This window comes from Streptomyces sp. NPDC102360, from assembly GCF_044766085.1.
Lineage (GTDB): Bacteria > Actinomycetota > Actinomycetes > Streptomycetales > Streptomycetaceae > Streptomyces.
Window position 1 is genome coordinate 728,407 of the sequence record NZ_JBIWLG010000003.1, and the last position, 56,982, is coordinate 785,388.

48 protein-coding genes (2 of these 48 cut by a window edge) are annotated in these 56,982 nt (G+C 70.8%); 22 read left to right on the plus strand and 26 right to left on the minus strand.

Annotated elements, in window-relative coordinates:
• Window positions 1–107, plus strand: the 3' portion of a protein-coding gene (locus ACIRHA_RS17670; protein ID WP_403846142.1) for a dihydrofolate reductase family protein. Its footprint begins 478 nt before the window's first position; only the last 107 of its 585 coding nucleotides appear in the window; its start codon lies off the left edge, out of view; its stop codon occupies window positions 105–107.
• Window positions 108–129: 22 nt separating this feature from the next.
• Here ACIRHA_RS17670 and ACIRHA_RS17675 read toward each other — a convergent pair whose 3' ends face one another.
• Window positions 130–678, minus strand: coding sequence for an SsgA family sporulation/cell division regulator (locus tag ACIRHA_RS17675; RefSeq protein WP_403846145.1), 549 nt, complete (start codon window positions 676–678; stop codon window positions 130–132).
• 272 nt (window positions 679–950) lie between these two features.
• On the opposite strand from ACIRHA_RS17675, the gene ACIRHA_RS17680 reads away from it, so the two are divergent.
• The gene (locus ACIRHA_RS17680; protein ID WP_403846148.1) at window positions 951–3,293 is read left to right on the plus strand and encodes an ATP-binding protein; all 2,343 of its coding nucleotides are present in this window, start codon (window positions 951–953) and stop codon (window positions 3,291–3,293) included.
• 18 nt (window positions 3,294–3,311) lie between these two features.
• On the opposite strand, the gene ACIRHA_RS17685 is transcribed toward ACIRHA_RS17680, so the two are convergent.
• Window positions 3,312–3,554, minus strand: coding sequence for a hypothetical protein (locus tag ACIRHA_RS17685; protein ID WP_403846151.1), 243 nt, complete (start codon window positions 3,552–3,554; stop codon window positions 3,312–3,314).
• 164 nt (window positions 3,555–3,718) lie between these two features.
• Here ACIRHA_RS17685 and ACIRHA_RS17690 point away from each other — a divergent pair, with 164 nt between their 5' ends.
• Complete coding sequence (locus tag ACIRHA_RS17690) at window positions 3,719–4,408, plus strand: TetR/AcrR family transcriptional regulator (RefSeq protein ID WP_403846154.1); 690 nt, start codon at window positions 3,719–3,721, stop codon at window positions 4,406–4,408.
• A gap of 48 nt (window positions 4,409–4,456) precedes the next feature.
• Here ACIRHA_RS17690 and ACIRHA_RS17695 read toward each other — a convergent pair whose 3' ends face one another.
• From ACIRHA_RS17695 to ACIRHA_RS17705, 3 genes are all read right to left on the minus strand, one after another.
• A complete protein-coding gene (locus ACIRHA_RS17695; protein ID WP_403846157.1) occupies window positions 4,457–6,064 on the minus strand; it encodes an FAD-dependent oxidoreductase in 1,608 nt (535 codons plus the stop codon).
• Window positions 6,065–6,164: 100 nt separating this feature from the next.
• A complete protein-coding gene (locus tag ACIRHA_RS17700) occupies window positions 6,165–7,133 on the minus strand; it encodes a diiron oxygenase (RefSeq protein WP_403846159.1) in 969 nt (322 codons plus the stop codon).
• A 44-nt stretch (window positions 7,134–7,177) separates the two neighbouring features.
• Entirely contained in the window at window positions 7,178–8,680 is a 1,503-nt protein-coding gene (locus ACIRHA_RS17705) for a flavin-containing monooxygenase (protein ID WP_403846161.1), read from the minus strand.
• A gap of 482 nt (window positions 8,681–9,162) precedes the next feature.
• Between ACIRHA_RS17705 and ACIRHA_RS17710 the strand changes: the two genes are divergently transcribed.
• Window positions 9,163–11,478 carry a GH92 family glycosyl hydrolase gene (locus ACIRHA_RS17710; protein ID WP_403846165.1) on the plus strand — a complete coding sequence of 772 codons (2,316 nt, stop codon included), beginning with the start codon at window positions 9,163–9,165 and terminating at the stop codon, window positions 11,476–11,478.
• A gap of 62 nt (window positions 11,479–11,540) precedes the next feature.
• Here ACIRHA_RS17710 and ACIRHA_RS17715 read toward each other — a convergent pair whose 3' ends face one another.
• The 5 genes from ACIRHA_RS17715 to ACIRHA_RS17735 form a co-directional block, all read right to left on the minus strand.
• A complete protein-coding gene (locus ACIRHA_RS17715; RefSeq protein ID WP_403846168.1) occupies window positions 11,541–13,610 on the minus strand; it encodes a beta-galactosidase in 2,070 nt (689 codons plus the stop codon).
• 72 nt (window positions 13,611–13,682) lie between these two features.
• Window positions 13,683–14,048, minus strand: a complete 366-nt coding sequence (locus tag ACIRHA_RS17720) for a carbohydrate ABC transporter permease (RefSeq protein ID WP_328631066.1) — start codon at window positions 14,046–14,048, stop codon at window positions 13,683–13,685.
• An 18-nt stretch (window positions 14,049–14,066) separates the two neighbouring features.
• Complete coding sequence (locus ACIRHA_RS17725) at window positions 14,067–15,278, minus strand: RNA-guided endonuclease InsQ/TnpB family protein (RefSeq protein ID WP_403846172.1); 1,212 nt, start codon at window positions 15,276–15,278, stop codon at window positions 14,067–14,069.
• Window positions 15,279–15,288: 10 nt separating this feature from the next.
• Entirely contained in the window at window positions 15,289–15,507 is a 219-nt protein-coding gene (locus ACIRHA_RS17730) for a hypothetical protein (RefSeq protein WP_403846175.1), read from the minus strand.
• A 166-nt stretch (window positions 15,508–15,673) separates the two neighbouring features.
• Complete coding sequence (locus ACIRHA_RS17735) at window positions 15,674–16,909, minus strand: LacI family DNA-binding transcriptional regulator (protein WP_403846177.1); 1,236 nt, start codon at window positions 16,907–16,909, stop codon at window positions 15,674–15,676.
• Window positions 16,910–17,083: 174 nt separating this feature from the next.
• Here ACIRHA_RS17735 and ACIRHA_RS17740 point away from each other — a divergent pair, with 174 nt between their 5' ends.
• The gene (locus tag ACIRHA_RS17740) at window positions 17,084–18,055 is read left to right on the plus strand and encodes a phosphotransferase family protein (RefSeq protein ID WP_403846524.1); all 972 of its coding nucleotides are present in this window, start codon (window positions 17,084–17,086) and stop codon (window positions 18,053–18,055) included.
• A gap of 78 nt (window positions 18,056–18,133) precedes the next feature.
• Here ACIRHA_RS17740 and ACIRHA_RS17745 read toward each other — a convergent pair whose 3' ends face one another.
• Both ACIRHA_RS17745 and ACIRHA_RS17750 read right to left on the minus strand, forming a co-directional pair.
• Window positions 18,134–18,901, minus strand: coding sequence for a hypothetical protein (locus ACIRHA_RS17745; protein ID WP_403846180.1), 768 nt, complete (start codon window positions 18,899–18,901; stop codon window positions 18,134–18,136).
• A 60-nt stretch (window positions 18,902–18,961) separates the two neighbouring features.
• On the minus strand, window positions 18,962–20,185 hold the full coding sequence (locus tag ACIRHA_RS17750) for a cytochrome P450 (protein WP_403846182.1): 1,224 nt from the start codon (window positions 20,183–20,185) through the stop codon (window positions 18,962–18,964).
• A gap of 81 nt (window positions 20,186–20,266) precedes the next feature.
• Between ACIRHA_RS17750 and ACIRHA_RS17755 the strand changes: the two genes are divergently transcribed.
• On the plus strand, window positions 20,267–20,560 hold the full coding sequence (locus tag ACIRHA_RS17755; RefSeq protein WP_403846185.1) for a ribosomal protein L7/L12: 294 nt from the start codon (window positions 20,267–20,269) through the stop codon (window positions 20,558–20,560).
• 95 nt (window positions 20,561–20,655) lie between these two features.
• Here ACIRHA_RS17755 and ACIRHA_RS17760 read toward each other — a convergent pair whose 3' ends face one another.
• On the minus strand, window positions 20,656–21,705 hold the full coding sequence (locus tag ACIRHA_RS17760; protein WP_403846188.1) for a YncE family protein: 1,050 nt from the start codon (window positions 21,703–21,705) through the stop codon (window positions 20,656–20,658).
• A gap of 208 nt (window positions 21,706–21,913) precedes the next feature.
• On the opposite strand from ACIRHA_RS17760, the gene ACIRHA_RS17765 reads away from it, so the two are divergent.
• From ACIRHA_RS17765 to ACIRHA_RS17785, 5 genes are all read left to right on the plus strand, one after another.
• Entirely contained in the window at window positions 21,914–22,699 is a 786-nt protein-coding gene (locus ACIRHA_RS17765; RefSeq protein WP_403846191.1) for an IclR family transcriptional regulator, read from the plus strand.
• Between the two features lie 97 nt (window positions 22,700–22,796).
• The gene (locus tag ACIRHA_RS17770) at window positions 22,797–24,557 is read left to right on the plus strand and encodes a hypothetical protein (RefSeq protein WP_403846194.1); all 1,761 of its coding nucleotides are present in this window, start codon (window positions 22,797–22,799) and stop codon (window positions 24,555–24,557) included.
• The gene (locus ACIRHA_RS17775; RefSeq protein ID WP_403846196.1) at window positions 24,554–25,222 is read left to right on the plus strand and encodes a hypothetical protein; all 669 of its coding nucleotides are present in this window, start codon (window positions 24,554–24,556) and stop codon (window positions 25,220–25,222) included. Before ACIRHA_RS17770 ends, ACIRHA_RS17775 begins: the two co-directional genes overlap by 4 nt.
• Complete coding sequence (locus ACIRHA_RS17780) at window positions 25,219–26,232, plus strand: dipeptidase (protein ID WP_403846199.1); 1,014 nt, start codon at window positions 25,219–25,221, stop codon at window positions 26,230–26,232. Before ACIRHA_RS17775 ends, ACIRHA_RS17780 begins: the two co-directional genes overlap by 4 nt.
• A 142-nt stretch (window positions 26,233–26,374) precedes the next feature.
• Entirely contained in the window at window positions 26,375–27,811 is a 1,437-nt protein-coding gene (locus ACIRHA_RS17785; RefSeq protein WP_403846202.1) for an MFS transporter, read from the plus strand.
• A gap of 11 nt (window positions 27,812–27,822) precedes the next feature.
• Here ACIRHA_RS17785 and ACIRHA_RS17790 read toward each other — a convergent pair whose 3' ends face one another.
• The 6 genes from ACIRHA_RS17790 to ACIRHA_RS17815 form a co-directional block, all read right to left on the minus strand.
• Window positions 27,823–28,326 (minus strand): ribose-5-phosphate isomerase, encoded by a 504-nt coding sequence (locus ACIRHA_RS17790; RefSeq protein ID WP_403846205.1) that lies wholly within the window; start codon window positions 28,324–28,326, stop codon window positions 27,823–27,825.
• Window positions 28,323–30,107: a dihydroxyacetone kinase family protein gene (locus ACIRHA_RS17795; RefSeq protein ID WP_403846208.1), complete on the minus strand. Its 1,785-nt coding sequence runs from the start codon at window positions 30,105–30,107 to the stop codon at window positions 28,323–28,325. The genes ACIRHA_RS17790 and ACIRHA_RS17795 overlap by 4 nt, the downstream gene beginning before the upstream one ends.
• A gap of 51 nt (window positions 30,108–30,158) precedes the next feature.
• Window positions 30,159–31,493 (minus strand): RbtT/DalT/CsbX family MFS transporter, encoded by a 1,335-nt coding sequence (locus tag ACIRHA_RS17800; protein ID WP_403846211.1) that lies wholly within the window; start codon window positions 31,491–31,493, stop codon window positions 30,159–30,161.
• On the minus strand, window positions 31,490–32,599 hold the full coding sequence (locus tag ACIRHA_RS17805) for an alcohol dehydrogenase catalytic domain-containing protein (protein WP_403846214.1): 1,110 nt from the start codon (window positions 32,597–32,599) through the stop codon (window positions 31,490–31,492). Before ACIRHA_RS17805 ends, ACIRHA_RS17800 begins: the two co-directional genes overlap by 4 nt.
• Window positions 32,600–32,741: 142 nt before the next feature.
• Entirely contained in the window at window positions 32,742–33,566 is an 825-nt protein-coding gene (locus ACIRHA_RS17810; protein ID WP_403846216.1) for a DeoR/GlpR family DNA-binding transcription regulator, read from the minus strand.
• A 66-nt stretch (window positions 33,567–33,632) separates the two neighbouring features.
• Window positions 33,633–34,214: a CGNR zinc finger domain-containing protein gene (locus ACIRHA_RS17815; protein ID WP_403846218.1), complete on the minus strand. Its 582-nt coding sequence runs from the start codon at window positions 34,212–34,214 to the stop codon at window positions 33,633–33,635.
• Window positions 34,215–34,353: 139 nt separating this feature from the next.
• Between ACIRHA_RS17815 and ACIRHA_RS17820 the strand changes: the two genes are divergently transcribed.
• The 6 genes from ACIRHA_RS17820 (at window position 34,354) to ACIRHA_RS17845 (ending at window position 46,161) form a co-directional block, all read left to right on the plus strand.
• Window positions 34,354–35,175: an EamA family transporter gene (locus ACIRHA_RS17820; RefSeq protein ID WP_403846526.1), complete on the plus strand. Its 822-nt coding sequence runs from the start codon at window positions 34,354–34,356 to the stop codon at window positions 35,173–35,175.
• A gap of 110 nt (window positions 35,176–35,285) precedes the next feature.
• Window positions 35,286–36,557, plus strand: coding sequence for an MFS transporter (locus ACIRHA_RS17825; protein ID WP_403846222.1), 1,272 nt, complete (start codon window positions 35,286–35,288; stop codon window positions 36,555–36,557).
• 193 nt (window positions 36,558–36,750) lie between these two features.
• Window positions 36,751–37,581: a hypothetical protein gene (locus ACIRHA_RS17830; RefSeq protein ID WP_403846225.1), complete on the plus strand. Its 831-nt coding sequence runs from the start codon at window positions 36,751–36,753 to the stop codon at window positions 37,579–37,581.
• An 80-nt stretch (window positions 37,582–37,661) separates the two neighbouring features.
• Complete coding sequence (locus ACIRHA_RS17835; protein ID WP_403846228.1) at window positions 37,662–39,737, plus strand: CHAT domain-containing protein; 2,076 nt, start codon at window positions 37,662–37,664, stop codon at window positions 39,735–39,737.
• Window positions 39,737–44,851 (plus strand): hypothetical protein, encoded by a 5,115-nt coding sequence (locus tag ACIRHA_RS17840; RefSeq protein ID WP_403846231.1) that lies wholly within the window; start codon window positions 39,737–39,739, stop codon window positions 44,849–44,851. The genes ACIRHA_RS17835 and ACIRHA_RS17840 overlap by 1 nt, the downstream gene beginning before the upstream one ends.
• A complete protein-coding gene (locus tag ACIRHA_RS17845) occupies window positions 44,848–46,161 on the plus strand; it encodes a hypothetical protein (RefSeq protein ID WP_403846234.1) in 1,314 nt (437 codons plus the stop codon). Before ACIRHA_RS17840 ends, ACIRHA_RS17845 begins: the two co-directional genes overlap by 4 nt.
• Here the strand turns inward: ACIRHA_RS17845 and ACIRHA_RS17850 are convergent.
• The gene (locus ACIRHA_RS17850) at window positions 46,133–47,353 is read right to left on the minus strand and encodes an MFS transporter (RefSeq protein WP_403846237.1); all 1,221 of its coding nucleotides are present in this window, start codon (window positions 47,351–47,353) and stop codon (window positions 46,133–46,135) included. The two genes, ACIRHA_RS17845 and ACIRHA_RS17850, sit on opposite strands and share 29 nt — an antisense overlap.
• 125 nt (window positions 47,354–47,478) lie before the next feature.
• Entirely contained in the window at window positions 47,479–47,874 is a 396-nt protein-coding gene (locus ACIRHA_RS17855) for a DUF3662 domain-containing protein (protein ID WP_403846239.1), read from the minus strand.
• A gap of 179 nt (window positions 47,875–48,053) precedes the next feature.
• Here ACIRHA_RS17855 and ACIRHA_RS17860 point away from each other — a divergent pair, with 179 nt between their 5' ends.
• Window positions 48,054–48,791: a GAF domain-containing protein gene (locus ACIRHA_RS17860; protein WP_403846242.1), complete on the plus strand. Its 738-nt coding sequence runs from the start codon at window positions 48,054–48,056 to the stop codon at window positions 48,789–48,791.
• A gap of 64 nt (window positions 48,792–48,855) precedes the next feature.
• Here the strand turns inward: ACIRHA_RS17860 and ACIRHA_RS17865 are convergent, their stop codons facing one another.
• A complete protein-coding gene (locus ACIRHA_RS17865) occupies window positions 48,856–49,740 on the minus strand; it encodes a SigB/SigF/SigG family RNA polymerase sigma factor (RefSeq protein WP_403846245.1) in 885 nt (294 codons plus the stop codon).
• A 225-nt stretch (window positions 49,741–49,965) separates the two neighbouring features.
• Here ACIRHA_RS17865 and ACIRHA_RS17870 point away from each other — a divergent pair, with 225 nt between their 5' ends.
• Complete coding sequence (locus ACIRHA_RS17870) at window positions 49,966–50,424, plus strand: STAS domain-containing protein (protein ID WP_403846248.1); 459 nt, start codon at window positions 49,966–49,968, stop codon at window positions 50,422–50,424.
• A 27-nt stretch (window positions 50,425–50,451) separates the two neighbouring features.
• Here the strand turns inward: ACIRHA_RS17870 and ACIRHA_RS17875 are convergent, their stop codons facing one another.
• The gene (locus tag ACIRHA_RS17875; protein WP_403846251.1) at window positions 50,452–51,063 is read right to left on the minus strand and encodes a hypothetical protein; all 612 of its coding nucleotides are present in this window, start codon (window positions 51,061–51,063) and stop codon (window positions 50,452–50,454) included.
• 178 nt (window positions 51,064–51,241) lie between these two features.
• Window positions 51,242–51,400 carry a hypothetical protein gene (locus tag ACIRHA_RS17880; RefSeq protein WP_403846254.1) on the minus strand — a complete coding sequence of 53 codons (159 nt, stop codon included), beginning with the start codon at window positions 51,398–51,400 and terminating at the stop codon, window positions 51,242–51,244.
• Between the two features lie 139 nt (window positions 51,401–51,539).
• Between ACIRHA_RS17880 and ACIRHA_RS17885 the strand changes: the two genes are divergently transcribed.
• A complete protein-coding gene (locus ACIRHA_RS17885; protein WP_403846257.1) occupies window positions 51,540–52,409 on the plus strand; it encodes an arylamine N-acetyltransferase in 870 nt (289 codons plus the stop codon).
• Window positions 52,410–52,425: 16 nt separating this feature from the next.
• Here ACIRHA_RS17885 and ACIRHA_RS17890 read toward each other — a convergent pair whose 3' ends face one another.
• Together ACIRHA_RS17890 and ACIRHA_RS17895 are read right to left on the minus strand one after the other, a co-directional pair.
• Window positions 52,426–53,436 carry a mechanosensitive ion channel family protein gene (locus ACIRHA_RS17890; RefSeq protein ID WP_403846259.1) on the minus strand — a complete coding sequence of 337 codons (1,011 nt, stop codon included), beginning with the start codon at window positions 53,434–53,436 and terminating at the stop codon, window positions 52,426–52,428.
• 144 nt (window positions 53,437–53,580) lie between these two features.
• Window positions 53,581–54,981: a GntP family permease gene (locus ACIRHA_RS17895; RefSeq protein ID WP_403846262.1), complete on the minus strand. Its 1,401-nt coding sequence runs from the start codon at window positions 54,979–54,981 to the stop codon at window positions 53,581–53,583.
• A 284-nt stretch (window positions 54,982–55,265) separates the two neighbouring features.
• Here ACIRHA_RS17895 and ACIRHA_RS17900 point away from each other — a divergent pair, with 284 nt between their 5' ends.
• Window positions 55,266–56,981 (plus strand): ATP-binding protein, encoded by a 1,716-nt coding sequence (locus ACIRHA_RS17900; RefSeq protein WP_403846265.1) that lies wholly within the window; start codon window positions 55,266–55,268, stop codon window positions 56,979–56,981.
• Window positions 56,978–56,982, plus strand: the 5' end (the start) of a protein-coding gene (locus tag ACIRHA_RS17905) for a response regulator (RefSeq protein ID WP_403846268.1). 670 nt of this gene lie beyond the right edge of the window; 5 of the gene's 675 nt are visible here — the first part of the coding sequence; it begins with the start codon at window positions 56,978–56,980; the stop codon falls past the right edge of the window. The genes ACIRHA_RS17900 and ACIRHA_RS17905 overlap by 4 nt, the downstream gene beginning before the upstream one ends.

Consider the following 56,982-nt stretch of genomic DNA (forward strand, 5'->3'; position numbering starts at 1 on the left):
CTGGGACGAGACTGTTCGAGGGGCCCGCGCCGCTGACCGAGTTCGAGCTCACCGGCAGTGTCACCACTCCGAAGGGGGTGATCATCGCGCATTACACGCGCAGATGAATCGACGCCCGCCACGGCGCCGTCATCGCGGCGCGAGCAGCCCCTCGATCCCCTTGTCGATCCAGGCGGGGCGAACTTCGCTGCCAAACGGGATCAGGGCGTGGCTGCGCGCCAAATAGAGCAGCAGTGCCTGGTGGCCGACGCGAATGCCGAGCGCACGCTCCGCGTCCCGGGCCCGCAGCAGTACTCCGGGCGGGCCGTCGGGACCGACGTCGGGGCACACCGTCACGTCGCCGATGCCCGCTTGGCCGGACAGGCCGTCCGACAACAAGTCCCGGGATATCTCCCAGTGTTCGGCACGACGACCGAGCCGCGACACGGTCACCGCAACGACCAGTGGAGCTTCCCCCGTGTAGCGGAGCATGACGTCGCACGGCTCACACGCGCCACCGTCCACCTCGACGACGAGCCCTCGGACGGTCGCTTCGAGTCGCCTTTCACTGCCTCTGCCAGGACCCATCCTGATCATCCCCTTCCCCGTGGACGCGCCGCGGAACGAGCCGTAGAACGGCGCTCGAATCAACTTAGGTACGGAGCCAGAAGTGCCGTTGGCATAGTCGCGGATGGGCATCATTCCCACGCAACCTGTTCGACTGTTCGCACACCAGCGCCACGGGCCTCGTAGGATGCCGGGGTGCCCAAGCCTCAGCCGATGAACCGCCGTACGTTGATCGCCGCGTGGGCGGTGCTGTGCGTGGCCGGCCTCGCCGCCATCTCCGCGCTCGACCACTGAACCGCGCAGCCCGGCAGCGGACGGCGGATCCTACGCCGCGCCTCACCGATTCGTGGGAACCTTCGCGTATCCCGCCGAGCGCCTCGGGCACGCGAGGGACAATGCGCTGCATGACGTTCGGCATTGTGCGGCGCCGTCCCGGCGAACTTCCCCGCGAGCTCACCGGTTTCATCGGCCGGGCCCCTGAATTGGCCCAGTTGGCGGCCGCGTTGGACACGCAGCGCTGCGTCACCGTGGTGGGGCCCGGCGGCGTCGGCAAGACCCGGCTCGCGCTCCGCGCGCTCGCGGGCCGCACCACCGGGGCCGATGTGCCGGTGTGCCTGGTGGAACTGTCCGCGCTGCGCGACCCCGGACTGCTGCCGCACACCCTCGCCGCCTGCCTCGACCTTCCCGAGCAGTCGGGGCGGCCCCAACTGGACGTGGTGCTCGACCACTTGCGCGAGACGCCCGCACTCGTCGTCCTGGACACCTGCGAGCACTTGGTGGACGCCTGCGCCGAACTCGTGGACGTACTGCTGCGCGAGACCGACGGCGTACGCGTCCTGGCCACCAGCCGGCAACCGCTGGACGTGCCGGGTGAACACACCTTCCCGCTGTCGCCGCTCAGTGTGTCCGACGCCGGCGGCGAGGCGGTCTCCCTCTTCGAGCAGCGGGCCGCGGCCGTCGTCCCCGGCTTCGAGGTCACCGACGCCGACCGGGAAGCCGTGGTGCGACTCTGCCGCCGCCTGGACGGCATGCCACTCGCCATCGAGCTGGCCACCGTCCGGCTGCGCGCCGTGCCGCTGAACCAGCTCATCGACCGCCTGGAGGACCGCTTCCGGCTGCTGACCGGCGGCCGCCGCACTTCGCTGCCGCGCCACCAGACGCTGCGTACGACCATCGACTGGAGCCACGACCTGTGCGACGCCCGCGAGCAGCGGCTGTGGGCACGGCTCTCCGTCTTCGGTGACGTATTCGACCTCGCGGCCGCCGAAGAGGTGTGCGGGTTCGGCGAGTTGGGCTCGGACGAGGTGCTGGAGGTGCTCATCGACCTCGTCGACAAGTCGGTGGTGCAGCGGGTGGACGAGTTCGGTCCCGGCACCGGCGCCGACGGTGCCACCCGCTACCGGATGCTCGACACGCTGCGCGAGTACGGGGCGGAGAAGCTGGTCGCGTCCGGCGAGGAGACAGCCGCGCGCGACCGGCATCTGGCCCGGTACGTGAAGGCGGCGGACGAGTTCGACCGGCACTTCATCGACGACGACCAGTTGCCGCGCTGCCAGGCGCTGCGCCGCGAACACCCCGACATTCGGCTGGCGTTGGAGTACGCGCTCGGGCGCGGTGACCGGGAGCAGAAGGGGGCCGGGCTCGCCGGGGCGCTGTGGGGGTACTGGCAGATCACCGGGCTCCTCACGGAGGGGCGGTACTGGCAGCGGAAGGCCGCGGCGGCCTTTCCCGGGGCGACACCGGAGCGGGCCTGGGCGCTGATCATCGGCGGGTACATCAGGACGTTCCAGGGCGACCCGGTCGGCGCCGTGCCGGACATCAAGGAAGGCATCGAGATCGCCGACCGGCTCGGCGAATCGCTGATCAGGGCCCGCGGTTGGCTGTACCTGCACTGCGCGTACACGTTCGCCTGCGACTTCGATCGCGCCGAGCGGGCCGCGGTGGCGGCCCATGAACGTCTCGCGGCGCTCGGCGACCTCGTCGGTCTGGTCTGCCTGGACGTCCAGGCCGGGTACCAGTACCACCTGTCCGGGCAGGACGATCTCGCTCTGGAGCGCAGCGGCCAGGGGCTCGCCCGGCTTGGCGCCGGTTCCAAGGAGTGCTGGCTGCGTGGTTTCGTGCACACCGTCGTGGGGATCAGCCACTACTCGAAGGGCGATTCGGGGGCGAGCGAGGCGGCCCTCAAGGAGGCGCTGCCGCTCAAGGCGGCCCTCGGCGATGTCATCGGCTGCGGCTACGCGGTGGAGATCATGGCCTGGGCCGCGGCCCGCGACGGCCGTCACCGGCGGGCCGCGTGGCTGTTCGGCGGTTCGGACGCGCTGTGGCAGTCGACCGGCGGCGAGCTGCTGAGCGGGGCGCCGGTGTCCGTGGAGAACCACCGGACGGCGGCGGAGGCGACACGTTCAGGCCTGGGCGGGGACGTCTACGAGCAGCTGTGGCAGCTGGGCGCCACCGCACCGCGCGAGGCCCTGTTCGCGGCGGCGCTCACCGGGGCGGACGAACTCGTCCTGGAATCGGCGGAGTTGCCGGGCCAGCGCAGGACGGCCTCCGGGGAGTCGCTGACCCGCCGGGAACACGAGGTGGCGCGCCTGGCGGCCGACGGCCTGTCGAACCGGGAGATCGCCGAACGCCTCTTCATCTCGCGCCGCACGGTCGACGCCCACATGGAACGCATCCTCTCCAAGCTCGGCATCGGATCCCGCAGCCGCATCGCGGTGAAACTCGCGACGGCAGGGACCGGGGAGTGAGTGCCGCGCGGCTGCCGCCTACCGGGAGGTCTCGCGCCCTTCGGGCCTGAGGCCACGGAGCGTCCACAGTCCGTACAGGGCCGGCACCGGCTTGCCGAGCAGCCACTCGCCCGGACACCAGTCGTCCGCCCGCACGAGCCTCTCGGCGAGGCCGGGGCGCTGTCGGCGCAGGTACGCACGGGCCTTGAGCGCGTGGGCCGACTGCGACGCAACCTGAGCGAGCGGCGCTGAGCGGCCGGGCAGCCGTCTCATCGGCTTCATCCACGGCTCGCTCGACGTGCCGCAAGCGCCGCCGGGGCCCAGGAGGGGGCGGAAGGTCCCCGACGGCGGCCACCTTGCGGAAGGAACGTTTCCATACCATGCGGCCGAACTGGCGCAAACGCGCCGTTGCACATGTGTTCAGGACGGGCCGATATCCTGGGGGGATGGCGGAGAGAACCGGCGGTGAGCCGCAGATTGATGGACGCTCCACCCGCTGGGACGGGCACAAGGCACAGCGCCAGGTGGAGTTGGTGGACGCGGCGGTCGCGCTCATCGAGGACGAGGGCGCGCACTTTCGGATGCAGCGCCTGGCTGAGCGTGTGGGGCTGCCGCGGTCCGTGCTCTACCGGCACTTCAAGGACCGCGCTTCGTTCGACGAGTTGATCCGCCGGCGGGTCGTGGAGTCGTTCGTGAAGCGGATGGAGCCCACGCTCAGCTTCGAGGGCACCGTCGAGGAGTCCGTGCACCGCGTGGTGGGCGCGCATCTGGACTGGGTGACCCAGCATCCACGCCTGTACGCCTACATGGGGGTCCCCGAGCACGCGATGGGTGACGGCTCACTGGTGGCGGACACGAAGACGGCCATCGCGCTGATGCTGAGCGAGCGGTTCAGTGATGTGCTGGGGGCGCTCGGGGTGAAGGAGGCGCCGATCCGCTCGGTGGCGGTCGGCATCGTGGGGTTCGTGGACACCGCGGTCAATCAGTGGATGCGCGATCCCGAACGCGAGCTGTCCGAGGACGAGTTGCGCGCCATGCTGTGCCGCTCGGTCTGGGCGGTGCTGGAGGCGGCGCTGCGGGACTTCGGCGTGGAGCTGACGCCGCAGCAGCGGGTCGCGGATGTGGAAGGGGCCTGACGGCGCCGCCGGTCGTGATGCGACCGGCAGCGCTGTTCGTCGGCCTCGTCAGCCCGTCGTGACCGGGACGGCCCGTGCGGCCTGACGCAGGGACTCGGTGTCCGTGAGCTTGACGCGGGGGCGTCCTTGGGCCTCCCCCGCAGTCCTTTCCGTGCGGTCGATCGCCTGCCAGGCCTCCAGGCCCAGGGCGTCGGGCGCCGCCGTGGCCCCGGGCTCCGGCTGCGGGAGGCGGCCCGCGGCGAAGTCGTCGAGGAGGGACTCGACCGTTTCGTGAGCGCAGGTCTTGTTGGTGCCGATGAACCCCGTCGGGCCGCGCTTGATCCAGCCCGCGACGTAGACACCGGGCTCGACCCGGCCGGCCTCGTGCGGGACGGTCGCGCTGTCCTCGTCGAAGGGCAGGCCGGGGACGGGGCGGGCTCGGTAGCCGACGGAGCGCAGCACGAGGCCGGCCTCCAGGGTCTCGGTGGCGCCCGTGGGCCGGGCACGTACGGTGCCGTCCTCGTCGGTGTGCAGGGTGTTCGGGGTCAGCTCCAGGGCGCGTACGCGGTCCTCGCCGACGAGGCGTGCCGGTCCCGCGAGGAAGCGCAGCACGATGCGGCGACGGCCCTCGACCGGGGTGCGGGCGGCGAGTTCCGCCAGCAGCCGGGTCTTCTCGTTGGTGTCGTGGGCCAGGCCCTCGGGCCAGCCCTCGATGCTCACGTCCACGTCCTTCAGGGCGGAGAGCGCGAGGAGTTCGGGCACGGTGAACGCCGCCTGTGCGGGTCCCCGGCGACCGAGGAGCACGACCTCGCGGACCTTGCTCGCACGCAGCGCGGCGAGCGCACGGTCGGAGATGTCGGTGCGGGCCAGTGCGTCGGGGTCGGCGGTGAGGATGCGGGCGACGTCGAGGGCGACGTTGCCGTTGCCGATGACGACGGCGCGTTCGGTGTCGAGGGGGTGCTCGTCGTGGGCGCGGTCGGGGTGGCCGTTGTACCAGGCGACGAAGTCCGTGGCGGAGACGCTGCCGTGCAGGTCCTCGCCCTCGATGCCGAGGCGCTTGTCGGTCGAGGCGCCGACGGCGTAGATCACCGCGTGGTGCTCGCGCAGCAGGTCGGCGTGGGTGAGGTCGGTGCCGACCTCGACGCCGAGGCGGTAGCTGAAGCCGGGCTGCGACTCGATGGTCCGGAACAGCTCGGTGACCTGTTTGGTGTCCTGGTGGTCGGGTGCGACGCCGGCCCGCGCGAGACCGTACGGGGTGGGGAGCCGGTCGTGGACGGTGACGCGGACACCCGGGTGCCGCAGGAGTTCGTCGGCGGCGAAGAGTCCGGCGGGGCCCGCGCCGATGACGGCGACCGACAACTCGCCCGAGGGGAGCGTGCGTTGCTTCGGCACGACGTACATCGGTGCGCGGTCGTCGTGCGGATTCTGCTTGTAGTAGGAGGCGTTCAGCTCCAGGAACGGCAACTCCGCCTCGCTGAGGGCGGTGTGCGGCTTGAGCGCGTCGACCGGGCAGGCCGACGTGCAGGCGCCGCAGTCCACGCAGGTGCGCGGATCGACGTACAGCATCTCGGCGGTGGCGAAGCCGGGCTCGCCCGGTGCGGGGTGGATGCAGTTGACCGGACAGGCCAGCACGCAGGAGGCGTCGGCGCAGCAGGATCGGGTGACGGCGTACGGCACGGCGGGCTGGTCTCCGTTCGGGCGTTCAGGGAAGAGCGGCGCGAGGATTGACGAGTGGTCAATCAGCGCTCAAAGAGGGCCAGTTGGCACAGGCGGGTGCTCAGTCGGTGAGCGGCGCGGGTTCGCCGCGGAAGCGGGCCGGGCGGCCGTCGATGCGCAGGGCCCTCCACAGCGGGCGGGACACCTTGTTCATCAGGCCGATGTCCCGGGCGAGCATCCGCACGTCGGAGAAGAGCTCCTGGAGCATCTTCTGGCCGGCCTCGGACTTCCAGAAGACCTCCTTGATCACCCAGTCCGGGATGCCGACCAGATCGGCGGACTTCTTGTCCGGGATCATGATGACGTCGCACAGGATCCGCATGATCAGCGGGAAGAGGACGGACAGGGCGCCCCGGCGGGCCTTGCCGTAGCGCGGGACGCGCAGCCGCAGGAACTCGTGCGCGAAGGAGATGTGCCGGGCCTCCTCGGCGATGTGGATCTGCATGATCCGCTGCGGCAACGGGTGCACCGGCTCCCCACTGCGCAGGGCCCCCTTCTGCAGGTGGTCGATGGGCTCCTCACCGGCGAGGATGCCGGTGAAGAACGCCTCGGGGTAGAGGGAGCCGAACAGCGGCAGGACCCGGCTGAGCTGGCGGAACCAGCGCTTGCCGCCCGGGGTGTCCACGCCGGTGCGGTTGACCAGCTCCTGGAACATCTGGGTGTGGTGGGTCTCTTCGGTGATCTCGTGGGTGAGGTACCTGAACTCGAGGTTCTGGTTGCCCAGTTGGTAGATGTAGTCGAGCGCCCCGCGCATCAGGAGGTTCTCGAACTGCATCCCCACCTTGGCGATCACCGCCCAGCGCCAGATCCCGATCCGGATCTGCGTCTCCAGCGGCTGCTTCTGGTACCAGGGGTGGGCGCCCAGGGCGTCCGCGGAGGTGAGCACCCAGCGGGTGTCGCTCGTGTCCACGGTGAACTCGGGGTCGTCCCACTTGATGTCGATGAAGGCATTGAAGTTGACGTTGACGGAGCCCTCGGACAGGGTCCGCAGGCGCTCGTCGTAGACCTTCCTGGACAGGTTCGGGGTCATCTTCGTCCTCGATTGTCGGTGGTAGGGGTGGAGCGAGCGAACGGTCAGGCGGCGCGGGTCGGTTCCTTGACGTCGGCCGGACGGCCCGCCTTGTCGAAGCGCAGCGGGCTGTCGTCGATGGCGGCCTTCTGGAGCATGGCGCGGTCGCGGTAGTAGTTGTTCCACAGCCGCCACGGGTCGCGGGTGCCCTGGCGCGGCATGACCTTGTCGGCGCGGGCGATGTAGCCGGAGGTCAGCGCCTCGCCCATGACGGAGAACTGGGAGCGGTCGCCGTCGGAGGCCACCGGGGTGGCGATGTCGTGTCCGTGCCGCCGCATGTGCGTCAGCAGGCGGGCGGTGTAGTCGGCCGCCAGGTCCGCCTTGAGGGTCCAGGAGGCGTTGGTGTAGCCGATGACGAGCGACATGTTGGGCACGCCCTCGAGCAGGACGGCCTTGTAGAGGACACGGTTCGTCACGTCCACCGGCTCGCCGTCGACGGTCACGTCCATGCCACCCATGAGCTGGACGCTCAGACCCGTGGCGGTGACGACGATGTCGGCCTTGAGCTCCTCGCCCGACTTCAGGCGGATGCCGTCGGCGGTGAACGTGTCGATGTGGTCGGTGGCGATGGCCGCCTTGCCGCTCTTGAGCACCTTGAACAGGTCGCCGCCCGGGACGACGCAGAGCCGCTGGTCCCAGGGCTTGTAGTCGGGGCTGAAGTGGCGCATGTCGACGCTCTTGCCCGCCTGCGCCCGTACGAGACCGAGCAGCGCCTTGCGGGCGAGGCGGGGGTACTTGCGGCAGAAGGCGTAACTCCCGCGCTGCAACGCGATGTTGCGGGCCCGGACGACCTTGTGGGTCAGCCGGGCGGGAGCGCGCAGCTTCTTCATGACGGAGGTGAGCGGGTCGACCTCCGGCAGGGCCATGACGTACGTGGGTGAGCGCTGCAGCATGGTGACGCTCGCGGCCTTGTCGGCCATCGCGGGCAGCAGGGTGATGGCGGTGGCGCCGGAGCCGATGACGACGACGCGCTTGCCGGCGTAGTCGAGGTCATCCGGCCACTGCTGGGGGTGCACGAGCGTGCCCTGGTAGTCGGCCTCGCCCGGGAACTCGGGGCGGTAGGGCTTGTCGTAGTCGTAATAGCCGGTCGCGCCGACGAGATAGCCGGCACTGTACGACTCGTGCTCGCCGGTGCCCTCGTCCTCGACCTCGACGGTCCAACGTCCGGTCTCGTGCGAGAAGTCGGCGCTGATGGCGCGGCGGCCGAAGCGGGTGCGCTCCAGGATGCCGCCGTCGGCCGCGGCGTCCTCCACGTACTGGCGGATCTGCGCGCCGCCTGCGAGGATGCGCGCGTCGCTCCAGGGCCGGAACCCGAAGCCGAAGGTGGGCATGTCGGAGTCCGACCGGATGCCGGGGTAGCGGAAGAGGTCCCAGGTGCCGCCCACGCGGGCGCGGCGCTCGAGTACGACGAGCGAGGCCCTGGGGTTGTCGCGCAGGACATGGCGCGCGGCGCTGATGCCGGATATTCCGGCACCGATGACCAGGACGTCGACGTGCTGCTGCTCCATCGCGGAGGGTCCTCGCTCTCGCTCGTGAGCCCCTGAGAGAGACAGGGACGGAGGGTTCGACGTCGCTCGGGACGTCGGCGGTACTCAGACACGTGGTTCTCATCTGCGCGGTACCCGCAATTTACCTGCGACACTCTGTTTCAGATACCGCTGGTAACGTGACGTGGGTCACACCAGTAGGCTCCCGTGACACAAAAGAACGCCCTTAGGTAGCACAGAAGTTGGCGCCGTGAAGCACGTTTCCGGTGGTGGGGGCATCCCCGGACGCCACCCCAACAGCCCCCGCACCCTCATCCATTGACGAACCCCCTCCCTCCCGACAAAGATCGACAGGAACCACGTCGACAACGTTGTCTATCGAGAGGGTCGCGATGAGGGCGTCGCCATCACCGAGCTCGCAGAACGCACACAGACCGCTGAGGTCGCTCAAACCACTGCGGTCGCTGAGCCGCACCGTCACCGCCGCGTTCATCGTCACCACCGTGGCCGCCGCGTCCCTCACCCCCGGCGTCGCGAGCGCCGAGGAAGCGGGGCCCGGCTTCGCCTCCGACCCGACCAGCCTGGTAGACACGTCGATCGGCAACAACGGCGACGGAACCACCTTCCCCGGCGCGACCACGCCCTTCGGCATGGTCCAGTTGAGCCCCGACACACAGCTGAACAAGTACGCCTCGTACGACTACGCGCAGGACAAGATCCTCGGCTTCAGCCACACACACCTCTCGGGTGTCGGCTGCCAGACGATGGGCAACATCCGGTTCATGCCGACCACCGGCGACGTCACGTCGTCCGATCCGGCGCAGTACGGCGCGAAGTTCAGCCACGACAACGAGACCCGCTCACCCGGCTACTACGGCGTGAAGTTCGACAACGGCATCAAGGCCGAGCTGTCGGCGACCAAGCGGACCGGCCAGCACCGCTACACCTTCCCCAGCGGTTCGGGCGCGGAGAACGTCCTCATCGAGGCCGGGGAGAGCAACGGCAGCACCTACGCCGGTGACATCAAGGTCGTCGGCGACAACACCGTCGAAGGCTGGGTCCAGGGCGGCAACTTCTGCGGGGAGACCGGCAAGGAGCGCTACCGGGTCTTCTTCAGCGCCAAGTTCAACCGGTCGTTCTCGAAGTTCGGCACGTGGAGCGACGGCACGCTCACCCCGAACCAGCGCGAGGCCTCGCGGGGCGACAAGCGCGCGGGTGCCTGGCTGTCGTTCGACCCGTCCAAGGGCGACAAGGTCGGCGCGTCGGTGGGCCTGTCCTACACCTCGGTCGACGGCGCGCGCCTCAACCGGGGCGCCGAGCAGCCGAGTTCGTTCGACCGGGCCCGCTCCGGAGCGCACGACGCGTGGCAGGGCGAGCTGAACCGGATGCGGGTCGCCGGCGGCTCCACCGCCGACCAGCGCACGTACTACAGCGCGCTGTACCGCTCGCTGCTGCACCCCTCGATCGGCTCCGACGTCGACAACCGCTATCGCGGCCTCGACGACAAGGTGCATCGCTCGGATTCCACGTACTACCAAATGTTCTCGCTGTGGGACACATACCGCTCGCAGAACCAACTGGTCGCGCTGCTGCACCCGGACAAGGCCGCCGACATGGCCAAGTCGCTGCTGCGTGTCTACAAGGACGCCGGCTGGCTGCCGCGCTGGAGCCTCGGCAACAGTGAGACGAACGTGATGAGCGGCGACCCCGTCACCCCGTTCGTCGTCGACCTCTACAACCGCGGACTGCTCGACCACAGCACCTCGCGCGAGCTCTTCGACGCGCTCTGGAAGAACGTCAACGAGGTCCCCGCCGACCAGTCCACCTTCCGTGGCCGCGACGGCAACCCGACGTACGTGAAGAACGGCTTCGTCGGCTACCAGGATCTGCCCGGCTACAAGTTCGGGGACAGCCGCCAGGCGGGCTCTGCCACGCTGGAGTACGCGCTCGGCGACTGCGCCCTGTCCACGATGGCGGACGGTCTCGGCCACAAGGACAAGGCCGCGACGCTCGCCTCGCGCTGCGACAACTTCACCAAGCTGTGGGACTCCGGCGTCACTTCGCAGGGCTTCACCGGGTTCCCCGTGACGAGGAACGCGGACGGCAGCACCGCCGGTGACACCGACCCGGCCAAGGCAGGCGCCTTCCACGAGGGCACGGCCTGGCAGTACCAGTGGCTCGCACAGCAGAACCCGGGGGCCCTGTACAGCCTGATGGGCGGCAAGAAGGCCGCCGAGCAGCGGCTCGACAAGTTCTTCGACATGCCGACCGTGCTCAGCGACCCGGCGAAGGCCGCCAAGGAATCGTGGGTGACGGGGGCGTACGACTACCACAACAACTTCGCGTTCAACCCGAACAACGAGCCCGACTTCCACGCCCCGTGGATGTACGCGTGGACCGACACCCCGTGGAAGACCTCCTCGGTGCTGCGGGCCATGCGGACGCTGTTCACCGACGACCCGTACGGTATGCCCGGCAACGACGACCTCGGCGCCACGTCGTCGCTGCTCGTCTTCGCCATGGCCGGCGTCTTCGAGGTCCAGCCCGGCTCGGCGAAGTACGTCCTGTCGGCCCCGATGTTCGACAAGGTCGAGATCCGTCCGGCGCACGGCCGCAGCATCAGCATCGAGGCACCGGGCGCGGACGCGTCGAAGCTGCAGTACGTCTCGTCCGTCACCACGGGCAAGGGCACGCCGCTGCGCCAGAGCTGGCTCTCCCACAAGGACCTGCTCGGCGCGGGCACGATCGGCGTCAAGCTGTCGGACAAGCCGACGGCTTGGGGCACGAACGCGGCGCCGCCTGCGGTGGCCGGGAACTGAGGTGGTGGGGCGCGGCTCCTCGTTCACGGGGGCCGCGCCCCACGCCCGCGGTGGAGTGTGTCCTACCGGGTCGTCTCCTCCAGTACTCGTACGTCCCACGGTCCCAGCGCGATGTCGCTCCCGGGCTCGTGGACGGCGCCCGTCAGAACGTCGCGCGCCGCCTGCGGCACCGTGAACGACCGCGGCTCCCAGGACCAGTTGTGCAGGAAGCGGACCCGGCGACCGTCCCGCGCGGTGGCGGACGTCGCCGTGACGGTTCGAGCTTCCGGGTTCCAGGACGTCTCCGGCGCGGACCAGCGGAACAGGGAGCGCCCCAACTCCGGGTCAGGCACCGTGCCCACGTAGGTGATGCGGCCGGCCCCGTGCGGGTGTGTGGTGACGGCGGGCCAGCGGCCGAAGTGCGGATGCTCGTACGACGCGAGGATCTGCGCGCCGCGCGGCGTCAGCCCGTCCGCCCAGTGGAGCGCATGCGCCTCCTCGGGGAGCGGGAAGGTGTCCGTACCGCGAACGGTGAGCGGTGTCGTCAGGTTGCTGAACTCGTCGTAGGTCACCCCGGCGGCCTCCGCGAGTCGCGCGGGCTGGTCGTCCGTGCGGGCGCGGGCCTCGTGGTCGGCGTACGCGGTCCGCGGGCCGATGATCAGGTGGCCGCCCCGCTCGGCGTAGGCGGCGAGGAGATCGAGGGTGGCGTCGTCGGCCGCGTAGTAAGCGGGGGCGACCAGTACGCGTGGCAGGTCGGCGGCGTCCGGCAGTTGGGCCGGGTGCAGCACCCGGGCCTGGAGACCGGCGTCGAAGGCGCCGCGGTAGAAGGCGTCGAAGATGGTCTGGTACGCGTTCGGATCCGCTCCCCCGTCCGCCCGTGCCAGCGGGGGCTGGGCCTGCAACGCCCACTTGCTGGGACCCGCATAGAGGAAGGCGACGTCGGCGTCCGGGGTCAGGCCCGCCACCAGATCGCCCGCCGTCTCCAACTCGGCTCCGAGCGTGGCGAGTTCACGGTAGACGCGACCGGGGCGGCCGTTGTGCGGCAGCACGCCGCCCCAGTAGGTCTCGGTGCCGAAGTGCAAGGTGTGCCAGTGCCAGTACTCGATCATCGAGGCCCCGCGTGAGATCAGCGCCCAGGCGGCCTGCCGGTACTGGCCGTCGTACGCCGGCCGGTTGTGGTGACTCCCGCCGATGGCCTGGGCGTTGGTCTCGGTGACGAGGAACGGCTCCTGGCGCGAGGAGTACATGCGGTCCGCGCTGCGGTACAGGGCCCAGGTGCCGGAGGTCGTCCAGCCCTGCGGCGTCTGCGGTCCCTCGGGGTGGGCGAGTCCGTCCTGCATCGCGTAGTAGGGATTGCCGGCGGTGACGTCGAGGCGGCGCGTCAGCTGCTCGTCCTCGATGCCGGGACGCTCGTAGGAGATGCAGGTGGTGACGAACTGGTCGGGGCGCGCGTACTCGCGCACGATGTCCGCCTGCCAGCCGATGAACTCGGTCGTGAGGTCGGCCTGGAAGCGGCGCCAGGCCAGGTCGTACTGCGGCTGGGCGTTGTTGTCCGGGGTCCACAGGTCGGCCCAGGTGGCGAGCCGGTGCGACCAGTAGACCAGGCCCCATTCGCGGTTCAGGGTCTCCACGTCGCCGTACTGGGCGCGCAGCCGGTCGGTGAACTGCTGGAAGACACCGTGGTTGTGGAGGAGTTCGTTGCCGGGTTCGTTGTCGACCTGGAAACCGATGACGGCGGGGTGGGTGGCGTAGCGGCCGATGATCTTGCGGATGACTCGTTCGGCGTGGAAGCGGAACGCGGGGTGGGTGAAGTCGACCTCCTGACGGGCGCCCCAGCCGATCCGCTGCCCCGTCCTCCGCTCCCCCGCGATCTCCGGGTAGAGGCGGGCGAGCCACGGCGGCACGGCGTACGTCGGGGTGCCCAGGACCACGGAGATGCCGCGCTCGTGGGCGCCGTCGAGCACGGGCCGCAGCCAGTCGAGGTCGAAGCGGCCGTTGTCGGGTTCCCAGGTCGACCAGACGGACTCGCCGACCCGGATGACGGTGAAGTGCGCCTCGGCCATCTGGTCGAGGTCGTCCTTGAGCCGGTCGTGCGGCTGGTACTCGTGGTAGTAGGCGGCACCGAACAGGACCCGGTTCGGGAGGTCGAACATGCTTCTCCTATACGAGAGTTGGTGGTGCGTGGGTCGGTGGTGCGTGAGTCGGTGGTGCGTGGACCGTTGGTGTCAGCCCTTGACCGCGCCCGTGGACAGACCCTCCAGGAGTTGCTTGCGCAGGAGGACGAAGACGAGGACGGCGGGGAGCACCGCGAGCACGGATCCGGCGAGGACCAGGTCGTACTGCCGGTTCTCGGCGCGGAAGAGGGTCTGCAGCCCGAGCGGAAGGGTGTACTGGGAGCTGTCGGAGACCAGGACGAGCGGCCACAGGAAGCTGTTGTAGCTCTGCAGGAACTGCCAGACACCGAGGGCTCCGAGCGAGGGGCGCAGCAGTGGCAGCACCACGCGCCGGAAGATCCCGAACTCACTCGCGCCGTCGATGCGGGCGGCCTCCAGGATCTCGTCCGGGACGCTCTGCACGATGTACTGCTGCATCTTGACTTCCTCCCCCGCCTAAAAGCGGGGGATTCCACGGGTCGCCCCGTGGTTTTCCTGTTTCACAGCCGACTGCCCGCCCGGAGTACTCCGTTGAGGTCTTACACCAGCTCCACAGGCAGAGACCGCCAGCCCGGCGGCCCTCAGGTTCTTCGCTGCGTTCACGTCCCGGTCGTGGGCCGCCCCGCAGTCACACGTCCAGGTGCGAACGTTCAGCGGCATCTTGCTCTGCATGGTGCCGCAGTTCGAGCACAGCTTGGAGGACGGGAAGAACCGGTCGACCACGACCACGTCGCGGCCGTACCAGTCGGCCTTGTACTCCAGCATGCTGCGGAACTCCGACCATGCGGCATCCGAGATGGCGCGGGCCAGAGTCCGGTTCTTGACCATGTTGCGGACGGTCAGGTCCTCGATCACGAGCGTTTGGTTCTCACGCACGAGACGGGTCGTCAGCTTGTGCAGGTTGTCCCGGCGCCGGTCGGCGATCCGGGCGTGGATCTTCGCAACCTTCAGTCGGGCCTTGGCCCGGTTGCTGCTGCCCTTGCCCTTCTTCGCCAGCGTCCGCTGAGCCTTCGCCAGGCGGACACGGTCGGCACGCTCATGGCGCGGGTTGGCTACTTTCTCCCCGGTCGACAGGGTCAGCAGGTGGTTCAGCCCGACGTCGATACCAACCGCCGTATCCGTGCAAGGAAGCGGCTGCACCGTGGGGTCCTCGACGAGCAAGGAGGCAAACCAGCGGCCGGCCGCATCGCGGGACACGGTCACCGAGGAAGGCGCCGCACCTTCGGGCAGCGGCCTCGACCACACGATGTCCAGCGGTTCCGTCATCTTCGCGAGAGTCAGCCTGCCGTCACGGAAGCGGAAGGCGCTGGTCGTGTACTCGGCGGATGCCTTCGACTTCTTCTTCGACTTGAAGTGCGGATACTTCGCACGCTTCGCGAAGAAGTTGCCGTACGCCGCCTGGAGGTGCCGCAGGCATTGCTGGAGGGGGACCGAGGAGACGTCGTTGAGGTACGCGAGTTCCTCGGTCTTCTTCCAGGCGGTGAGCATCGCCGAGGTGGCGTTGTAATTCACCCGCTCCTGCCGGATCACCCACGCTTCGGTGCGTGCGGCGAGCGCCAGGTTGTAGACCTTCCTCACGCAGCCGAAGGTGCGCGACAGCTCCGCTGCCTGCGCATCCGTCGGATAGAAGCGGTACTTGTACGCCCGCTTCACGTGAGCCGTAGCCATGGCTCACAAACTAGTACCCATTTTTGTAGGAGACAGCCTGCTGGTAGTAGTGCACGATCAACGGGGTGTCCGAGTCCAGGCCGTACAGCTTGCCGTCCTTGCTGAACGGGGCGGTGCGCGCGGGCAGCAGGTCCTCTTTCAGGCCCGGTGTCCTCGCCACGTCCTCGCCGAGGTCGCGCAGCAGTCGCTCGGCGATGTCACCGCGCAGCATCCGCGGAAAGGCGCTCATCTCGAAGCCGACCACGTCCGGCACACCGCGCTCGGCGACGGCTTGCGCCAGCAGCTTGGTGACCAGGTCGGGGGCGCCGGCCCGGGTGGTGCTCAGGTGGTACGCGAAGTCGGTGAGCCGGTCGGCGGCCGGGATGGAACGGGTGAAGAACTCCTCGTAGTTCTGGTCATGGGTCCACAGCGCGAGGGTGACGTCGCCCGATGTACGGGGTGTGGTGGCACCACGACCGCAGGCGGCAAGGGCGGTGGTGGCACCGAGCCCGAGAGCGCCGCGAATCAGGGTGCGGCGGGACGGTGGTCGGGTGGGCGAGCGGTCGAGGTGGAGGTGGCGGCTCGGGGTGGAGTGGTTTTTTTGGGGGGGCGACGGTGTCCGTTGCGGATTGCGGGTTGCGCGGACAGGGTCGGGATCGTGGTGCGGTGGATGCCCGCACGATCAACTCACTTGCCAGTTCGGGGCGTTCAGCCTGGTGTGGCTTGCCCTCGATCATGGCTGTCAGGACCTCGACGGCGCGGGTCGCGACGGTCTCGAAGTCCTGGCGGACGGTGGTCAGCGGCGGGGTGAGGTAGGCGGCCGCCGGTGTGTCGTCGAAACCGACGACGCTGACGTCCTCGGGTACGCGGCGCCCGGCCTCGGTGAAGGCGCGCAGGGCGCCGAGTGCCATCTCGTCGTTGGCGGCGAAGACGGCGGTGACCTCGCGATCGCGGGCGAGTTGCCGGGCCGCGCGGTAGCCGGAGGCCGCGGTCCAGTCGCCTGCGGGTGCGAGCGGCGGCGCCGGGGCACCGGCCGCCGCCAGCGCCGCACGCCAGCCGCGCTCGCGGTCGCGGGCGCTGAACCAGTTGTCGGGGCCGGGGATGTGCGAGACGGTCCGGTGACCGAGGGCGAGGAGGTGCTCGGTTGCGGCCCGGGCGTCGGCCACACCGTCGGCGCTGACCACGGCACTCGCGGCGCCGGACGGTTCCACAGGTTCGCCCAGACTCACCATCGGCACGTCGCAGCGGAACCGGAGCGGCGAACCGTCATCGACGGGCTCCGACAGCACGACGCCGTCGACCCCCTCGGCCAGCAGTGCGGCGACGGCCGCGGCGAGACTCCGGTCCCGGCCGTCACGGGTTCCGGCCAGCGAGAACGCGTAGCCGGCCCGCTGCATGGCCCGCTCCAGAGCCATGAGGAGAGTGGTGGGCCCGTAGTGCGCGCTGCCGAGCGAGATCACACCGATTCGGCGGTGCCTGCCTCGGAGCAGCGCGCGGGCCGTGTTGTTGGGGCGGAAGTCGAGCTCGCGGATGGCCCGGTGCACGCGTTTGCGGATCTCCGCGCTCACATACGGCTCACCGTTGACGACGCGGGACACCGTCTTCTGCGAGACGCCGGCCGCTCGGGCCACGTCGGTCATGGTGGTCGGCATGCGCCCTCCGGTGATTGACCTGCGGGCCTGACTGCGTAGTCAGGCCATAGTTCACACGGCCGAAACGGGCGTCAATACCTTTCGCGCGACGTTCGATGGGCCGCACAACTTGCCGCGACGTCGGGCGAAATGCACTTGTGCGTGCCGTCCTCCGGATGATGCGGTGACACGGTGATCAATCACGATGAGACGGCCGATAGGTCGGCCACGGTCCGGCCGTCGACGTCGGCGTGGGTACGACGATTCCTTGATGCCGACGCCGGTGAGCGGATCGTGCGCGTCGAGGCCCTGCACGGTGGTGTCACCGCAGAAATGCGGAAGCTGACCGTCGCCGCGCGGGGCGGCGGCGCCCGCGAGTTGGTGCTGCGGAGTTACGTGGACCCGTTCTTCGTGGACCGTGCCGAGGAGGCGCTGGACAGGGAGGCCGGGGCGCTGGCCGTGCTGGCGGGGGCGACCGACGTAGCGGCACCCGGGCTGATCGCGGCCGACCCGACCGCGGCGCACTGCGAGTACCCCTCGCTCCTGATGACACATCTGCCGGGCCGTGCGCTTCTCGGCGACGAAGGGCTGGGCGAGCGCGTCCGGCTGCTCGCACGTCAACTCGCGGCAATCCATGCGGTGTGCCCCGACGAACAGCCCCCGAAGTACGAGGCGTTGACCACCGCCGACACCGTCGTGGTCCCCGAGGGCGCCGACTCCACCGCATGGGCCGCGGCGATCGACCTCATCCGTGAGCCCACACCTCCCTACGAAGGACGCTTCCTGCACCGGGACTTCCACCTCGGCAACGTCCTGTTCGACACACCCCCGACCCGGATCACCGGAGTCGTCGACTGGGCCGGAGCCTCCTGGGGCCCGACGGACCTTGACGTGGCGCACAGCTGCACCAATCTCGCGTTGCTGCACGGACCGGAGTGGGGGCAGCGGTTCGCCGACGCGTACGAGGAGGCCGGTGGGGTGCTCGCGCGCGATGCAGGTGAGCGGTTGTACTGGCGAGTCCGTGATGCGCTCGCGTTCAGCGAAGAGGTGCAGGTGGTGGCGCGGCCGTGGCGGGAGGCGGGACGGACGGAGCTGACGACGGGGGTGGTGGAGGGGCGGTTGGATGCGTATGTCACTGGGCTGATGTCATCGGCATCATCGATCTGATGGGCATCATCGGCCTGATCGGCCTGATGGCAGCCATGACGTGCTGGAGCGCGCCCGCCGGCCACGTCCCGCCGGGCGTCAGTAGCGATGCCCCGGCCAGTGCGGGTGCGTCCAGCGGTCCTCGCCGGTGAGTGCGAGCAGTCCTATCCGGCGCAGCAGTTCCGGTGCGGCGCCGGAGGCACGGAGCCGCGCCGCCGCGTGGCCGTGGAGCCAGGCCGCCAGGTCGGCGCTCATCCGATCCTCGTCGTTCTCGTACCAGTTGACGAACCACGGGAGTTGGTCGCCCAGCAGCTCGTACTCCCATTCCTCCGCGGCCTCCGCGAGCCGCTGGTCGCTGAGGGGACCGGTCTGCCGCTCCCAGGCGGCGAGCCAGGGTGTGACCGTGCCGGACGCCTCGGCGCACATCGCCAGGACCTGGTGTGCCGGGACGGCCGCGTCCGGGTCCGTGAGGCTCTGCACCCACCAGGCGTGCAGAAACTCGCGTACCGCACCGGCCTGTTCAGCGGGCCACCGCTGCCAGCGGCCACGGGCGAAGGAATCCCCCGCCTCTTCAAGACCGAAGAGCGGATCGACGCGACCGGCCACCAGGGCAGGGGCGAACTGCGGCAGGATGCGGCGCAGCACCGCCCCGTGATCCGTCCAGTCGACGGCCTGCCAGGTGCGGCGCAAGAGGTCCGGATCCAACTCCACGCCGGGCGTCTTGAGCAGCGCCAGCTCCTCCGCGCTCCCCCAGTGACACTCGCAGTTCGCCTCGTCCGGGCGTGCGGTCATTCCGCGGAAGACCGTGGTGAGTTGGGCCAGAGCGACGTCGAGTCCGCGGCGGGCGGGGTGGTCGGCTGGACGCATGAGGGGCACCCGTACCTTCAAGGACTCCAGCACGGCCACCGCCGCGTGAAGATCCTGACCTTACTGGGTGGGACGGGACCGCACCAGCGGGATTTCGGTGGCCTCCGAGGCCACGAGGGGCAGCGACGACAGTCCGCGTACGAGGCGGGTGCGTCGCCACACCAACTCCTCTGCCGGTACGGCGAGGTGGAGGCCGGGAGCGTGCGCCAGGACGGCTCGCAGTGCGATCTCCAGCTCCGCCTTGGCCAAGGGTGCGCCGACGCAGCGGTGGATTCCGTGGCCGAAGGCGAGGTGGGCTGCGGCGTCCCGATCCAGGTGGAGTGCGTCCGGCTCCGGGAACCGCGCCGGGTCCCGGTTCGCCGCTCCGAGAGCCACCGACACCGGGGCTCCGGCAGGGATGTCCGTGCCGCCGAGGGTGACGGCCTCTGTGGTGAATCGAAAGGTGGACGTGCTCACCGCGGAGTCTAAGCGGAGGAGCTCGTCCAGGGCGCCAGGGATCTCGTCCGGGTTTCGGCGGAGGCGGTGCAGTTGGGCCGGGTGCTTGAGCAGTGCCAGGACTGCGTTGCCGAGGGCGTTGGTGGTGGTTTCGTGGCCCGCCACGAGCAACAGCACCGCCAGGGAGACGAGTTCGTGTTCGCTCAGGCGGTCCTCTCCGTCGCGAGCCGCGATGAGCCGGTCCAGGAGGGAGCTGCCGGCGTCCAGGCGTTTGGCGGCGATCAGGTCCGTCATGTACGCCGCCAGCGCGTGTGAGGCCGCGTCGATCACGTCGGGTTCACCCGCCGCGAAGAGGTCCGCGGACCAGCGCTGGACGTCGGGCCGGTCGGCCGGCGGGACTCCGAGCAGTTCGCAGATCACGACGACCGGGAGCGGCACCGCCACGCCTGCCATGAAGTCGAACGGTACGCCGATGTGCCACGAGTCCAGCAGTTCATCGGTGACGCGGGCGATGAACGGACGCAGCCGCGCCACGGCCCCCGTCGTGAACGCCTTCGTCACCAGTCGCCGAAGCCGGGTGTGCCGGGGTGGGTCGCTGGCGAGCATGGTGTGGGCGACCGCGGGGTGCAGGCGTCGGCTCGATTCCCTGCCGGCGAAGAAGGTCGCCGTGTCCTTCGAGAGCCGGGCGTCGTGGAGGGCTTCCCGGGCCTCCTCGTACCCGGTGACCACGTAGTTGGTCCGGCCGCCGGAGCCTGCCGGAACGGCCAGCACCGGGCACGTGGCGCGCAGGGCCGCGTAGGCCGGATAGGGGTCCCGGAGGAAGCGGGGGTCATGGGTCGGGTCGGTCATGGTCCCAGGATCCAACGGCGTACGGCGGCTCGCGCACCGTTCGCGTCATCCGCCCATCCGCGTTGCCTAGGATCACCGATTATGGATATCGCAGCAATACTCCTCCTGGTCGGCGTGCTCATCGCGGTCGGCACCATCGAGCGCAAGGTCGACCGCGCCGACCGCAGGACCGCCCGCGTCGAGCGGAAGTTGGACCTGGTCATCGAGCACCTGGGCATCGACACCGACATGGTCGGCCCGGACCTCGACCGCGTACGGGCACTGCTGCGGGACGGCAAGAAGATCCCGGCGGTCAAGGCCTACCGCGAGGCGACCGGCGCGGGCCTCAAGGAGGCCAAGGACGAGGTCGACCGCATCGAGTCGACGATGCGCTGACCGGAAGCCGGGCGCACTCCCCCCCTGGTCGTTGACGTCAGCCGGGCGCGCTTCCAGGCCGCTGGCGTCAACCGGGCGCGCTCAGGCCGGTGGTGTCAGCCGGCCACATCGATCCGGCTGACATGATCCTCACCGTTCGGCCCGGCAGCCGACTTGTCCAGGAGGAAGGCGGTGCTCGCGTCGCTCATGTGGACGTGATTGGGCAGGGCGTTGGTGGCGATGGTTTCCTTGACGGCCCCGGAGCGCGTGTCGACCACGGACACACTGCCGTCGAGCCGGTTGACGACCAGTACGCGCGCCGAACGCCCCACCGGAGCAAGGGACTTGGCGCCCTGCCCGGTGGCTATCGACCTGACGACCGCGCCCTTGCGCAGGTCCACGACCGACACACCACCCGCCCCCTGGTCGGCCGTGTAGGCGGTGCGGCCGTTCGCGGACAGGGCTATGGACAGGGGGCCGTCTCCCGTGGGGAGGAGGCGTGGCTCGGAGGAGCCGGGGGTGATCCGGATGATGCGGTCGTGCGTGAAGTCGGTGGCGTGGACCGCTCCGGTGCGTTCGTTCACCGCGAGGCCCGTCGGGCCCGATCCCTCGACGGTGACTCGCCGAGTCTCCTTGTACGTACGGGTGTTGAAGGCGACGACCGAGCCGGTGCCGAACGCCGTGGCCCACACGGTGTCCCGCTTCTCGTCGACGACGATCTCGCGGGCGTGCGCGACACCGGGCACGGTCGCGAGGTGGCGGCCCATCCTCTGGCTGTACACGGCGATGCTGTCGTTGCGTGTGTTCGTGACCCACACCGTGTTGTGCTCGTCGTCCACATCGATGCCGTAGGCGGCTTCGATGGTGTCATCGCTGCCGTCGAGGGGCGTGGGGTACGTCGCCTCCACCTCGAGTGTGTCGGGGTCGAGACGCACCAACCCCGAGTCCGTGACCGGCGCCGGCGGCTGCCCCACCGAACTGGTCGCCCAGAGCACGTCGTTCCTCTCGGAGTACGCGGACTGGTACAGGCCGGGGGCGAGCGGCGCGGACTTGAGCGTCGAGCCGGCAGCCGCGGCGGCGGGTTCCGTCAGCGTGAACGCCGTGCAGGCCGCAAGGGCGGCAGCTCTCGCCGCGGTGCGGTGGACACGTCTGTTGAGCGAGGACATCGGTGCGGTCTCCCTGCCGATCCAGTGAGTAAATATTAGGCAAGGCTAACCTAATGTAATCGCAATGCGTGCGGCACCCGCCGGGCCCACACACCGGCCGCACACCGGTCGGCCACACACCGCCCGATCTGGATTCAATGCCCCAACCCCTTGTGCAACCCCCGGCCACTCCCTAAAGTCCCGCCGTCTCTCAAAGAAAGACGGTGTCATGAATACTGTGACAAGCTCCGCGACGCCGGGACCCTCGCGGCCCGCCACACCTCCCCTGGCCACGGTCGTGAAGGCACTGGCCCTGCTCGACTCGCTGGCCGACGCGACGGAACCCGTCCGGGTCTCGTCCCTCGCCCGGGCCATGGGCACATCGCGGGCCGAGACACACCGCCAGCTGGTCACCCTGGAGACGGCCGGCTGGATGGAACAACTCCCGGACGGCTCCTACCGGTTGACATTGCGTCCGGCCCATCTGGGTCACGCCGCACTGCGCCAGGCCGGCATCGGTGAGCGCACGGCTCCGCTGCTCGAACGCGCCGCGCGGCAGGCGGGCGAGGTCGTCAGCATCGCCGTGCTCGACACGGACACCGCGCGGGTCGTCCAGCGCGCCGATCCGGGCCGGTCCCTGCACGCCACGCTGCTCCTCGGCGACCGGCTGAGCCTGACCACCAGCGCGTCCGGACGCCTGCTCGCGGCACTGTCCGCCGAGGACATCACGGAGCCGCTGCGCACCCGCGGTGTCACCCTGCCCGACGCCGACGAACTCACCGTCGTCAACGGCACCCGGTGGGCGACGTCCACCGATGACGACGAGGACGGCATCGCCGCGCTCGCCGTCCCGCTGTGCCGCACCGGCAACCAGGTCGTCGCGGCCCTCAGCGTGCACGGACCACGTGAGCGCATCACCACGGCCGACGCGCTCGCCGTGCTGCGACCGGCCGCCCACGAGATCGAGCAGCTGCTCCGGCTCGACACCGGCGGAGCTCTCGGCCTGCACGGCTGACTCCCTCGGCCCACTCCCCCACCCCTTTCCCTGCCCCGCCCATTCACTGGGCCCGTCGGGCGTCGGGCGTACCACCCACACACGATCAGGACTGCGTATGAACGTGCCCCTTTCCGTCGTCGAACCCGCCGGGCGCACCCCGGATCGGATTCCGGGCCGGCTCCCGGACCGGATCCCGGACCGGCTCCCGGACCGACTCCTGCGGCCCGAGCGTCTCGCCCAGGTCCCGCCCACCCGGCTCAGCGCGAGCCGCGCCCTGGTCAACCGCATGGTGACGCAGGCGTGGCGGGTCGAGCGGATCGAGTTCGCCATCGACGAGCAGGCCCGCGGCCGCGCCCGCTACCGCGTCCGGACTCCGGGCGGCCCCCTCGACTTCGTCGCCTTCTCCTTCAGGCCGCGCCTCGAAGGACGTACCAGCCGCATCGTCGGCACCGACTGGGACATGACGGGTGCGCTCTTCGACGGCACCGCCGACGACAGTGAACTCGCGCACACCGAAAGGGAGATGCCGAAGCTGTACGGCGGCCGGGCCACCGCGCACACCTTGGTGTGGTGCCGCTCCAACCGCAGCCTGCGACTGTTCGAGCACGTCGTCTCCAGCCTCGCGGACGGGCGACAGCCGGACGCCCAACGCCTTTGGGATGTCGGCTACTTGATGCGCAACACCGGCCTGGACGGGAACGGCACCTTCGGCACCCGCTCCTTCGCGGCACTGCCCGACAACCACCCGTTGGCCGCGCCGCTGCACGCTCAGATGCTCGCCGCCTACCTGATGCGCGAGTTCGCGGCGGACCTCGCCGAGCACCTGGCCCGGCACCGCAACCCCGAGGCCCCCGCGCTCGACCCGGAACTGCGGCGCCGTCTGGGTCTCGGCAACGCCTCCGCGCTCGGCCTCGTCTTCTTCGCCAACAACCACCCCCGACTCGTCGACCGCTGGCTCAGCCTGCGCGAACAAGCCCTCGCGCAGGCCCTGGACGCGCGGCGCGGCGTCCCGCACCTCGCCGCCGTACGAGAGCTGATCGAGCGCACCGCGCGCTTCCACGCCCAAGACCCCACCGTTTACGAACAGTTCGCGTCACCGGCCGCACTCGCCCGCTCCCTGCACCGGGCACTCGCTCTCCTGGACGGCCTGGAGCGGCCGGGCGACAACGACGCGCTCCCGCGCCTGTGGGCCACGTGGAACACGGAGTTGGACGAGCGGGCCGTCGAGACACTCGCCGGTGTGCTCATCGACAGCGTGCCGGACCTCACGGATCCGCTCGTCGAGCGGCAGCGGGTGGACGAAACACTCACCGCCACGCCCCAGCAGACGGCCGGGGCCCTCCTGGAGCACCTCGACACCGCCTACCGTTGGGCGCTCGACCTGGACCTCACCGCGCCCGGGGCGCTGCGTCACATCTGGTACAAGTCCCGTGCAGCCGAGGAGCCCCGGCGCGGGCCGCGCGATGAGGTCGCCGAAGGCCTCGACTGGCAGCTCAACGTGCCGCGTTCGGTGCAAGCGCTGTACGCGGATCTGCGGGCCGCCGATCCGCGCGAGACCACGGGAGCGTTCTGCGTACGGCATCCCGAGCACCGGGACACCGTGGCACGGGTGCAGGGGCTCGCCGATCTGGCCCTGCACAGCCCGCACATGAACATCGCCGACGACGCGTTCGTGCCCGCGCACCTCGTCCGGTTCCTCAACTCGGCGGTCCACGGCCTGGACAAGACCGCCGACTCCGCGGGACGCAATGTCCTCGGTCTGCTCTTCCACGGCGCGCCCACACGCCATGCCATCCACCGAGGCGACCACGACGACTGGACGCTGCCCGCGCGGCTGGACGCAGCCGCTCCCACCCGCATCGAGGAGAACGTGTGACCCCCGCCCCTGCCCACCACGCCACCGCCGACCTGCGTGTGTCGGTCCGCGAGCTGCGTCTGATGACCGGCCGGGTGCTGCTGACCACCGCGATCCCGTTCGGCTCCGTGGCGGCGACCCGGGACATCGTCGTCGGCGCCGAGACGCACGGGCTCGCCGGCCTGGCCGGTCTGCTGGACGCGCTGCCCGCTCTGCGCGCCCGGCATCTGCGGCCCGAAACGCGCGGCGCCGCCGTCCGGTTCCCCGCCCCGGACACGCAACCCGCGCTCGCCACGGCCGCCGACCTCCTCGACCTCGCCGTAGCCGCTGCCCACACCGACGGCTCCGCCTCCTTCACCGCCCCCGGCGACGACTGGGCCGTTCGCGCCCTGCCACCGCTGGCCCGCCGCCACGGGGTGGAACTGGCCCTCACCGATTCCACGGTCACCGCGAGGACCGCCCTCGACGGCCCGCGGAACGGGCCCGACGCCGCCGAGCTGCGCGCCCTGACGTACGGGATGCCGGTCGCGGCCGCCCTGTGGCGGCGCTTCGTCGCCGAGGCCGAGGCCGCGCTGACGCCGGACACCGCACTGTCCCGTACACACGCCGGTGACTCGCTCTTCGGCCCCGGCGGCGAGATCCTCGCGGAGGTCGGCGAGGACGAGCCGATGGAGGTCGCGTCATGACCGCCACCTCCACCTCACCGGACACACCACTCCTCATCGACGGCCTGCAATGCGGCCCCTACGACCGCGACGTCTTCCTCCAACTGCGCGCGGGCGGTGTCACCTGCGCGACGGCCACGGTCTCGTTCTGGGAGGACGCGGTCGAGACCATGGACGCCCTGGCCGCCTGGCACGAACTGCTCGCCGCCAACGCCGACCTGGTGATGCCCGCACGCACCGCCGCCGACATCGAACGGGCGAAGGCTCAGGGCCGCACCGCCATCCTCCTGGGGGCGCAGAACGCCAGCCCGCTCCAGGGCCGGCTCGGCTTCGTCCGGCTCTTCCACGACATGGGGCTGCGCGTGATGCAGCTGACTTACAACAACAACACCGAGTTCGGGGGCTCCTGTTACGAGGAGTCCGACCCGGGGCTCACCCGCTTCGGCCGAGAGGTGGTGCGGGAGATGAACGCGGTCGGGATGCTGGTCGATCTCTCGCACTCCGGCGAGCGCACCCGCCGCGACGCCATCGAGCGCTCCGCGCTCCCGGTGGCCCTCACCCACGCCAACCCCCGTTCCCTGTACGACCATCCGCGCAACGCCGACGACACCACGCTCAAGGCGCTCGCCGCGCGGGACGGCGTCGTGGGCCTCGCCACGTACCGCTCCATCTGCGGGCACTACGCGCGCACCCTGGACGACTGGTGCGCGATGGTGGCTCGCACGGTCGACCTGATCGGTGTGCGGCACGTCGCCATCGGGACGGACCTGAGTCCCAAGGCAGGGGCGGCGGAGTTCGCGTGGATGCGCAAGGGGCGCTGGACACGCGGCGAACAGCGCGGCGCGGACCTCGGCGCATCTCCGGACTCCGCAACGGACACCGGGGAGTGGCTGACCGACGCATCCGGTCTCTCCCAAGTCGCCGACCGGCTGGTCGAGTTCGGCTTCGCACCCGACGAGGCGCACGCGGTGGTCGGAGGCAACTGGCTGCGCCTCTACTCCGCCGTCCTCGAGGGCGGCGACGGCAGTTGAACCCAGCGGTCGGGCGGCCCGCGGCAACGGTCCGCCCGACCCACAACCCGCCCACCACGGGCGGCCCTTGCTCCACGGCAATGGACGGGCCGCCCTCCGAGCGAAAGGCCGACGGGCCATGACATCTGAGCAGACAGCGAACATGCCAGGCAAACCGGCACAGCACCCGGACCCGGACCCGTCCGGGGCTGCACCACCCCCGGACGGCCGGGACGAACGCGCCGCCCGGCTGACCGCCCGCATCGACCGGCTCCCCATGACGTGGGTGCAGGGCCGCATCCTCACTCAGGGCGGTCTGAGCACCACGCTGGACGGGCTCGACCTGGGCATCATGTCCTTCCTGCTGCCGCTGATCACCACGGCGTTCGCCCTCACCGGCAGCGAGCAGGGCCTGATCGCGAGCGCGACGCTCGCCGGCGCTCTCGTGGGCGACCTGTCACTCGCGCTGCTGGGCAATCGCGTGGGCCGCAAGCCACTGCTCCTGTGGTCCCTGGTCCTGTACAGCGGCTGCACACTGCTGTCGGCCGCCGCCCCCGACTACGGGTTCCTCCTGGCCCTGCGCTTCCTCGCGGGTGTGGGTGTGGGGGTCAACGTCAACATCGTGATCCCGTACCTGGCCGAGTTCGCGCCCCGCGAGAAGCGTGCCACCTACGTCGGTTCCCTCGCCGGGTTCTTCGGCCTGGGGTACGTACTGGCCGCGCTGGTGGGCACCTTCGTGGTGGCCCGGGTCGACAACGGGTGGCGCTGGGGCCTGGTCCTCGTGGGCCTGCCCGTGGTCCTCGCCCTGTGGTGGCGGCGCAATCTGCCGGAGTCGCCGCGCTACTTGCTGCTCAAGGGCCGCGACGACGAGGCCGAGGCGGTCGTCGCGAGACTGGAGGAGTCGGTACGCGCACGTACCGGCACGCCCCTTCCCGCTCCCGAGCCGCCCGGAACGGCCGCGCGCGCCCTGGACCTCGGCGCGGCCGCGCAGTTCGCCGGCCTGTGGCGGGGACCGTACCTGCGGCAGACCATCGTGGTGTGGAGCATGTTCTTCGTCGCGAGCTTCGCCTACTACGGGTTCCTGACGTTCCTGCCCAGCATGCTGCTCGACCGGGGCATGAGCATCACCGACAGCTTCAGCTACGCGCTGATGGTCGAGGTCGCCCAGGTACTCGGTTACTACCCCGCCGCCTGGCTGGCCGACCGAACGGACCGCAAGTGGTCGATCGTGACCTGCCTCGCCGCGTCCACGCTCTGCGCCTTCCTCGTCTCGCAGGCAGGTTCCGACCTGTCGGTCCTGATCCTCAGCCTGCTCCTCGGCTTCTTCCTCAACGGCCTCTACGCACCGCTGTACACCTACCTTCCGGAGGTCTACCCGACGCAGCTGCGCTCCATGGCGGCAGCCACGTCGGACGCCTTCAGCCGGATCGGCGGCATCGTCGCCCCCATGCTCATCGGCACGATGTACGCCTCCCTCCGCTTCACCGGCGTTTTCACCCTCATCTGCGCCGTCCTCGCCGCGGGCTGCGTCCTCACCCTCACCTTGTCGACCGCGACGAGGGGCCGCTCACTGGAGACGTTGTCCGGGGCCACGTCATAGGCGTGAGGTCTTCAGCACTCCGTGAACCGCACCTCCTCCGCCCCAACCCCGCCGAGATCCGTCTCGTAGCGGGTCAGGGTTGCCACCTTGTCCGCCGAGGAGCTGGTCGGGTCGAAGCGGTGTTCCAGCCATTCGGTGGCGAGCTTGCGGGCCAGTTCCAGGCCGACCACGCGCTGGCCCATGCACAGCACCTGCGCGTTGTTGCTCTTCACCGAGCGTTCCACGGAGTACGCGTCGTGGGCGGTCACCGCGCGGATGCCGGGGACCTTGTTCGCGGAGATCGCCACGCCGAGACCCGTGCCGCAGATGAGCAGGGCGCGGTCGGCCCGGTCCTCGGCGACGAGGCGGGCCGCGGCGACGCCGATGTGCGGGTAGGCGGTCGTGCCGTCGGCCTCCACGCCGACGTCGAGTACTTCGGACACGCGGGGGTCGGCCTGGAGGTCGGCCTTGATGCGTTCCTTGTACTCGAAGCCGGCGTCGTCGCAGCCGACGACCAGACGCAGCCGGTCCGTCATGCCGTTGTCACTCCTTGTCGGTTCTGTTCGTGCGCGGGGCCCTGTGCGTATGCCTGGCCCTGTTCGTGCGCCTGTCCTTGTGTGTGCGGCGACTCGGCCAGTGCCGTCACGATCAGGGCCAGCGAGGTCGCTCCCGCGTCGGGGGTGCCGAGGCTGCGTTCCGCGAGCGGGCGGGCCCGGCCCACCTTCGGGCGCAGGTCCTTCGTCGCCTCGGCGGCGGCCGTCGCGGCCAGGGCCGCAGAGCGCCAGGCCTCGGCCGGGTCGGCGCCGGAGTCCGTGGCGCGTTGCAGTGTGTCGGCGAACGGGAGCAGGGCGTCGAGCATGGTCTTGTCGCCCGGTGTCGCTCGGCCCAGGTCGCCGATGGCGTCGGCGAATGCCCGTACGCCGGTGGTGACGTCGGCGGCCGTGTAGGAGTCCGCGACGTCGTTCAGCGTGCGCCCGAATGCCTCCAGTGCCGCGCCCCACAGCACACCCGAAGTGCCGCCCGCGTACTCGGCCCAGGACTGGCCCGCCTGCCGCAGCAGCCATCCGGCGCCGGCATCCCGGCTCGCCTGCTCGGCCCGTTCCGCGGCGAACCGGGCCCCCCGGACCATGCCGCGGCCGTGGTCGCCGTCGCCTGCGACCGCGTCGATCCGGCCCAGTTCCTCTTCGTTGTCCACCATCGTGCGGTGGATGGTCGACAGCGCCGCGCGGACCCCGTCCGCCAACTCCCTTGCGGCAGTGGATGCTTCGGGGATCTCGGTGACCGCGGCCGTGCCGCTGTGCGCATCGGTGGCGCGCAGGCCGGAGAGTGGTGCGCGTGCCTTGCGGTACGCGGGTGTGTAGGCGTCGGCGCGCCAGCGCGGCTCAAGTTCCTCGTCCAGCCACATCAGGGTGAGCGAGCAGCCACCCATGTCGAGGCTGGTCACCAGCTCGCCCACCTCGGGGTCGACGATCTCGATCCCGCGCTCGCGCAGCCGTCCGGACACCCGACCCCAGAGGAGGAAGAGTTCCTCGTACTTGGTGGCACCGAGGCCGTTCAGGATCGCGCCCACGCGGTGCCCCGCGGACGCGGGTGTCTCTTCGAGGATGCGTTCCACCAGGAGCGCCGCGAGCTCGTCGGCCCTCAGCATCGGTACGTCCTCGATGCCAGGTTCACCGTGGATGCCGAGGCCGAGGCCCAGGTGTCCCTCGGGCACCTCGAAGAGCGGCTCCCCCGCGCCCGGCAGCGTACAGCCGGAGAAGGCCACGCCGAGACTGCGCGTGGCGGCGTTGGCCGCCCGGCCGAGGCGTTCCACCTCGTCGAGGTCGAGGCCCTCGGCCGCCGCCGCGCCCATGACCTTGAAGACCGTGAAGTCGCCCGCGATGCCCCGGCGTTTGTCCTCCTCCTCCGCGGACGCCACATCGTCGGTGACGATGACGATCCGGGTGTCGATGCCCTCGGCGCACAGCCGGTCGGCGGCGATCCGGAAGTTCAGCACGTCCCCGGCGTAGTTGCCGAAGCTGAGGATGACTCCCCTGCCCTGGTCGGCGGCCTTGGCGACCGAGTAGACCTGGGTCGCCGACGGTGAGGTGAAGATGTTGCCCACCACGGCGCCGTCGGCCATGCCGGGGCCGACCGTTCCGCAGAACGCCGGGTAGTGGCCGGAGCCGCCGCCGATGACGACCGCCACCTGTGGGCGCTCGCCGCGGTGTGCGACGACGCCTCCGGGCACTCCGCGCAGCCGGTCCGCGTACAGGTCGAGAAAGCCGGCCAGTTGGTCCTCGGCGAAGTTCGCCGGGTCGTCGAAGAGTCTGGTCACGAGGGAACCTCCCAAAACAGCATCAGTGCGTCGCGTGCCTACGCGGTCGGGTCAGCGGGCCATGGCGGCCGCGGCCTGCTCCTCTTCCGAACTCGCCTCGCTCTGGCGGACGTTGAGGAACGAGACCATCACGAAGGCCGCGCCGTACAGCACGACGAACGCCCACACCACTCCGGCGTTGCCGAGGCCGACCGACAGCACGGCGGCGACCACCGCGGAGCCGAGGAACGAGGCGCCACCGGCCGCCGTGGTGTACATGGCCATGGCCGCCCCCTTGAACTCCGCAGGTACGAGCGCCGGCATGATCGCGCCCATCGGTACGAACCCGGCGAGCAGGCAGCCGAACACACAGCCCGCGACGACGGACACCCAGAAGCCCCAGGTGGAACCGGCGGGCACCAGCTGCGGCACGTACCACCAGGCGAGCAATCCGATGGAGGAGCCGAAGACACCGAACCACTGCACGGTGCGGCGCCACCCCCAGCGGTCGCCGATGGCGCCGAACAGGGCGTTGACGAGGATGTTCGTCGCGTAGACGAGGACGGTCATGGTGAGCCAGCGGCTCTGTCCCCAGCCCCGGTCGTCCGCGATGACGCCGGGCAGGATGATGAACATGCCGTACTGGGGAGCGGTGTTGATCAGGCGGACGAGGAAGCCCATCAGGACCTTTGGCTGACGTGCCGTCAGCCGCACTCCCGCGGACAGGACTTCGAAGGAGGTCTTCTCGGCCGGGGCTACCCGCTGCGATCCGTGCGGCTCCTTGACGGCGAACCGGGCGATCAGGAAACCGATCACCACCAGCGCCGTGGAGGCTGCCATGGCGCCGGTCTCGCCGCCGGTCGAGCCGCCGAACGCCGGGATCATCCCGAGCGCGAACAGCGAGCCCAGCGTGGGGAGTCCGCCGGTGAACATGACGTAGAACCAGCCGACGGCGGCGCCGTTGCGCTCCTTCGGCGATACGAGGTTCACCCACACCAGGAAGGCGAAGGCGAACAGCGGGTAGCCGAAGCCGCGCAGGAAGTAGGTCAGGAAGACCATGGGCATGCTGCCGACGGCGAGGCCCGCCAGGAACAGCGCCTCGAAGACGACCCACACGACGGTGCCGAGCAGCATGACCCGCCGCGGGCCCCACAGGTCGGTGAGGGCTCCGGAGAGGTAGCTGCCGACCAGGACGGACACGCCGTACATGGAGATGATCGTGCTGGCCGTCGCGGTGGTGCTGCCCAGGACGTGTTCGATGTGCGGGGCGATGAAGTTGGACTCGGTGCCGTTGCCGGTCATGAAGACCAGGACGGCGACGAAGCCCCAGCGCAGCGAGTGGGGTATGCCCATGCGGTCGAGCCGGGTCTCGTGGGCCTTCGCGGGCCCGGCGGCCGCGGCCGTCACGCGATCACCGCTTCGGCCTCGGCGTTCGGCAGGATGGACACCTTCACGGAGGCGCCGGAGGTGTCGGCGACCAGGTCGAGCGCCTTCTGGAAGTCGCGCAGGCCGAACTGGTGGGTGCAGATGTCCTCGACCGGCACCTTGCCCTCTTCGAGGAGGCGGATCGCGGCGGGCCAGCAGTGCGGGCCCAAGTGGGCGCCGCGGACGTCGAGTTCCTTGTCGTCGGAGATGATCGACCAGTCGACCGTGACGTCCGAGCCGAAGACCGAGTACTCGACGTAAGTACCCAGCTTGCGCAGCAGGTTGAGGCCTTGCGAGACGGCGGGTGTCGCGCCGGTGCCCTCGAGGTAGACGTCGGCGCCGTAGCCGTCGGTCATCTCCTTGACGCGTGCGACGACGTCTTCCTTGGCGGGGTTGAGGACGATGTCCGCGCCTGTGCGGCGGCCCAGTTCGAGCTTGTTGTCGTCCAGGTCGAGCGCGATGATCTTGAGCGGGTTCTTCTGCCGGGCGCCCGCGATGAGGCCCAGGCCGATCGGTCCGCAGCCGGCGACCACCACGACGTCCTCGAAGTGGATGTCGGCGCGCTCCACCGCGTGCAGCGCGCAGGAGAGCGGCTCCGCGTACGCGGCGTGGTGCGGCTTCAGGTCGTGCGAGACCTTGTGGGCGCGGGCCTTCGGCGGAACCACCATGTACTGCGCCATGGCTCCGTGGTGGTTGCGGAAGCCGAACATGTCGTGCGGTCCGCACATCCAGTACTGACCGCGCCGACAGTAGCGGCACTCCTCGCACGGCACGATCTGCTCGCAGGCGATGCGGTCACCGACGCTCACCCGCTGGGCGGCCAGCGCGTCGTCGTCGCCCGCCACCACGACGCCGACGAACTCGTGACCGGGGATGATGCCGCGCTGCGCCCAGGCGGGGCGGTTCTCGTCGCCCCAGAACTTGGGGGCGCCGTGGTAGCACTTGAGGTCGCTCGCGCACACCCCCACCGCCTCGGTCCGCAACAGTAGTTCGCCGGGCCCTGGCGTGGGGACGTCGACTTCCTCGAGCCGGTAGTCCTCGGGCCCGTGGACTACCACGGCCTGCATTCGCTTCGGCACACTGGTCACTACTACCTCCATTGGCAGTCGGCTCTCGCGCGGATGAGATGCGGTTGGGGACACGAATCCGTGTGGGGTTGGATCCGGCGGGATCACGGTGGTTCGGGGGGGCTCAGTGGTTCGGGGTGGGTCTCAGTGGATCGGGGGTGTGTCAGGACTCGGGCGCTCCCGGGCGCAGCGCGGCGACCTGCACGGTGACACCGTCCTCGCGCAACGCCTCCAACTCGGCCCGGGAGATGCGTTCGTCGACGATGACGAGGTCGAAGTCCGACAGCGGGGCGACCCGGTGCAGCGCCCGTTTCCGGAACTTGGTGTGGTCGACGAGCAGGATCCGGCGCTGCGCCGCCTCCAGGAGCGCCCGTTTGACCAGGATCGCCTCCTGCGACTGGTGGTAGCAGTGGCCGTCCGCGACCGCCGAGGTCGAGATGAACACGGTGTCGGCGCGCAGGGGTTTGATGTGGTCGCAGGTCGCCATGCCCTGGAAGGCGTCGTAGTGCGGGTCGTAGCTGCCGCCGAGGGAGATCAGCTCGATGCCGGGCCGGCCCGCCAGCGCGTTGACGATGGCGAGGAAGTTGGTGATGACGGTCAGCGGTCCGCTCTCGGGCAGCGCGCGGGCGAGGGCGAGAGAGGTGGTGCTGTCGTCCAGCAGGATCGCCTGACCCCGGTCGATGTGCTCCAGGGCTGCCGTGGCCAGTGCCTTCTTGGCCTCGCCCTGCTGCGTCGTCCGGTAGCGGACATTGCTCTCGAACAGGACGGACTGCTGGGCCGTCGCCGCCCCCCGGGTCTTGCGGAGCCACCCCTCGTCGGCGAGGCGGTCCAGGTCGCGGTGGATCGTCATCACGCTGACCCCCAGCTCGCGCGCCAGGTCCTCGATCCGGGCCGAGCCCAGCTCGAGCACCCGGTCACGGATGCGCTCCTGCCGCGCCTGCGGGCTCAGCAACTCGGCTGAACCATTGGGGAGTTCCTCGGGGGCCACAGCGTTTCCTTCCTGCCGTCGCCCGACAAGCTAACAGCGGACCCATCAAACACAACACCCCTCGTGTTAGGAATGTGTTCTGTCTTGTGATGCGTGGCCGCGCTCTTGAGATGTTCGGCCGCGCTCTTGTGACGCTTGGCCGCGCTCGCGGTGCCGGGCCACGGCGTCGTTGTTGGCGCAGCGCACCGAGCAGTAGGCGCGACGGCCGTTCCGGGAGGTGTCGACGAAGGCGAGCGCGCAGCTCCGGCGCGCGCAGCGGCCGAGCCGGTCGGCGTCGGCGGAACAGATGACGTAGGCGAGTCCGGCCGCGGTGACGGCGCGGATGTGCGCGGCCGCGTCCGCGCCGATCGCGCTGTAGTGCAGGTGGGGCCGCCCGTCGTGCAGGGAGATGCGCGGGCTGCTCGAGGCATCGGCGAGCAGTTCGTTGACCGCGTGGCAGCGCTCTTCGAGGTCCTGTCGCCCGAAGCACACGGCCAGGCGCCGGCTCCAGTCCCAGATCGACTCGGCCTGCACGGTGGAGAGCGCACGGTTCACGACACCGTGCGCGGCGAGCAGTGTCTCCAGAGCCGCAGGGCGTAGTGGCTCGGTCAGGTTGACCAGGTCGGCGGCCAGCCGGGCGGCCTCGCCACCGTAATGGTTGAAGTGCATAAGGCCATTACAGCACCGTGGGACGCGAAGGGTGCCGACGATGCGGAGGGCTCGAATGGACGTGCCGGTGAAGAGTCCCCACCCCCGGAAGAGCCCCCACCCCCGACGGACCCGGGGAGCCACGACGGCACCCGTGCTCATGCTGGCCCAGATCGCGAGTCTCCAGGTGGGTTCCGCGGTCGCCAAGGACGCGTACGCGACCGCGGGCCCCACCGCCCTGGCCGGTATGCGGCTGTTCTTCTCCGCCGTGATCCTGTGGCTGCTCGTCCGGCCGCGGCTGCGGGGGATCACGGCCGCGCAGTGGCGCGCGGCCGTCGCGCTCGGCCTGGTCCTCGCGGCCATGAACGTGGCCTACTTCCAGGCCATCAGCCGGCTCCCGATCGGCGTGGCCGCGACGCTCGAACTGCTCGGGCCGCTGGCCCTGTCGATCGCCCTGTCCCGCCGGATCGAGCATCTCGTGGTGGCGCTGCTGGCGCTGGCGGGCGTACTGCTGCTGGCTTCCCCCGGCGGCTCGCTGCCCGCCGCCGGCCTCCTCCTGGGAGGCGCCGCCGCGGTGTGCCGGGCCGGGTATGTGGTCCTGAGCCGGCGGGTCGGGCGGCTGTTCCCCGACTGGACGGGGCTGACGCTGGCGCTGGCCGTCGGCGCCTGCGTGCTGACACCGGTCACCGCCGTCACCGAGGGCGACCGGGTGGCGGACCGTCCTTCCGTCCTGTTCACCGGGCTCCTCGTGGCGCTGTTGTCCTCGCTGATCCCCTACTCGCTGGACATGACGGTGCTGCGGCGCATCGACGCGCGTGCCTTTGGTGTGCTGCTCGCGCTGAGCCCCGCGGTGGCGGCCGGGGTCGGTTTCGTGGTGCTGGGCGAGGAGTTGACGGGGCGCCAGCTGGGGGCCGCCGCGTTGATCGTCGCGGCTGGTGTGTGGTCGGTGCGTCGTGCCGCTCGGTCCGCCGAATCGGCGTAATGGGTCAGAAGCTTCAAACCCTTACTCGGCACGGCCTCAGTCGGCGGAACTAGGCTCGTCCTTTGTCCCGCGAAGCCCCGCCAAGCCCGACGGAAAAGAGGACTGATTGCATGGCTGAAGGAACGAGACCGTCCGTCCTGCGGTCGCCCGGTGTCCCGCACCTGATGGTGGTGGTGCTCTGCTGCTTCTCGGGGTTCGCGCTGCTGCTGCCCGTGTCCCCCCAGTGGGCCCTGGACGGAGGAGCCGACGAGTTCGGCGCCGGACTCGTCACCGCCGTCCTGATGACCATGACGGTGGCCTCGCAGCTGTGCGTCAAAGCCACGCTCCGCAAGCTGGGGTGGGCGCGCACGTTCGCCCTCGGCGCCCTGCTGCTCGGTCTGCCCGCGCCCCTGCAGGCACTCAGCGACAACCTGTGGGCGATCCTCGCCACCACGGCGCTGCGCGGAGCGGGCTTCGGCATCATGACCGTGTGCGGCAGCACCGCCGTCGCGGCGCTGGCCCCGCGCGGCCGTCAGGGCGCGGCCATCGGCCTGTACGGCCTGTCGATCGCGCTGCCCCAGATGGTGCTGACCCCGGCGGCGCCTGCGCTCGTCGCGGCCTTCGCCCTGCCCGCGATTCTTGCGTGCGGCATCCTTCCCGTGCTGGCCCTGCCGTTCACTCCCGCCCTGGGACGCGCCCTCGACGCCCACGCCGACACCCCGGCTCCCGGCCCCTCCGCTCCCCGCACGGCGACGGCGACGGCGACGGCGACGGCGACGGCGGCCACGCTGCGGCGCATCCTGACACCGGTGATCCTGCTGCTTCTCGTGACCGTGGCCGGGGGCGCGATCCTGACCTTCACCCCACAGTTCGCCGGCACTCCGGGGGCGGCCGCCGGGGCGCTGATCACCTTCACGGCCAGCGCGGCGGTGACCCGCTGGGGCTGCGGCGTCCTGGCGGACAGGTTCAGTGCCCGGCCGCTCAACTTCAGCCTGCTGCTCGCGGCGTGCGCCGGTCTCGGCCTCGTCGCCTGGTCCGGCCGTTCCGGTACGGCTGCCCTCCCCGGACTGCTGACCGGACTCCTGCTGCTGGGCGCGGCGTACGGAGGGCTGCAGAGCATCACCCTCGTACAGGCGCTCAACCGCGCGGGCGCGGAGAACCGACACACCACCTCCGTCGCCTGGAACATCGGCTTCGACGCGGGCACCGGCCTGGGCTCGCTCCTGCTGGGCCTCGCCGCCCAAATGGCCACGTTCTCCGCCGGCTTCCTCGTGATGGCGGTGGCGACGGGGATCGCGGCGGCACTGACGCTCCGCTCCGGCGGCGGGTCGGCCACTCCCCCATCACCGCGCCGCGCCGAGGGCGCCCCCGACAAGAAGCGGGGCTCCCTCTCGGACTGCTAGGGCCTGATCCGAACGACGGGCCTGGCCGGGCGGCCCCTCTACGCTGCCTCGTCCCCGTACGCCTACCGCCGTTTCCGTACGAGGCTCGGACCGGCCGGAAAGCAGGGGCCGTTCGGCCCGGGGCCGCGGAGCGGAACCGCTGCTAGCCTCCAAAAAAGCTGCCGCGTTCTCACGGGGGCAAGGGGGAGCGGCTATGGCCAAGGGTTCATACGACGCGTACCGGAAGGCGCTCAGCGACGTCTACCGCGGCTGGTGGCTGGCGTGGCCGTTGACGGAGCGCGTCGCGGTCGGTGAGGTGCGACAGCTGCACCGCGGTGGCTCGGTCCCCGCGGGCAGCCTCGCGGACCGGGGCATCGAGGCGAAGCCGGGCCCCGCGGGCGCTCCGGGGGACATCACGTACGACGCAGGGGGCACCGTCGCCGTACGTTTCAAGGCGGCGGGGGTCGCGGCGAAGGGGTTCTCGTCGGTGGCTGCGGCCGAGGCCGGCGCGTTGGTGGAGTTCCGGGACGAGCGCAGCGCCCTGATCGTCTACACCGGGCTCGAACAGTCGGGCCTGGCGGACGTCGCGGAGCTTGCCGATGCGCTGGTGCGGCGGCTGTGGCGGGGTGACTGGGACCCCGATCTGCTCGTCGTCTCCGACGTGGTCGCCGCCCGCGCGGGCACCGTGCTCATCGCCGAACGGGCGGGCGCCAGCGCCGAGTTGCGGCTCGAAGGGGCGGTCGGTCCTGGGCCGTTGCAGCTGGTGGACCTCGCGGGGCGGGCCGCCTTCAGCGCGTCGAGCCGGCTGGGGCTGAACTGGACGGGGACGGACCTCACCCCTTGCTACCGGGTGGTCCGGGTGCGCCGGACCTGGCTGAAGCGTGTCAGGGAGGAGTACGGCACACCGCAGCCGGGCCGTGGTCTCGCCGCGGGTCCCGTCCCTCCGCTCCTGCTGGACGAGGCCCGGGACGAGGCGGGGGCCGTCATCGAACACGCGGAACAGGCAGGGGACTTGGAACACCAGGAGTCGGAAGAACGGCTCTAGGCGCGGGGCACGAGGCGCCGGCCGCGGGGCGCCGAGCACCACGTACAACAGCACTCAGCACGATTTTCGGGGGGCCGGAAATGCCCGACGTAGTTCTTCGTATCACCGAGGACCAGGTCCGACTGCACACGAACTCCGGTGAGTTCGACTGGGCGTTGGGCGACGAGCTGGTGAAGGTCGCCCGCGATCCGACAGGCATCGCGGGCGCGGAGTTCACCGCGGCGCTCGAACCCGGAGCGGCCCGGGAGCAGCGGACCGACATCGGGCTGCGATTGCAGCAAGGGGTGTTCGACGCGGCACCGGCCGGTCTCTGGGCCGGGTTGCAGAACGGGGTGACCGAACGGAACCCGCTGCGCGTCCGGGTCGACATCGAGTGCCGGGCCCTGGTCCAACTACCCTGGGAACTGATGCGCGACAAGCGGCAGGCGCTGTGGCGCAACAACCGGGTGCTGCTGCGCCGGGGACGCGTCGTCGCCGCCGCCGAGACTCCCCAGGAGAACGCCAGGGGTCCGCTGCGGGTCCTGCTCGTGGTGTGCAATCCGCGTGACCGCAGACTCCTCGCGGACCACGAGCTGGCGATGATCGGCGCGGCACTTACGCAACTGCCCGGGCGGCTGCACACCGAGGTGATCGACGGTCCCAGCCTGCGTGAACTCATCGCCGAAGTGGACCATGTGCGCCCGCACGTACTGCACTTCATCGGGCACGGCATGCGTGCGGTCGCGGGCGACATGGGCGGGCTCCACTTCAATGCCACACAGCCCGCGGCCGACTCCCCGGACGCGGAGCCGGACGGGCCGGAGGAGACCTGGACGCTCGGTCCCGAACAGATGGATCACCTCTACGGTTCCTGGACGCCGCGGCTCGTGGTCCTCAACGCCTGCCGGCTGGCACACGCACCCGCCGCCGAGTTCGCGGGCCTGATCGACACCTGTCTGGAGCGGGGCTCCTCAGCGGTGGTGGCCATGCAGGCCGACATCGACTCGCCGGCCGCAGCCGAGTTCTCCCATGCGCTGTACGAGGGCCTCGCGTGTGCCCGGTCGATCGATGCGGCCATCACCGCGGCCCGCAACCATCTGCACATCGATGACCCTGACGGCCCCTCGTGGGCGCTCCCGGTCCTTCAGTGCGGCGTGAAGGACCCGTCCGACGTGGTGAGGGTCGAGTTCGGCCATCTGGAGCCGGAACTGACGCGGATGAACCGGAGTTGGCCGTTCGCCGAGCTCGCGATGTTCCTGGGGCGGGCCAAGGAACGCCGCACGGGCTGGTGGGAGCAGCCCGACGAAGCGACCACGGTCCCACCGGACCGGCTGCTCGCCATCACCTCCGCCCAGCAGAAGTGCGGCAAGACGTGGCTGGCCAAGTGGTGCCTGCTGACCTGCATGCTGCGCGGCGAGGACATCACGTACATCGATCTCGCCGAGTACACGGGCCGGGGCGACGGCGGCGAGCCGGTGACACTGGACTGGCTGGCGGTGCTGCGGGCGCTGCGCGAGGCCTGCATGGACAAGCGTCAGCCCGACTCCATGAACTCCACGGACTTCGCACGGTTCAACCAAGTGCTCAACCTCGCCGCCCAGGGCGGCAGGCAGTGGGCCGAGCGGATGCCGTCGTCCGAGCTGGACCTCGGCCACTCCTTCTCGGTGGACGCCGACCGGCATGCCGAGCGGCGCCGGGCCGAGATCTTCGACGCCTTCCTGACCACCCTGCGGAACCGGGCCCTGGCCAGGCGCCGTCCCCACCTGCTGGCCATCGACAGCGCCCAGCGGATCAGCGAGTCCGATTTCCGCAGCGCGCTCCTGCCGCTGCTGCTCGGCCCCGTGCAGGAGCTCGGCGACGATTTCCCGCTGCGTATTCTGGCCGTGGCACCGCAGAGCTGGGCGGGATTCAGGCATCTGCAGGAGTTCATTCCTGGTGCGCCCGTGGTCCTGACCGACTTTCAGCTGCACGACTACAAGCGCCTCGCCAGGGAGTTCTGGGAGCGCAAGCTGCAGGAGAACAAGCTGCTGAAGCGCCTGAGCTTCACGGACTTCGAGGCACTCCTGGACCGTATGAAGGGCAACCAGCAATCCTTCCACGTCGGGATGTACCAGCGGGTCCTGGACACATGGCTCGACATGGGTGGCATGGGCGGCGGCATGAAGGAGGCGGGCTGATGTCCGATCCGGACGAGCGTCTCGCGGCCGCGTTCAGCGAACTCGCCGACCGGCTCGGACAGGGCGAGGCCCTGGACGACATCCGGCGCGCACTGCTGCCCGCGGAGTGGACGAACACACTGCGGGCCGCGGCCGTCGCGCGGCTCTTCGACGAGGAGACGTACGCGGTCATCCGAGAGTTCGTGGGCGGCACCCCGCCCGGCCTCACGGCCCTGTTGGAGCGCGGCGCCGTGGAGGAGATCCCCGGGCACCGGCTGTGCTACCAGGTCCCGGACGCGGACCGCCCCGCCTATCTGCTCCCCTGGCTGGAGGAGACCAGCGGCCCGCCGTATCCCAAGCAACTCATGGAGCTGGAACGGCTGTTGAGCGAGCACTGGGGTTCGCGGGGCAGGCCGAACGAGCGGCTGCGTCATCTGATGCTCGTCGATCCGCAAGGCGCCGCCGCACTCTTCGAGGAGCTGTTCCTCGCAAGTGACACCAAGCGTGATTTCACCCGCTGCCAGGACCTCGTCGACGTACTGACGGATCCGGACCGGGCCCAGATCGCCCCGCGCGCGCTCCTCAAACTGGCCGAGGACCGCGCCGGATATCTGCGGGCGCGTACGTACTGGGCCGCCGACTACGCCCGCTGCGCCCAGTTCCTCGAACCGGACGGGCTGTGGGAGCGGGCCAGGCGGCTGCTCTCCTCGCAGGGCCCGCGCGTGTGGCAGATGCACGGCGCGGGCGGCACCGGCAAGACCATGCAGCTGCGCTGGCTGGTGTCGCGGCGTGCGGTCACCGCGGAGGCGGACATCAATTGCGCCCGGATCGACTTCGATGTCGTCGATCCGCTGAATGCGGCGCACTGGCCCTGGCTGCTGCTCCTGGAGGCGGCCGAGCAGCTCGAACAGCGTTTGCCGCAGCGGGTGTTCACCGGTCTCGACAAGTATGCCGCCTACCGTTCGCTGCTGCGCAGGCCCACTTCACGGTCCGCCAAGGAGGCGGCCCGCGGCATCCGCTCGCAGGACGAGAGCCGCATCGGTCGCGAGGTCGTCGAGGCCTTCACCTCCCGGTTCAACAAGAGCTTCGGCACGGAGGGGCCCGTGCTCCTCGTGGTGGACACGCTGGAGGAGGTCGTCCTGCGCAGCGCCTCCCACACGGACGGCCTGCTGCGGCTGCTCGGCGAGACGGTGCGCGCCTGCCCGGCGCTGCGGCTCATCCTCTCCGGGCGCCAGGATCTGAGCATCCGGCACGGGCAGGCCCTGGCCTCGCTGGGCGACTACGAGAACGTTCAGGTGGTGCAGTTCACCCCCGACGAGGCGGACCGCTATCTGCGCGACGTACGCGATGTCCGGCACTCGGAACTGCGGGAGATCATCGTGCGCCGCAGCTCCGGCATGCCGTTCCACCTCGCGCTGTTCGCGGACGTCACCGACCAGAACCCCGAGGTCACCGCGGAGGAGCTGGGCAGCCTGCGCGATCCGCTCATCCGCTACCTCGTCAAGCGGGTGCTGCGGCGTATCGAGGACCCGGTCGTCCTGTGGCTGGTGCGCTACGGGGTGATTCCCCGGCGGCTGCGCCGCGAGCACGTCCACGACATCCTGCGGCCGCATCTGGAGAAGCGGATGACCGCGGGACCTGCGGAGATGGCGGACGATCCGCTGACCGACGCGCATCAACTCCACGACGAGGGTGCGGTCTTCCCGCCCGTGCCGCCGCCGGACCGGGAGCGTCTCGACGACGCCTGGGAGAAGCTGCTCAAGTACGCGGGCGGTTCCTCCTGGATCAGCGAGGTCGCGGGCGACGAGGAGTCGGTGGTCTTCCACAGCGTGGTCCTCGGCCCGATGCGCGACCTGATCTCCGACAAGAACGTGTTCACGGAGCTGCACCAGGACTTCGCGCAGCGCTTCGAGGAGCGGGCCGCCGCCGCGGGCGAGGCCGATCCGGAGAACTGGGCCTGGTATCTGCGCGAATCCCTCTACCACCGCTTCCAGATGCGGGATCCGCGGGCGCCCCGGCGCTGGCGTGCCGCGATGGAGCGCGCCTGGGCGGGCGGGAACACCGACCAGCTGCGCGGTCTCGCCGAGGAGATCCTCGGCGACGAGTACGTGGACCGCGACATCCCCCGCCAGGTCCGCGGCGGCACCGTCATCACGTTCTCCCTCATGGCCGAGGCCCATCTGAACATCGCCTACGCCCAGTTCCGCGAGGCCATGGCGGAGGGCACGCCCTCGGAGGCGCACGACCATGTCTGGGCCGAGATCGAGCTGCACCTGACACGGGCCGACGAACTCTTCGCGCAGGGCGGCATCGGCGCGGAGGACCGGCCGCACTCGGTACGTGAGGATGTCGTACGGTCCGCGCTGCTGGGCCTGGGCGGGAACGCGGGGGACGCCGTGCGGCTGCTCGACCGGTGCGTGCTGTCCCGCGCGGAGCTTCCCACGCTGGAGCGGCTGTGGGCGCTGAGCATCCGCGCCGCGCAACTGCGCCTGCTGCGCTCCGGGGACACGGCGGCGGCGTACCACCAGGTCCTCGTGTTCGCGCGGGAGATAGGTCAGCGGGGCGTGGCGGCGACCGCCGCGTCGGCGGAGGCGGCGCAGCGTCGGCTGATGGGCGACGTGGGCCGCGCCATCGAGCTGTACGCGCAGGCCGCCGAGCTGCTTGAGGAGGCCGGGATGCCGACGTTCCAGGCCGTCGCCCAGCGGGCGGGGCTGCTGCTGCGCTGCCGCCGTGCGGAGCAGGCCCTCGGCGTGCTCGACGCGGCGCGTGTCGGCACGGCCGCGGAGCAGGCGGACAAGGCGCGGCTTCAGGCCAAGGCGCAGCTGCTGCTGGGCCGCGAGGAGCCGGCGCTCACCGCGATCCACCGGGCCGATATCGCCGCGGGGCAGTTGCAGGGCGCCGAGCGCTACCGGCATCTGGCGCAGAACGCCCAGCTGCGTGGCGTCGCGTTCGGCGAGCTTCAGGAGCTCTCCGAAGCCAACGACTGGTTCACGAGCGCGGCGGGGCTGTGGTCCGAACTCGGCTACCTCACGGGCGAACCCGAGTGCCACTATCTGTTCGCGCGCTTCCTGCTGCGCGACAGCATGGATTTCGCCTCCGCGCACCGCCTGCTGGAACCCAAGGAATCGCCGGGCCAGGAACCGGAGTTCGCGCTCCGCCTGCACCTCCTCGCCCGCGAGTGGGCGAAGCGCACGCACGGCGTGACATCGGTCGAGGGCCTGCCCGTGCCGTACGGGGAACTGCCCGCGCTCGTCCGCCCCTTGCAGGTGCTGTGCCGCATCGCAGCGCTGACCGAGGACCAGGCGCCCGGGGAGCATGTGCGGCAACTGACGGAGGCGCTCGCCGAGGTGCGGCCCGCCCAGGCGCGCCTGGCCACGCTGCGCGACCTCGTCGACAACCCGGCCCTCGAGCACCGGGTGCCCTGGCAGCTGCTGCGCCCCTTCTACGAGATGACGGACGACGGGGACCATCCCGATCAGGCGCTGGCCAGGCTCCTGATCTCCCAGGTCGGCGGCGACGATCCCGCGCGGCTGAAGCGGGCGGCGGCGGGCCTCGTCGAAGGGGCGGGCGAGAACCGGCTCATCGTCTGGCGGTGTGCACGCATCGCCGCGCGCCTCGGCCACCGGAAGCTGGCCGTCCGGCTGCTGCGCCGGGTGCCGTGGGAGCAGCCACGTACCGTGCCGAGCGACGCCCCGCGGGTGCCGCACGCCCGGCTCGCGCTCGCCGCGCTGGTGCTGCTCGCCGGGATCGAACCGGACCGCACCGCGGCGGTCCGGGTGTTCAATCGGGCCGTCGCGCTGGCCTCGCACACCGGCATCGTCCAGCACAGTCTGCCGCTGACGCTGACCGAGTGCGCGCGCCGTGTCCAGGTCGACGGCGTGCCGGAGCGGATCAAGGAGCTGCTGCTCAGCCTGAGCTGGCCGGTGATGCGCGATACGGACCGCCAGGAAGATCTGCGCCTCTTCCAGGACCGGCCGGACGAGCGGACGCTGGTGCTGCGCCGGCGCCCCGACATCGACCCGGTGGACGACGAGGCCTCGCCCCACCCGGCGAAGCTGGCCGCCTGGCACGCCGACGAGTGGCTGCTGCGCGCCGCCCTGAGCAAACCCACGCTGCGCCGGCTGCGGTTCGCCCGGCTCGAGTCCGAGGATCCGACGGCGCACGCCCTGCCCTGGGAGATGACGTTGCAGCACGCCCTGGACGCGGCGGGCGACGGCGAGCAGCCGGTGATGTACCGCACGCTGCCCTCCGCGGCCCGCCACATCGACGTGCGCTGGCTGCAGCTCCGTCTGAACCGGCGACTCGGCGTGAACCTCGACGTGGACGGCCTCGTGGGGCCGGAGACCCGCAAGGCGCTGAACCGCATCCAGTTCGGGGACCCGACGGCGGGGTGTCCGCTCGTCGGTCCGGGGACCAGGCGCGCGCTGCAACGGGACGAGACACGCGAGCCGGGGCCGCGCAAGGTCCTGGTGTTCAGCACGAAGCAGGAGGAGCGGGTGGTGCCTCTGGCGTACTGGCAGCGCCGTCTCCACCTCCAGCAGCGCCGCTTCCCGGTCAAGCTGGTCGTGGTGGATTCGGTGCGCGATCTCGCCGGCCGTCTGACGTCTCCCCCGGACGGCACGGACGTCCTGCACATCGCCGCCCCGCTGCGGCAGCGGGACGGGATGCCGTATCTCGAGTTCTCGCCACCGGGCCATGCCCGCCGTCTGGAGAGCAAGGCCCTCGGCTCGGACCTCTTCCCGAGCCAACTGTCGCGCTGGCTGGCCGGGTTCGAGCCGGGGCGCACGCCGCTGGTGGTGCTCGAACCGCCGTGCCCGGGCTCGGAGGTGGACCTCCACGTCCAACTGGCGCTGCGCAACCTCTTCGCCGCGCAACTGTTCCGGCTCGGCGACTGCCCCGCGATCGTGTGCACGGGGCTGTTCCCCGACGGCGGCCTGGAGCACGTGATCACCTTCTACCAGGCGTTGTCCGAGGAGGCCTCCGTGGCGCGCGCGGTGGGCGGCATGCGCGCGGCGATCGGCACCGGTGAGGAGGACCGGGGCACCACGTTCGAGACCAACGAGGACGCGCTCCGGGCGACGGCGCTGTACGCGGCGTCCTCCGCGCTGCTGCGCTGCCCGATGGGCCAGTCGTGACATCGCCGGAGGACCTGGAGTCGCCGAGCCACCACCGGGCGGAGCTGGAGTCGCTGCTCGACGGGCTTGCCGACGAACTGACCGCCTGGCGGCGGCTCACGGTCGGCGAGAGGCCCCTGCTGGAGAAGCACCACAGCCAACTCCGTTCGGTGGAGGCGATGTTGAGCGAGGGCATCGCGGTGGCGCGTGCCGAGCTCGTCACCGGTGCCGGAGCGGCGGGCCTGCCCGTCCTGGTCCTGGACCTGCACCACGTCTGGGACTACTTCCGCTCGAAGTTCGCGCTGCGCAGGCTCGAGGAGTACCGCGGCTACCTCGACGCCGCGGACGAACTCGCCTGGGCGTGCTACGAGGGCCCGCTGAAGGCGGCTCTCGCCACTGGGGCCACACGGTCCAAGGAGCCACCACTCGTGTCGTTCAGCCGGGATCCGGCGCCGCGTGCGCACCGGCGCGGGGGCCAGTACCGCGATCTGTTGCCGCGCGGCGGCATGCACACGCGCGCGGGTGTCCAGCTGGTGCGCAGCCTGCCGTTTCCGGTGATCGACGTGCCTTGGTACTACGGCTCGCATGTGCCCGCCGTACTCACCGTCGCGCACGAGGTCGGCCATCACATCGAGGACGACTTCGGCTTGGCGGAGACGATCGCCACGCGCCTCGCGGGGACGTCACTGCCCGAGGAGTGGAGCGGCGAGGTGTTCGCCGACGTGTGCGCGAGCCTGGCCTGCGGGGTGGCGTACCCCGCGATCCTCGCGGATGTCCTGAGCGCGCTGGGGCCCGAACCCGCGGGACAATCAGGGGAGTTGACGGCACACCCGCCGCTCGTCACCCGCCTCCGGATCTGTCGCGCCGCCCTGGACCTGGCCGGTCATGAGGTCCCGAAGGCATGGCCCGCGCCGGTCGCCGAGGTCTGGGCGGATCCCCCGTCGACGAAGGTGGCGGCGGCCCTCCTCGACGACGGCTACCCGCAATTCGCCTGCCGCCGCCTCCCCGACCTGCTTCCCTCGGTGCCGGTGGGCCGGCTGCACGCCGACCGTTTCCTCGCGGGGATGCCGTCCGGCCTCTCCCTCGTCCCCGGTGTGTTCGCCGCGGCGGCGCTGGCATTTCTGGTCTGCCCTGCGGAGTACCGGGCCCTCCGCGTCGGCGCCCGGGCAGTCTCCGAGGCGGGTGCGCTACGCCCCAAGGGGCCACGCGCCAAGCAGCCGACGGACACCACCACGACGGCTGGAGCCCCATTGCTACGGGCGCTACGAGCGGCAGGCACGGACCAGTGGGCGGGAACCGAACTCAGGCCGCCGTCCCGCGCCGATCCCTGACGATCGACCGGCTCATGGCCACCACGCCCACGGCCGGCCCCACCGCGAGCACCAGCAGCGCGACCCGCCACGAGGTGTGCGCGACCAGTACGGGGACGCCCCACAACGTGAGCGCGGTGGTCGAGTAGCCGAGCGCCAGCTGCAACGACAGTGCCCCGCCCACGTATTCGGGGTCGGCCCGTTCGGTGACCAGCGCGGAGAACTGGGCGGAGTCGGCCACCACCCAGAACCCCCAGAAGACACACACCGCGATGACCGGACCCGACGGCATCGCATCGACACCGGCAGCGAGCAGCAGCGCGGCCCCGCCGGAACAGACGAGGCAGAGCCGCGCGGCGGAGGCACGCCCCCACCGGTCGCCGAGCACCCCGCCCACGAGGCACCCGAACGCGCCGACTCCGATGCACACGAAGGCGATGGTGGACGCCAGCGCGTCCGTACGACCCGACTCCTGGACCACCGGAACGCTCGCCAGCAGCGACGCCACCGTGCCCCACATCGCGTACAGCTCCCACATGTGCCCCACGTACCCGAGGTCGGCGAGCACGACATCGCGATTGCGCAGCGACCGCAGGGCGCCCCCGACCGTGACCTTCCGCCGCGGGAACGGGTAAGGCCCTGGCGACCGCAGGGCGAGGGCGAGCGCGCCTCCGCACGCGCCCATGACAGACGTCACCGCGATGACGAGGTGCCAGTCCACGCCCCCGGCCGCGTTCACGGCATGGGGCAGCGCCGAGCCGACGGTGAGCGCGCCGATCATGACGCCCAGCGCCTTGCCCCGCCCGGCACGGAACCACGTCGCGGTCTCCTTGAGCGCGGGCGGATACACGGCCGCGAGGAAGAACCCGGTGACCAGCCGCAGCACGACGGCAGACCCCAGCCCATCGGCGAGCAGCACACCAAGGTTGGCCACCGCGGCACCCACCGCTCCGCCACACATCAGAAACCGGTTCGCGACCCGGTCGGCAAGACCGGACATCGCCGACGACACCGCCCCCACGACGAACCCCAGCTGCACGGCGACGGTCAACAGCGCCCCGGAACCGGGACTCAGCCCCCACTCCTCCTTCAACTGCGGGAGCACGAACGACGCGGAGAACCACACGCTCATCGACAACAACGTGCTCGCCGCGACCACGGCCAGCGCGACACCGGGCGCCATCCGGGACGTCTCGCCAGGACGCTGCTCCATGCCCCTCACACCTTCACCAACTCCCCTTGCGGACGTGCGGTTGGTGACATGGTGCGCACGGCCGGCGGAGTTCGGCCAGAAGCCCTGCGACATCCCCGCCGTGCGGTCCCGGTGTGGCGGGTCGTTCACTCGCCCCGGCGTTGCGCCATGAGCGGTGCGATGCGGCTGTGGACGCGGAAGCGGCCGAGGGTGCTGCTCGTCGATGGCTTCAGGTGGACGGCCACGGGGCCCGCGAAGGTGTAGCCCGACTCCGCGGCGTGCCGGCGGACCTGGACGGAGAGGTGGCGGCCCACATCGCCGCCGTGCGCGGCGAGTTGGAGGTGGACCGGCGGGGGCAGTTCGACGACGAAGGCGTTGGGGACCAGTACGCGTTGCCGTCCCAGGATGAGCGCCCGGTCGTCGCAGTGGCGGCGGAGTATCGACACCACCTCGCCCCGCTTGCGTCGGGGCGGAAGCAGCCGGGCCCACATCGTGTCGGTCCAGCGTTCCATCGTCCGTTCCACGTCTTCGACCAGTCTCATCGTGTTCGGCTGCCCGTCGCCGGGGGCGGGACACTCGTCCGATGGGGTGGCCGATCGCCGTCGCCCGCACGCACGTACGAGACCGCGGGACCGGGGAGTACGCGGTGGCACATCGGATGCGTGAGATCGACGTACCAGTGGTAGACGGACTCCCACCGCTCCGGAAGGGATGTATGCGCATGTTGGAGGAAGGCCCGTCGATCGTTCATGATGTGTCGCTCGCGGCGGCCGTGGGACGGCGCGCCCTGCCGATACGGCTGTGCACGGCGTTCGCCCGGTCATTGGGCGCACAGCACACGACGATGTCCCTGTTCCCCTGTCTCGAGCAGTGGCAGTTGCTGCACGCCAGTGACGAGGGCGCCTTGCGGGCCGAGGCCGCCCAGTTCACGCACGCCGACGGGCCGTCGGTCAGCGCCGCGTTGGAGGCACGGACCGTCTACGTCCGCGAGGTGCACGACCACGACGGCCGCTCGCACGCGCCGGACTGGTCCGACGATCTGCCCGGGGTGCGACACGTCCTGGCGCTGCCGCTGCACCGTGAGTTCCGGCCCGTCGGTGTGATCTGCCTCTACTTCACCCGCCCCACCCACCTGACCGCGGCACACATCGCCGAGGCCGAGCGGGCCGCCGCGCTCGCGCGCGAGGAACTGCTGCGCTGGCGCCCCGCGCACGCGGACCCCGCGGGCCCCCAGCCGGTCTGGGCCACCGACACCCGCGCGGCCCGCTGGGAGCGGATCCACCGGGCCGCCGGTTACGTGGCCGCGCGCGAGGACTGCGCCGTCGGTGACGCGCTGGCGTGGTTGCAGGCGGCCAGCACACGTCAGAGGCAATCCCTGCTCGACACCTGTGACCTGGTCCTGCAGCCCGCCGGAGCGCATCCGGGCGAACACCGGGGCACCCCTGTCGCCGTGCCCTGAACACCGCCCCCGTGGGCGGGCCCCGCCGCGCAGGACCGCTGCGGCGGGGCCCGGTCGCCGCGGCCTACTCGCCGAGCCGGTCCCGCAGCCGGTCCAGGACGCGCGTAAGAAGACGGGACACCTGCATCTGCGAGACGCCCAGTTCGCGTCCGATCTCGGCCTGCGTCATCTCGTCGACGAACCGCAGCGCGAGGAGGGTGCGCTCCCGCGGCGAGAGAGCGGCGATCAGCGGCTTGAGCGCCTGAAGGTTCTCGGCCTTGGCCAACTCCGGGTCGTGGCAGCCGATGTGGTCGGCCAGCGTGTCGTCGACGTCGGCGTCGGCCGACCAGTCCAGCGAGGCGGCGGTGCAGCCGTTGGCCGCGGTCAGCCCCTCGGTGAGCTCGTCCTCGTCCAGGCCCAGGTGGGCGGCGAGTTCGGCGACGGTGGGCGCATGGCCGTTGTCCTGCTCGAGGCGGGTGTTCGCCCGGTCGATGTGGTGGCTGAGCTCCTGCAACCTGCGGGGAACGTGGACGGCCCAGGTGGTGTCACGGAAGAAGCGCTTGATCTCGCCCATGACGGTGGGCAGGGCGAAGCTGGTGAACTCCGCTCCCCGGCACAGGTCGAAGCGGTCGATGGCCTTGATCAGGCCGATCGTTCCGACCTGCACGACGTCTTCGTAGGAGTCGCTGCGCGCCCGTAGGCGGCGCGCGGCGTAGTGCACGAGGTTCAGGTTGAGCTCGACGAGGTTGTTGCGTACGTATGCGTACTCATGGGTGCCCTCCTCGAGTTCGCCGAGCCGGGCGAACAGCGCCTTGGACAGTTCGCGGATGTCCGCCGCCGTGCGGCCACCCGTGTCGGAGAGTGACAAGAGGCCCGGCGCTTCGGCCGCCGGGGCCGCACCGCCAAGGCCGGACGTATGTCGTTCGGGTGAATCGGGACGCTGGATCGCCTGGCTGTCGGCCTGGGGCATCTTCGTCGCTCCCTCGTGCGGAAGGGCACTCCCCCGTCGGGAGTGCGGCGTTCACGGCTCCTACCCACCACCCCCCGTTACACACCTGTAACTTGACGCTCCGTCACACGAGTGGCGCAGGTCTACGGAAAGACTGCGCTCATTGATGTACTTCTGCGCGTACGCGGGAAGGACCGGGGCATCCGAGGAAGACACGTCGTATCCATTCGACTCACGGGAGGCGCGATGTCCACGCAGGCCGGCCGCCTGTCCGTCACAGATCTGGCGAGGTGCGAGCACTGTGCGGTGCTGCGCGTGAGCGGGGAACTCGACCAGAACTGCGAGCAGTTCTTCCTCCGCGCGATCGGGACTCGCGTGCTGTCCGGGCACCGGCATCTGGTGCTGGACGTCACGGCGCTCACGTTCTGCGACTCGCGCGGCCTCAACTGCCTGCTCGCCGCCCGCTGGCTGCTGCAGCGTCGCGAGGGCCTGCTGTTGCTGGCCGGCCCCGGACGCCGACTGTCCGATCTGCTCATCCAGACCGGCAGCGATGAACTGCTGCCGTGCCATTCCACCGTGCGCGGGGCCCTGGAGGCGCTGCCCCCGCACCACCGCCCTGTCTGGCCGCCACCGGCCCACGACGACGAGGCCGCCACCGCACCACCGGCAGCCTGCGCGGCGGACTGGGACCGGGCGGGCGGCTGACCGCACGCGCCCGCCGCGCCCGGACGGTCAGGCCGCGGCGGGCACCTCGCAGGGGCAGGGGACGTACGCCAGGCCGAGTTCGCCGTCGACGGCGCGGCTGGTGCGGGTGGCCGCGTCGGCGACCTTCTCCCACGAGCCGTACTTGGCGTGCAGCTGGTCGGCGGTGGGGCCGAGGGGGTTGCCGTACTTCACCATGTTGCGCGCTTCGAGGACGCGGACCTCGTCCGGTGTCATGCCGGCCCGGGTGATCTCCTTGGCGTCGTTGCGCATGTCGACCAGGCGGCGGGCGATCTCCTCGGGGCTGCGCCCCTCGGCGCGCATCGTGCACCCTACGCGGTCCATGTCGCCGATGAGGTCGAGATAGCGCATGCGGATGTCGCGCTGTTCCACCCGCTCGTCGGGCGTGGAGCGACGGATCTCGCACACCACGGGCTCCGGGCTCGTACACGCGCCGACGGCGGGCGGCTCCTGGGACAGCGGGGCCACGACGGCCGAGCCGCCGCAGGAGGAGTCGGCGCAGTGAGCGGCCGACGCGGCGGGCGCGGCGACGAGGGTGGCGGACAGGGCGGTCGTCAGCGCGGTGGCGGCGACCAGGGCGGCACGCCGCAGGAGCCGGGCGGAGGTGAGGCGCGGAATCATGCCGCCAGTCTTCGGTGTGGGCACCACCTTGAGCGGGTGGCGCGCCCACGGGTCACACCAGCGGGCGAGCGAGGACGGCTCGTAAGTGGATGAGACCGGCGGCGCCCCCTCCGAGGACGCGGCCGGCGGCGGTCCCGGCGTGGCCGTGCGGAGCCCCACCGGATCCCAACAAGCCTATTCAGCGCGGCTGTTGGGGTCCCCGCAGCAGCGGGTCGATCAGCCGGCGCGGATCATAGTCGGAGTCGCTCTCGTGGCCGATGCAGAGTTTGCCGATGCCACGCAGGAGTTCGTAGGCCCGCGCCCTCGCCGTCAACCGTCTGGGCTGCTTCCAGCTCACCCTCGACCCCGACTCCGCGCGGCGGCTGTGGGAGCTGTGCGAGCGGATGCTGAAGGTGTGAGCCGTCCTGGCGTGGTCCGGGAGCGGTTCAGGGGCGCCGTCCGGAATAGCCGCCGAGCCCGACGAGGTTGTCCCCCACATGTGGAGCAGCGAGCAACTCGACCTGGACACCTACCTCACCCGCCTCGGGTACGCGGGCGACCGTGCGCCCACCCTGGAGACACTGGCGGCGCTGCAGCGCGCGCACGTGCTGACCCTGCGGTGGGACACCCTCGACCCGTTCCTGTACCGCGAGGTGCGGATCGACGTGCCGTCGGTCCAGGACAAGCTGGTGCGCAGGGGCCGGGGCGGCTACTGCTACGAGCACACCGTGTTGTTCGCCGCCGCGCTGGAGGCGCTCGGGTTCCGTTTCACCGCCGTCTCCGCGCGGGTGCAGCTCGGCGCGGACTCCGGCACACCGCGCCCGCCGACCCACGCGATGCTGATCGTGGACCTGGACGGCGGGCGTTGGCTGGTCGACATCGGTTTCGGCGCCAGCCCGCTGGCGCCCATCGAGCTGGTCGACGGCGGCCGCGTGGAGAGCGGACCGTGGCCGTATCTGCTGCGCCGGCAGGTCATCACCCACGGTGCGGAGGGCTGGGCGGTGCACCAGCGCGGTGACGGTCCGGAGGGTCCTGAGGGCTGGACGGTGCGGCAGGTCTTCACCGAGAACCCGCAGTACCCCGTCGACTACGCGGTGGGGAACCACTTCGTGGCCACGCACGAGCGCTCCCCCTTCGTCACCCGCCCGTACATCCAGCGCCTGCGCACGGACCGGCACGACACACTCGACGCACTGGTGTGGACGACGGAGCGACCGGGCGGGGAGCCCGTGACGGAGACCGTCCCGCCGCACGAGGTGCCCAAGCTGCTCGACGACGTCTTCGACATCCGCGTGGATCCCGAGGAGGCCGCTCTGCTGGTGACCCGGCTGACGGAACTCGATGCCGCGCGGAACCCGGCCACGTAGTCCCGGGACCCCGCGCTCAGCGCGCCGTCGGGACGTCCGCGCGGTCGTCCTGCGCGTCGGCTTCCTTGCCGCCCCGCACCCACACCGCGCGCTGTGGGAAGGGCAGTTCGATGCCGGCCGCGTCGAGGGCCTCCTTGGCCCGGCGGCGCAGCTCACGCGTGACCGCCCACTGCTTCAGCGGCGCGGTCTTCACGACGAGCCGCACCACGATGCCGTCGGCCTCGATGGACTGCACACCCCACACCGACGGGTCCTCCAGGAGGACACCCTTGTAGTCGTGGTCCGAGCGCAGCGACATGCCGGTCTCCTCCAGTACGGCGAAGACCTTCTCCAGGTTGGAGTCGTACGCCACCGACACGTCGAGCACCGCGCGGGCCCACTCCTGGCTGTCGTTGCGGACCCGCATGATCTCGCCGTTGCGGATGTGCCACAGGCCGCCGTTGAGGTCGCGGACCTGGGTGAGCCGGAGGCCGACGTGCTCGACCTCGCCGATGGCCTCGCCGAGGTCGACCGAGTCACCGACGCCGTACTGGTCCTCGATCATGATGAGCATCCCGGCCAGATAGTCGGCGACGAGGCTCTGCGCGCCGAAGCCGATCGCCAGTCCGACCACGCCGGCGCTGGCGAGCAGCGGGCCGAGCGCGATGCCTATCTGATCGAGGATCATGGCCAGACCCATGACGGAGACGACGATCGTCACGATGCTGCTGAGCACCGAGCCGATGGTGCGTGCCCGCTGCTCGCGCCGCTCCTGCGCACGGGTGGCGTCGCGCTGGAGTACGGCGGGGCCACGGGTGGTGCGGCGCGGCTCGCTGTCGTGTTCGTTGGCCTCCAGGACCTTGTTCACGGTCCGGGTGATCGCCCGCTGGGCGAGCGCACGCACCAGCACGGCGCCGAGAACGATCAGGAGGATGCGAAGCGGTACGCCCACGAACGTGCCGAGGTTGTCGCGCAGCCACTCGGGTGCGCCGGTCACCGGGTTCTCGCTGCTGAGGGCGTACGACGTCAGCGCGTCATGGGAGGACACGGGGCGGGCTCCGTTTCGTGGCGTGCGGGGCAAGTACTCGGCGCCTGAACCTATTTACCGATCTCCACCGAGGTCAAAGCCGTGGAGAGGAGCACGTGGAGCCTTCACGTGTCCCGACGGGACCTTCGCATCCTCCTCACCGTGTCAGGCCAGCAGCGACAGCAGCAGTGTCATCAGCAGTCCGCAGACACTCACCAGTGTCTGGATGACGGTGTGGGACTTGGTGGCCTGCCCCAGTGTCATCCCGAAGGACTCCTTGACCAGCCAGAACCCCGCGTGGTTCACGTAGTTGAGGCCCACGGAACCGGCACCGATGGCGACAACGAGCAGCGAGGTGGCAAGACTCGACTCGGTGGCGGCCATCGGGGCGAGCACCCCGGTGGCGGCGACGATGCCCACCGTCGCGGAGCCCGTGGAGAACGACAGCAGCAGCGCCAACAGCCAGCCCAGGACGAGTACGTTGAGGTGTGCGCCCGAGGCGGCCGACTCCACCGCCTTGCCGATGCCGGAGTCCTCGAGGACCTGGTTGAACGCGCCGCCACCCGCGATGATCAGCAGGATGCCGGCCACGGACCGCAGGCTCTCGCCGAGGGAGTCACGGATCGCCTCGCCGCCCGCGCCACTGGGCAGTGCCACGACGAACAGCGCGAAGAGCAGCCCGAAGAACATCGCGACGACCGGCGAACCGGTCAGGGCGAGGGTGTGCCGCAGCCCGGCGGGCAGCGCGGGCACCAGGTCGGCGATCGTGTTCAGGAGCATCAGGACGACGGGGACCAGGACCGCGGCGACCGCCAACCCGGTGGGCACACCGCGGCGCGCCGGTCCCGGCTCGGGGGTGTCACCGCCCGCGGTCCGCTCCCCGGTGAACTGGGCGACGAGCGTGCTGTCCGGGCGCACGTCGAGGCGCGGCGCGATCCACCGGCCGTAGACGGGGCCCGCGAGGATGACTGTGGGTATCGCGCACACCAGGCCGACGCCGATGGTCAGCCCGAGGTTGGCGTGCAGGCCGCTCACACCGATCAGCGGTCCCGGGTGCGGGGGCACCATGCCGTGCAGGGTGCAGAGGGCGGCGATCGCGGGGGCCGCGAGGTATACGTACGGGGAGCCCTTGATGTCGTGGTTCTCGCGCAGCCGCTGCGCCACGCTGAAGATCAGCGGCAGCAGCACGATCAGCCCGACCTCGAAGAACATCGGGATACCGATGACGAAGGCCGCACCGGCCATGTACCAGGGCAGGGACCGTCGGCCTGCGCGGTCGACGATGAGCCGGGCGATACGGTCGGTGGCTCCGGAGTCGGACAGCAGCCGGCCCAGCATCGCTCCGAAGGCGAGGGTGACACCGACGTCGCCGAGGATGGAGCCCGCGCCCGTCTCCAGAGACTCGGCGATCTTCTCCGCGGGTTCACCGGCGGCGACGGCCGCGGCGAGCGAGACCAGCGTCAGGGCCAGGAAGGGGTGCATGCGAAGCCGCGTGTTGATCAGTGCGATCAGCGCGACGATGGACAAGGCCAGGATGGCCAGGAGCCCCCAGGTGTGCGTGGTCACCGGCGGCCTCCGCGGGTGCTGTCGCGGAGGGCGTCCCTGGCCTCTGCGGTGGCTGGTGTCATGGGGGAACTCCTGGTCAAAGCGCATCGGGCAAGGGTGGGCCGGCGAACGCACACGGGGTCGGCCGGCGGATGATCCGGGTGAACGTATCCCGCGCCGATCCGCGCCGAACAGGTTGCGCGCGCAAGCCGCGAAACCCGCCTTGTGCGGGTTGTGCTCATTGAGTGCACGCTCGGAGCGGGGCCCCCGACGGCCCCGCGGGGGGCTGCGGATACCGTCGCGACGTGAGGTTCTCCAGGTCCATGCGGTGGCGCGGTCGGCGCCTGCGGCTGCGTACCCAGGTACTGCTGCTGCAGAGCGCGGTCGTCGCGCTCGCCCTCACGGCCGCCTTCGGGGCCTTCGCATACGTCAACGATCAGCATGTCGAGCGCGAGTACCAGCTGCGGGCGCTGGGGGTGGCCCGCACCGTCGCCGCGAATCCCGTCGTCCGCACGCAGGCGGCCCGCTACTCCGTGTCCGGTGACGGGCGTCGCCGGGCCCGCGCGGAGCGGGACGTCGCCGCGCTCGCGGACGGGCCGGTGCAGGCACTGGCGCAGGCCGCCCGGGCCCGTACCGGCTCCCTGTTCGTCGTGGTCACGGACGACCGCGGCATCCGCATCGCCCACCCGCAGCGGAGCCAGCTCGGACGCATGGTGAGCACCGACCCGTCGCGCGCGCTGGCCGGGCACGAGGTGCTGGACCACGACCACGCGCACCTCGGCGAGGAGATCGTGGCGAAGGTCCCCGTCTACGCCCCGCACAGCCGTCGCGTGGTGGGTGAGGCGAACGCGGGGGTCGCCGCCAGCCACGTGCACGACCAGGTGGTCCGCGTCCTCCTCGTCGGTCTCGCCTGCCTGGCCGTGGCACTGCTCGTGGGTGTGACGGCCTCCGCGGCGCTCGCCCGGCGATGGCGGCGGCTGACCCTCGGCCTGGAGCCGGAGGAACTGGTGGGTCTCGTGCAGGAGCAGGAGGCGGTGCTGCACGGTATCGGCGACGGCGTCCTGGCCCTGGACGCGCGGGAGCGGGTGACCGTCGTCAACGACGAGGCGCGGCGACTGCTCGCGGTGGACGGCCCGGTGGGCGCCCCGGTGTCCGAATGGGGCCTCAATCCACGGGTGTTGGCGGTGGCCCGCGCGGCCCGGCCGGACGGCGGGGGCGGTGAGCCTGTGGTGACCGCTGCGGGCGAACGGGTCCTCGTGGTGTCGGCCCGGCGGGTGCGCCGGGCCGACCGGGACCTGGGCACGCTCGTCACCGTCAAGGACCGTACGGACGTCGAGTCGCTGACCCGGCAGCTGGACGCGGTGCAGGCGATGGGGTCGGCGCTGCGTGCCCAGCGCCACGAGTTCAGCAACCGGCTGCACGTGGTGGCCGGCCTGGTCCACGGCGGCCATCTGACCCAGGCGGCCCGCTACTTGGAGGAACTCCTCGGCACGGGCTCGACGGCGGTCTCCCTGCCCGGTCTGGACGCGGTGGACGACACGTACCTGCGCACCTTCCTGCGCGCGAAGGCGGCTCAGGCACGGGAGAAGGGCGTGGAGCTGGCCCTCGGCGAGGGCACCTGGATCGACTCCCCTGTCACCGAGCCGGTCGATGTCACCACCGTCCTCGGCAATCTGCTCGACAACGCCGTGCACGCGGCGGGCGAGGGCGGCCGCACCTCACGTCAGGTGGAAGTGGAGCTGATGGCGCACGGCACGACGCTCGTGATCACCGTGGCTGACAGCGGCGACGGCGTCCCGGCGGACCGCGCCGAGGACATTTTCACGGAGGGTGTCTCCTCCAAGGAGGACACATCAACGCCCGGCGGCCGGGGCGTCGGCCTCGCCCTGGTGCGGCAGATCGCACGGAGCCGCGGCGGAGAGGTCGACCTGGTGACACCGGGCGGCCCGGTGGGCGACGAGGATCCCGGCGGCGCCGTGTTCGTGGCACGGCTGCCGGGCGTACTGGAGGAGACACGGTGAG

What these genes read in the sequence shown, in the direction of transcription:
- ACIRHA_RS17745 (WP_403846180.1), bottom strand. Translation starts at nt 18,901, where the DNA reads ATGCGTCCAGCCGACCACCCCGCCCGCCGCGGACTCGACGTCGCTCTG.
- ACIRHA_RS17765 (WP_403846191.1), top strand. Translation starts at nt 21,914, where the DNA reads ATGAATACTGTGACAAGCTCCGCGACGCCGGGACCCTCGCGGCCCGCC.
- ACIRHA_RS17820 (WP_403846526.1), top strand. Translation starts at nt 34,354, where the DNA reads ATGCTGGCCCAGATCGCGAGTCTCCAGGTGGGTTCCGCGGTCGCCAAG.
- ACIRHA_RS17680 (WP_403846148.1), top strand. Translation starts at nt 951, where the DNA reads ATGACGTTCGGCATTGTGCGGCGCCGTCCCGGCGAACTTCCCCGCGAG.
- ACIRHA_RS17825 (WP_403846222.1), top strand. Translation starts at nt 35,286, where the DNA reads ATGGCTGAAGGAACGAGACCGTCCGTCCTGCGGTCGCCCGGTGTCCCG.
- ACIRHA_RS17720 (WP_328631066.1), bottom strand. Translation starts at nt 14,048, where the DNA reads ATGCAGCAGTACATCGTGCAGAGCGTCCCGGACGAGATCCTGGAGGCC.
- ACIRHA_RS17835 (WP_403846228.1), top strand. Translation starts at nt 37,662, where the DNA reads ATGCCCGACGTAGTTCTTCGTATCACCGAGGACCAGGTCCGACTGCAC.
- ACIRHA_RS17685 (WP_403846151.1), bottom strand. Translation starts at nt 3,554, where the DNA reads ATGAAGCCGATGAGACGGCTGCCCGGCCGCTCAGCGCCGCTCGCTCAG.
- ACIRHA_RS17785 (WP_403846202.1), top strand. Translation starts at nt 26,375, where the DNA reads ATGCCAGGCAAACCGGCACAGCACCCGGACCCGGACCCGTCCGGGGCT.
- ACIRHA_RS17725 (WP_403846172.1), bottom strand. Translation starts at nt 15,278, where the DNA reads ATGGCTACGGCTCACGTGAAGCGGGCGTACAAGTACCGCTTCTATCCG.
- ACIRHA_RS17885 (WP_403846257.1), top strand. Translation starts at nt 51,540, where the DNA reads ATGTGGAGCAGCGAGCAACTCGACCTGGACACCTACCTCACCCGCCTC.
- ACIRHA_RS17675 (WP_403846145.1), bottom strand. Translation starts at nt 678, where the DNA reads ATGCCCATCCGCGACTATGCCAACGGCACTTCTGGCTCCGTACCTAAG.
- ACIRHA_RS17865 (WP_403846245.1), bottom strand. Translation starts at nt 49,740, where the DNA reads ATGCCCCAGGCCGACAGCCAGGCGATCCAGCGTCCCGATTCACCCGAA.
- ACIRHA_RS17780 (WP_403846199.1), top strand. Translation starts at nt 25,219, where the DNA reads ATGACCGCCACCTCCACCTCACCGGACACACCACTCCTCATCGACGGC.
- ACIRHA_RS17860 (WP_403846242.1), top strand. Translation starts at nt 48,054, where the DNA reads ATGTTGGAGGAAGGCCCGTCGATCGTTCATGATGTGTCGCTCGCGGCG.
- ACIRHA_RS17855 (WP_403846239.1), bottom strand. Translation starts at nt 47,874, where the DNA reads ATGAGACTGGTCGAAGACGTGGAACGGACGATGGAACGCTGGACCGAC.
- ACIRHA_RS17815 (WP_403846218.1), bottom strand. Translation starts at nt 34,214, where the DNA reads ATGCACTTCAACCATTACGGTGGCGAGGCCGCCCGGCTGGCCGCCGAC.
- ACIRHA_RS17840 (WP_403846231.1), top strand. Translation starts at nt 39,737, where the DNA reads ATGTCCGATCCGGACGAGCGTCTCGCGGCCGCGTTCAGCGAACTCGCC.
- ACIRHA_RS17870 (WP_403846248.1), top strand. Translation starts at nt 49,966, where the DNA reads ATGTCCACGCAGGCCGGCCGCCTGTCCGTCACAGATCTGGCGAGGTGC.
- ACIRHA_RS17735 (WP_403846177.1), bottom strand. Translation starts at nt 16,909, where the DNA reads ATGCCGACCACCATGACCGACGTGGCCCGAGCGGCCGGCGTCTCGCAG.
- ACIRHA_RS17760 (WP_403846188.1), bottom strand. Translation starts at nt 21,705, where the DNA reads ATGTCCTCGCTCAACAGACGTGTCCACCGCACCGCGGCGAGAGCTGCC.
- ACIRHA_RS17705 (WP_403846161.1), bottom strand. Translation starts at nt 8,680, where the DNA reads ATGGAGCAGCAGCACGTCGACGTCCTGGTCATCGGTGCCGGAATATCC.
- ACIRHA_RS17755 (WP_403846185.1), top strand. Translation starts at nt 20,267, where the DNA reads ATGGATATCGCAGCAATACTCCTCCTGGTCGGCGTGCTCATCGCGGTC.
- ACIRHA_RS17690 (WP_403846154.1), top strand. Translation starts at nt 3,719, where the DNA reads ATGGCGGAGAGAACCGGCGGTGAGCCGCAGATTGATGGACGCTCCACC.
- ACIRHA_RS17700 (WP_403846159.1), bottom strand. Translation starts at nt 7,133, where the DNA reads ATGACCCCGAACCTGTCCAGGAAGGTCTACGACGAGCGCCTGCGGACC.
- ACIRHA_RS17850 (WP_403846237.1), bottom strand. Translation starts at nt 47,353, where the DNA reads ATGGAGCAGCGTCCTGGCGAGACGTCCCGGATGGCGCCCGGTGTCGCG.
- ACIRHA_RS17750 (WP_403846182.1), bottom strand. Translation starts at nt 20,185, where the DNA reads ATGACCGACCCGACCCATGACCCCCGCTTCCTCCGGGACCCCTATCCG.
- ACIRHA_RS17730 (WP_403846175.1), bottom strand. Translation starts at nt 15,507, where the DNA reads ATGAGCGCCTTTCCGCGGATGCTGCGCGGTGACATCGCCGAGCGACTG.
- ACIRHA_RS17715 (WP_403846168.1), bottom strand. Translation starts at nt 13,610, where the DNA reads ATGTTCGACCTCCCGAACCGGGTCCTGTTCGGTGCCGCCTACTACCAC.
- ACIRHA_RS17770 (WP_403846194.1), top strand. Translation starts at nt 22,797, where the DNA reads ATGAACGTGCCCCTTTCCGTCGTCGAACCCGCCGGGCGCACCCCGGAT.
- ACIRHA_RS17790 (WP_403846205.1), bottom strand. Translation starts at nt 28,326, where the DNA reads ATGACGGACCGGCTGCGTCTGGTCGTCGGCTGCGACGACGCCGGCTTC.
- ACIRHA_RS17830 (WP_403846225.1), top strand. Translation starts at nt 36,751, where the DNA reads ATGGCCAAGGGTTCATACGACGCGTACCGGAAGGCGCTCAGCGACGTC.
- ACIRHA_RS17875 (WP_403846251.1), bottom strand. Translation starts at nt 51,063, where the DNA reads ATGATTCCGCGCCTCACCTCCGCCCGGCTCCTGCGGCGTGCCGCCCTG.